This window comes from Pseudomonas sp. MWU12-3088, from assembly GCF_023242405.1.
Taxonomy (GTDB): domain Bacteria; phylum Pseudomonadota; class Gammaproteobacteria; order Pseudomonadales; family Pseudomonadaceae; genus Aquipseudomonas; species Aquipseudomonas kribbensis.
The window spans coordinates 1193830-1249035 of record NZ_JALJEA010000001.1 but is presented as its reverse complement, the minus strand read 5'-3'; the positions used below and the strand labels follow the sequence as shown (position 1 = coordinate 1249035).

Annotated in this window: 58 protein-coding genes (2 of these 58 cut by a window edge); 35 read left to right on the top strand and 23 right to left on the bottom strand. The window is 60.8% G+C overall.

The genetic code is table 11. From position 1 onward, the window contains the following. Positions 1-180 carry the 3' end of a cupin domain-containing protein gene (locus tag M5B98_RS05710; RefSeq protein WP_248742133.1) on the top strand. It extends 642 nt beyond the left edge of the window, so the window shows 180 of its 822 coding nt (coding positions 643-822); its start codon lies off the left edge, out of view; it ends in the stop codon at positions 178-180. Here M5B98_RS05710 and M5B98_RS05705 read toward each other — a convergent pair whose 3' ends face one another. Further along, positions 181-1074: a DMT family transporter gene (locus tag M5B98_RS05705; protein ID WP_248742132.1), complete on the bottom strand. Its 894-nt coding sequence runs from the start codon at positions 1072-1074 to the stop codon at positions 181-183. A gap of 90 nt (positions 1075-1164) precedes the next feature. On the opposite strand from M5B98_RS05705, the gene M5B98_RS05700 reads away from it, so the two are divergent. Together M5B98_RS05700 and M5B98_RS05695 are read left to right on the top strand one after the other, a co-directional pair. After that, positions 1165-2496 carry a PLP-dependent aminotransferase family protein gene (locus M5B98_RS05700; protein ID WP_248742131.1) on the top strand — a complete coding sequence of 444 codons (1332 nt, stop codon included), beginning with the start codon at positions 1165-1167 and terminating at the stop codon, positions 2494-2496. Positions 2497-2551: 55 nt separating this feature from the next. Then, positions 2552-2941: a c-type cytochrome gene (locus M5B98_RS05695; RefSeq protein WP_248742130.1), complete on the top strand. Its 390-nt coding sequence runs from the start codon at positions 2552-2554 to the stop codon at positions 2939-2941. 37 nt (positions 2942-2978) lie between these two features. Here M5B98_RS05695 and M5B98_RS05690 read toward each other — a convergent pair whose 3' ends face one another. Beyond that, positions 2979-3863: a LysR family transcriptional regulator gene (locus M5B98_RS05690; RefSeq protein WP_248742129.1), complete on the bottom strand. Its 885-nt coding sequence runs from the start codon at positions 3861-3863 to the stop codon at positions 2979-2981. 160 nt (positions 3864-4023) lie between these two features. Here M5B98_RS05690 and M5B98_RS05685 point away from each other — a divergent pair, with 160 nt between their 5' ends. The 3 genes from M5B98_RS05685 to M5B98_RS05675 all read left to right on the top strand — a co-directional run bounded on the left by M5B98_RS05685 (position 4024) and on the right by M5B98_RS05675 (position 6932). Further along, on the top strand, positions 4024-5325 hold the full coding sequence (locus tag M5B98_RS05685) for an NAD(P)/FAD-dependent oxidoreductase (RefSeq protein WP_248742128.1): 1302 nt from the start codon (positions 4024-4026) through the stop codon (positions 5323-5325). A gap of 51 nt (positions 5326-5376) precedes the next feature. Further along, positions 5377-6465, top strand: a complete 1089-nt coding sequence (locus M5B98_RS05680) for a polyamine ABC transporter substrate-binding protein (RefSeq protein ID WP_248742127.1) — start codon at positions 5377-5379, stop codon at positions 6463-6465. A gap of 131 nt (positions 6466-6596) precedes the next feature. Beyond that, complete coding sequence (locus tag M5B98_RS05675) at positions 6597-6932, top strand: hypothetical protein (RefSeq protein ID WP_085711582.1); 336 nt, start codon at positions 6597-6599, stop codon at positions 6930-6932. Between the two features lie 72 nt (positions 6933-7004). Here M5B98_RS05675 and M5B98_RS05670 read toward each other — a convergent pair whose 3' ends face one another. From M5B98_RS05670 to M5B98_RS05655, 4 genes are all read right to left on the bottom strand, one after another. Beyond that, positions 7005-7484, bottom strand: a complete 480-nt coding sequence (locus tag M5B98_RS05670) for a phage infection protein (RefSeq protein WP_248742126.1) — start codon at positions 7482-7484, stop codon at positions 7005-7007. 124 nt (positions 7485-7608) lie between these two features. Further along, a complete protein-coding gene (locus tag M5B98_RS05665; RefSeq protein WP_248742177.1) occupies positions 7609-8157 on the bottom strand; it encodes a chorismate mutase in 549 nt (182 codons plus the stop codon). 186 nt (positions 8158-8343) lie between these two features. Next, positions 8344-9009 carry a hypothetical protein gene (locus M5B98_RS05660; protein ID WP_248742125.1) on the bottom strand — a complete coding sequence of 222 codons (666 nt, stop codon included), beginning with the start codon at positions 9007-9009 and terminating at the stop codon, positions 8344-8346. 137 nt (positions 9010-9146) lie between these two features. Further along, positions 9147-10856: an AAA family ATPase gene (locus tag M5B98_RS05655; protein ID WP_248742124.1), complete on the bottom strand. Its 1710-nt coding sequence runs from the start codon at positions 10854-10856 to the stop codon at positions 9147-9149. A 268-nt stretch (positions 10857-11124) separates the two neighbouring features. Between M5B98_RS05655 and M5B98_RS05650 the strand changes: the two genes are divergently transcribed. After that, entirely contained in the window at positions 11125-12423 is a 1299-nt protein-coding gene (locus tag M5B98_RS05650; protein ID WP_248742176.1) for an MATE family efflux transporter, read from the top strand. A gap of 54 nt (positions 12424-12477) precedes the next feature. Here the strand turns inward: M5B98_RS05650 and M5B98_RS05645 are convergent, their stop codons facing one another. After that, positions 12478-13908 (bottom strand): amidase, encoded by a 1431-nt coding sequence (locus tag M5B98_RS05645; RefSeq protein ID WP_248742123.1) that lies wholly within the window; start codon positions 13906-13908, stop codon positions 12478-12480. 120 nt (positions 13909-14028) lie between these two features. Here M5B98_RS05645 and M5B98_RS05640 point away from each other — a divergent pair, with 120 nt between their 5' ends. Both M5B98_RS05640 and M5B98_RS05635 read left to right on the top strand, forming a co-directional pair. Then, the gene (locus tag M5B98_RS05640; protein WP_248742122.1) at positions 14029-14934 is read left to right on the top strand and encodes a LysR family transcriptional regulator; all 906 of its coding nucleotides are present in this window, start codon (positions 14029-14031) and stop codon (positions 14932-14934) included. Positions 14935-14988: 54 nt separating this feature from the next. Beyond that, positions 14989-15546: a YceI family protein gene (locus M5B98_RS05635; RefSeq protein WP_248740760.1), complete on the top strand. Its 558-nt coding sequence runs from the start codon at positions 14989-14991 to the stop codon at positions 15544-15546. A 6-nt stretch (positions 15547-15552) separates the two neighbouring features. On the opposite strand, the gene M5B98_RS05630 is transcribed toward M5B98_RS05635, so the two are convergent. From M5B98_RS05630 to M5B98_RS05620, 3 genes are all read right to left on the bottom strand, one after another. Next, entirely contained in the window at positions 15553-15765 is a 213-nt protein-coding gene (locus tag M5B98_RS05630) for a YXWGXW repeat-containing protein (protein WP_248742121.1), read from the bottom strand. 42 nt (positions 15766-15807) lie between these two features. Further along, positions 15808-16134 carry a YXWGXW repeat-containing protein gene (locus tag M5B98_RS05625; RefSeq protein WP_248742120.1) on the bottom strand — a complete coding sequence of 109 codons (327 nt, stop codon included), beginning with the start codon at positions 16132-16134 and terminating at the stop codon, positions 15808-15810. Positions 16135-16261: 127 nt separating this feature from the next. Beyond that, entirely contained in the window at positions 16262-16747 is a 486-nt protein-coding gene (locus M5B98_RS05620; RefSeq protein ID WP_248740762.1) for a DUF3592 domain-containing protein, read from the bottom strand. Positions 16748-16903: 156 nt separating this feature from the next. Here M5B98_RS05620 and M5B98_RS05615 point away from each other — a divergent pair, with 156 nt between their 5' ends. Then, positions 16904-17590, top strand: a complete 687-nt coding sequence (locus tag M5B98_RS05615; RefSeq protein ID WP_248742119.1) for a GNAT family N-acetyltransferase — start codon at positions 16904-16906, stop codon at positions 17588-17590. A 68-nt stretch (positions 17591-17658) separates the two neighbouring features. Here M5B98_RS05615 and M5B98_RS05610 read toward each other — a convergent pair whose 3' ends face one another. Next, positions 17659-18099: a hotdog fold domain-containing protein gene (locus M5B98_RS05610; protein WP_248742118.1), complete on the bottom strand. Its 441-nt coding sequence runs from the start codon at positions 18097-18099 to the stop codon at positions 17659-17661. Positions 18100-18263: 164 nt separating this feature from the next. Between M5B98_RS05610 and M5B98_RS05605 the strand changes: the two genes are divergently transcribed. Further along, positions 18264-18890 (top strand): TetR/AcrR family transcriptional regulator, encoded by a 627-nt coding sequence (locus M5B98_RS05605; RefSeq protein ID WP_248742117.1) that lies wholly within the window; start codon positions 18264-18266, stop codon positions 18888-18890. 183 nt (positions 18891-19073) lie between these two features. Here M5B98_RS05605 and M5B98_RS05600 read toward each other — a convergent pair whose 3' ends face one another. Next, the gene (locus M5B98_RS05600) at positions 19074-19715 is read right to left on the bottom strand and encodes a TetR/AcrR family transcriptional regulator (RefSeq protein WP_248742116.1); all 642 of its coding nucleotides are present in this window, start codon (positions 19713-19715) and stop codon (positions 19074-19076) included. A 100-nt stretch (positions 19716-19815) separates the two neighbouring features. Between M5B98_RS05600 and M5B98_RS05595 the strand changes: the two genes are divergently transcribed. Further along, positions 19816-20400 (top strand): NAD(P)H-dependent oxidoreductase, encoded by a 585-nt coding sequence (locus M5B98_RS05595; protein ID WP_248742115.1) that lies wholly within the window; start codon positions 19816-19818, stop codon positions 20398-20400. A gap of 18 nt (positions 20401-20418) precedes the next feature. On the opposite strand, the gene M5B98_RS05590 is transcribed toward M5B98_RS05595, so the two are convergent. Further along, positions 20419-21537, bottom strand: coding sequence for a P1 family peptidase (locus tag M5B98_RS05590; protein ID WP_248742114.1), 1119 nt, complete (start codon positions 21535-21537; stop codon positions 20419-20421). A gap of 27 nt (positions 21538-21564) precedes the next feature. Further along, positions 21565-22668, bottom strand: a complete 1104-nt coding sequence (locus tag M5B98_RS05585) for a polyamine ABC transporter substrate-binding protein (protein ID WP_248742113.1) — start codon at positions 22666-22668, stop codon at positions 21565-21567. A gap of 112 nt (positions 22669-22780) precedes the next feature. On the opposite strand from M5B98_RS05585, the gene M5B98_RS05580 reads away from it, so the two are divergent. Further along, positions 22781-23554, top strand: a complete 774-nt coding sequence (locus M5B98_RS05580; RefSeq protein ID WP_248742112.1) for a helix-turn-helix transcriptional regulator — start codon at positions 22781-22783, stop codon at positions 23552-23554. Positions 23555-23560: 6 nt separating this feature from the next. On the opposite strand, the gene M5B98_RS05575 is transcribed toward M5B98_RS05580, so the two are convergent. Next, positions 23561-24502, bottom strand: a complete 942-nt coding sequence (locus M5B98_RS05575) for a class I SAM-dependent methyltransferase (protein ID WP_248742111.1) — start codon at positions 24500-24502, stop codon at positions 23561-23563. A gap of 187 nt (positions 24503-24689) precedes the next feature. Between M5B98_RS05575 and M5B98_RS05570 the strand changes: the two genes are divergently transcribed. Both M5B98_RS05570 and M5B98_RS05565 read left to right on the top strand, forming a co-directional pair. Beyond that, complete coding sequence (locus M5B98_RS05570) at positions 24690-25103, top strand: response regulator (protein WP_248742110.1); 414 nt, start codon at positions 24690-24692, stop codon at positions 25101-25103. Between the two features lie 63 nt (positions 25104-25166). Further along, positions 25167-25835, top strand: a complete 669-nt coding sequence (locus M5B98_RS05565; RefSeq protein WP_248742109.1) for an HAD-IA family hydrolase — start codon at positions 25167-25169, stop codon at positions 25833-25835. On the opposite strand, the gene M5B98_RS05560 is transcribed toward M5B98_RS05565, so the two are convergent. Further along, positions 25829-26488, bottom strand: coding sequence for a methyltransferase family protein (locus tag M5B98_RS05560; RefSeq protein WP_248742108.1), 660 nt, complete (start codon positions 26486-26488; stop codon positions 25829-25831). The genes M5B98_RS05565 and M5B98_RS05560 overlap by 7 nt on opposite strands. 164 nt (positions 26489-26652) lie before the next feature. Between M5B98_RS05560 and M5B98_RS05555 the strand changes: the two genes are divergently transcribed. Then, positions 26653-27570: a pyridoxal-phosphate dependent enzyme gene (locus M5B98_RS05555; protein ID WP_248742107.1), complete on the top strand. Its 918-nt coding sequence runs from the start codon at positions 26653-26655 to the stop codon at positions 27568-27570. A gap of 284 nt (positions 27571-27854) precedes the next feature. On the opposite strand, the gene M5B98_RS05550 is transcribed toward M5B98_RS05555, so the two are convergent. Together M5B98_RS05550 and M5B98_RS05545 are read right to left on the bottom strand one after the other, a co-directional pair. Continuing rightward, positions 27855-28226, bottom strand: coding sequence for an endonuclease domain-containing protein (locus M5B98_RS05550; protein WP_248742106.1), 372 nt, complete (start codon positions 28224-28226; stop codon positions 27855-27857). Between the two features lie 190 nt (positions 28227-28416). Next, positions 28417-29316 carry a LysR substrate-binding domain-containing protein gene (locus M5B98_RS05545; protein WP_248742105.1) on the bottom strand — a complete coding sequence of 300 codons (900 nt, stop codon included), beginning with the start codon at positions 29314-29316 and terminating at the stop codon, positions 28417-28419. A gap of 113 nt (positions 29317-29429) precedes the next feature. Between M5B98_RS05545 and M5B98_RS05540 the strand changes: the two genes are divergently transcribed. The 3 genes from M5B98_RS05540 to M5B98_RS05530 are packed head-to-tail and all read left to right on the top strand — an operon-like array spanning position 29430 to position 31680. Beyond that, positions 29430-30452, top strand: coding sequence for an aldo/keto reductase (locus M5B98_RS05540; protein WP_248742104.1), 1023 nt, complete (start codon positions 29430-29432; stop codon positions 30450-30452). Continuing rightward, the gene (locus M5B98_RS05535; protein WP_248742103.1) at positions 30449-31246 is read left to right on the top strand and encodes an SDR family NAD(P)-dependent oxidoreductase; all 798 of its coding nucleotides are present in this window, start codon (positions 30449-30451) and stop codon (positions 31244-31246) included. Before M5B98_RS05540 ends, M5B98_RS05535 begins: the two co-directional genes overlap by 4 nt. 23 nt (positions 31247-31269) lie before the next feature. Then, positions 31270-31680, top strand: a complete 411-nt coding sequence (locus tag M5B98_RS05530; protein WP_248742102.1) for an SRPBCC family protein — start codon at positions 31270-31272, stop codon at positions 31678-31680. Between the two features lie 48 nt (positions 31681-31728). Here the strand turns inward: M5B98_RS05530 and M5B98_RS05525 are convergent, their stop codons facing one another. Together M5B98_RS05525 and M5B98_RS05520 are read right to left on the bottom strand one after the other, a co-directional pair. After that, entirely contained in the window at positions 31729-33123 is a 1395-nt protein-coding gene (locus tag M5B98_RS05525; RefSeq protein ID WP_114883917.1) for a sensor histidine kinase, read from the bottom strand. Beyond that, positions 33101-33784, bottom strand: coding sequence for a response regulator transcription factor (locus M5B98_RS05520; protein ID WP_085711556.1), 684 nt, complete (start codon positions 33782-33784; stop codon positions 33101-33103). Before M5B98_RS05520 ends, M5B98_RS05525 begins: the two co-directional genes overlap by 23 nt. Before the next feature lie 203 nt (positions 33785-33987). On the opposite strand from M5B98_RS05520, the gene M5B98_RS05515 reads away from it, so the two are divergent. The 5 genes from M5B98_RS05515 to hcnC all read left to right on the top strand — a co-directional run bounded on the left by M5B98_RS05515 (position 33988) and on the right by hcnC (position 38803). Next, a complete protein-coding gene (locus M5B98_RS05515) occupies positions 33988-34296 on the top strand; it encodes a hypothetical protein (RefSeq protein WP_412548534.1) in 309 nt (102 codons plus the stop codon). Between the two features lie 190 nt (positions 34297-34486). Further along, positions 34487-35425 (top strand): hypothetical protein, encoded by a 939-nt coding sequence (locus M5B98_RS05510; protein ID WP_085711555.1) that lies wholly within the window; start codon positions 34487-34489, stop codon positions 35423-35425. A 405-nt stretch (positions 35426-35830) separates the two neighbouring features. Continuing rightward, complete coding sequence (hcnA, locus tag M5B98_RS05505; protein WP_114886732.1) at positions 35831-36145, top strand: cyanide-forming glycine dehydrogenase subunit HcnA; 315 nt, start codon at positions 35831-35833, stop codon at positions 36143-36145. Continuing rightward, on the top strand, positions 36142-37551 hold the full coding sequence (gene hcnB / locus M5B98_RS05500) for a cyanide-forming glycine dehydrogenase subunit HcnB (RefSeq protein WP_134826278.1): 1410 nt from the start codon (positions 36142-36144) through the stop codon (positions 37549-37551). Before hcnA ends, hcnB begins: the two co-directional genes overlap by 4 nt. After that, positions 37544-38803 carry a cyanide-forming glycine dehydrogenase subunit HcnC gene (hcnC, locus tag M5B98_RS05495; RefSeq protein ID WP_248742100.1) on the top strand — a complete coding sequence of 420 codons (1260 nt, stop codon included), beginning with the start codon at positions 37544-37546 and terminating at the stop codon, positions 38801-38803. Before hcnB ends, hcnC begins: the two co-directional genes overlap by 8 nt. 45 nt (positions 38804-38848) lie before the next feature. Here the strand turns inward: hcnC and M5B98_RS05490 are convergent, their stop codons facing one another. Then, positions 38849-40657, bottom strand: a complete 1809-nt coding sequence (locus tag M5B98_RS05490) for a monovalent cation:proton antiporter-2 (CPA2) family protein (protein ID WP_114883912.1) — start codon at positions 40655-40657, stop codon at positions 38849-38851. A 1353-nt stretch (positions 40658-42010) separates the two neighbouring features. On the opposite strand from M5B98_RS05490, the gene M5B98_RS05485 reads away from it, so the two are divergent. From M5B98_RS05485 to M5B98_RS05435, 11 genes are all read left to right on the top strand, one after another. Further along, entirely contained in the window at positions 42011-45679 is a 3669-nt protein-coding gene (locus M5B98_RS05485; protein WP_248742099.1) for an indolepyruvate ferredoxin oxidoreductase family protein, read from the top strand. A 56-nt stretch (positions 45680-45735) separates the two neighbouring features. Further along, a complete protein-coding gene (locus M5B98_RS05480; RefSeq protein ID WP_248742098.1) occupies positions 45736-46815 on the top strand; it encodes an AfsA-related hotdog domain-containing protein in 1080 nt (359 codons plus the stop codon). Then, positions 46812-47993, top strand: a complete 1182-nt coding sequence (locus tag M5B98_RS05475) for an NADH:flavin oxidoreductase (RefSeq protein ID WP_248742097.1) — start codon at positions 46812-46814, stop codon at positions 47991-47993. The genes M5B98_RS05480 and M5B98_RS05475 overlap by 4 nt, the downstream gene beginning before the upstream one ends. Further along, a complete protein-coding gene (locus M5B98_RS05470) occupies positions 47990-48763 on the top strand; it encodes an SDR family NAD(P)-dependent oxidoreductase (protein ID WP_248742096.1) in 774 nt (257 codons plus the stop codon). Before M5B98_RS05475 ends, M5B98_RS05470 begins: the two co-directional genes overlap by 4 nt. Beyond that, positions 48763-49569: an SDR family oxidoreductase gene (locus M5B98_RS05465; RefSeq protein ID WP_248742095.1), complete on the top strand. Its 807-nt coding sequence runs from the start codon at positions 48763-48765 to the stop codon at positions 49567-49569. Before M5B98_RS05470 ends, M5B98_RS05465 begins: the two co-directional genes overlap by 1 nt. A gap of 38 nt (positions 49570-49607) precedes the next feature. Beyond that, entirely contained in the window at positions 49608-49934 is a 327-nt protein-coding gene (locus tag M5B98_RS05460) for a hypothetical protein (protein WP_248742094.1), read from the top strand. A gap of 46 nt (positions 49935-49980) precedes the next feature. Beyond that, a complete protein-coding gene (locus M5B98_RS05455; protein ID WP_248742093.1) occupies positions 49981-51339 on the top strand; it encodes a class I adenylate-forming enzyme family protein in 1359 nt (452 codons plus the stop codon). A 33-nt stretch (positions 51340-51372) separates the two neighbouring features. Next, positions 51373-51615: an acyl carrier protein gene (locus M5B98_RS05450; protein ID WP_096822577.1), complete on the top strand. Its 243-nt coding sequence runs from the start codon at positions 51373-51375 to the stop codon at positions 51613-51615. Further along, complete coding sequence (locus M5B98_RS05445) at positions 51612-52673, top strand: 3-oxoacyl-ACP synthase III family protein (RefSeq protein ID WP_248742092.1); 1062 nt, start codon at positions 51612-51614, stop codon at positions 52671-52673. The genes M5B98_RS05450 and M5B98_RS05445 overlap by 4 nt, the downstream gene beginning before the upstream one ends. Positions 52674-52765: 92 nt before the next feature. Further along, positions 52766-53383, top strand: a complete 618-nt coding sequence (locus tag M5B98_RS05440; RefSeq protein ID WP_248742091.1) for a hypothetical protein — start codon at positions 52766-52768, stop codon at positions 53381-53383. 102 nt (positions 53384-53485) lie between these two features. After that, positions 53486-54400 carry a LysR family transcriptional regulator gene (locus M5B98_RS05435; RefSeq protein WP_248742090.1) on the top strand — a complete coding sequence of 305 codons (915 nt, stop codon included), beginning with the start codon at positions 53486-53488 and terminating at the stop codon, positions 54398-54400. Here M5B98_RS05435 and M5B98_RS05430 read toward each other — a convergent pair. Continuing rightward, on the bottom strand, positions 54390-55160 hold the full coding sequence (locus M5B98_RS05430) for a substrate-binding domain-containing protein (RefSeq protein ID WP_248742089.1): 771 nt from the start codon (positions 55158-55160) through the stop codon (positions 54390-54392). The genes M5B98_RS05435 and M5B98_RS05430 overlap by 11 nt on opposite strands. 10 nt (positions 55161-55170) lie before the next feature. Then, on the bottom strand, positions 55171-55206 hold the end of the coding sequence (locus M5B98_RS05425; RefSeq protein WP_248742088.1) for an MFS transporter. 1257 nt of this gene lie beyond the right edge of the window; the window shows 36 of its 1293 coding nt (coding positions 1258-1293); the start codon falls outside the window, past its right edge; its stop codon occupies positions 55171-55173.

The window sequence follows — 55206 nt, the reverse complement described above, 5'->3', positions numbered from 1 at the left end:
ACGCCGGTGGATTATCTGGTGAGCTGGCGAATCAGCCTCGCGCAGAAACGTCTGCGCGAGGGACGGCCGATAGCCCTGATCGCCGAAGAAGTCGGCTATGAAAGTCCTTCGGCGCTGGCCCGGGCGTTTCGGCGCAAGACCGGGCTCAGTCCTCGGGAGTGGAAAGCGGGAACGAGCTGATCATCTGGCGAATTTCTTCGCCCCGGCCACGCACAAAATCACACCCAACGTGACCACCAGCATGCCGACGCTGACGTGTTCATGCAGCAACGTCGCCGCCAGCGCCAGACCGAAAAACGGCTGCAGCAATTGCAACTGCCCGACCGCCGCAATCCCGCCCTGCGCCAGGCCGCGATACCAGAACACAAAACCGATCAGCATGCTGAACAGCGAAACGTAAGCCAGGCAGACCCAAGCCGATAAGCTGATGCCGCTGAACGAGGCGGGCGCCCGCCATACGCTGAACACGGCCATCGCCGGCAGCGACAACACCAGCGCCCAGCAGATCACCTGCCAGCCACCGAGGGTGCGCGACAGTTTGGCGCCTTCGGCATAACCGAGACCGCAGGCGAGAATCGCCGCCAGCATCAACAGATCCCCGGTGGGCGAGGCGGTCAGGCCCTGGGATACCGCAAAGCCAACCACCAGCAAACTGCCCAGCACCGAAAAGATCCAGAACACCGGACGCGGCCGTTCACCGCCGCGCAGCACACCGAAAATCGCCGTCGCCAGCGGCAGCAATCCTACAAACACAATGGAGTGCGCCGACGTCACGTATTGCAGCGCGAGGGCGGTCAATAGCGGGAATCCCACGACGACACCCAGTGCCACGATCAACAACGAGAACCACTGATCCCGCGCCGGGCGTCGTTCGCGAAACAGCCACAACAGGCACAACGCCAAGACCCCGGCGATGGTCGCGCGGATGACGGTGAGGAACACCGGGTCGAATTCCAGCACCGCCAGCCGCGTGGCCGGCAGCGAACCGCTGAAAATCACGACGCCGATGAAACCGTTGATCCAGCCGCTGGTTTTTTCCAGGGCCGGAGCGGGCAGATTTGTGGTTCGTTCCATGTCGGTCCTGCTCAAAAGTGGGGTTGCTTGTGGCTCATCCTAGGGTTGAGAATCAGCACAATCAAAGAATTGTCATGGATACATCCCGGCATGCCTCGCTCCCGTTACAAGACCCTCGTTGATTCCTATGCCGCCGACATTCGCAGCGGTCGCCTGTTGCCCGGCACGCGTTTGCCGACCCATCGGCAACTGGCGGCCAGCGAAGGGCTGGCGCTGGTCACGGCTTCGCGGGTGTATGCGGAGTTGGAGGCCATGGGCCTGGTCAGCGGCGAAACCGGGCGGGGCACGTTTGTCCGGGAAACCTCGTTGTTGCCGGGGCAGGGGATCGATCAGAAAGACATCGCCGTCGGCATGATCGACCTCAACTTCAACTACCCGTCGCTGCCGGGGCAGGCTGATCTGCTGCGCACCGCTTTGCGGCAATTGGCGCTGTCCGGCGATCTCGAAGCACTGCTTCGTTATCAACCCCACGCCGGGCGCCAGCATGAACGGGCTTTGGTTGCCCGGCACTTGCAGGCCCGAGGCCTGAGTGTCGACGCCGAGCAGGTGTTGATCGTCAATGGCGCCCAGCAAGGGCTGGCGGTGACGTTAATGGCGCAGCTCAATCCCGGTGACGTAATTGCGGCCGATGCTCTGACCTATTCAGGCTTCAAGGTGCTCGCCGAAGCGTTGCACCTTGAAGTGGTGGCGATTCCTGTGACCGCAAACGGCCCGGATCTGGCGGCTCTCGACAGACTCTGCCGCAACCGCCCGGTGCGCGCCGTGTACAGCATGCCGACCCTGCACAATCCGCTGGGCTGGGTGATGCCGCTGGCGCAGCGTGAACAACTGGTGGCGATTGCCCGACAGCATGATCTGACGATCATCGAAGACGCTGCCTACGCCTTTCTGGTCGATAACCCGCCGCCACCGCTGGCGGATCTGGCGCCGGAGCGCACGGTGTACGTCTCGGGACTTTCGAAAAACATCGCCACGGGCCTGCGCTTCGGCTTCATCGCGGCGCCGCTGAAAATCGTCCCGGCACTGGAACGCATCATCCGCGCCACCACCTGGAACACGCCGGGGGTGATGACCGCGATGGCCTGCGGCTGGCTCGACGACGGCACAGTCACCTTGCTGGAGGCGCAAAAGCGCGATGACGCCCGGGCCCGTCAGGCGCTGGCCGCGGAAATCCTGCAAGGCTTGCCGATGGTTGGCCATCCTTCCTCGTATTTCCTCTGGCTGCCGCTGCCGGAAGACGCAAGGTCCGATCAGGTGGTGATCGAGCTGATGAAGGCGCAGATCTCGGTCACCAACGCCGAACCGTTCACCGTATCGGCCCATGTGCCTCACGCGATCCGGCTGGCGCTGGGCTCGGTGGACATGCTTGTCCTGCGTCAAGCCTTGCTCAAAGTCCGGCAAGTGATCGCGGCTTATCTGTAGCGCAACGCTCCCCGCAGGATTACCCTTGGCGCCGCCGAAGATCTGGATGCTCCCGATGAAAAACACCGCATTATTGACCCTCGCCCTGATCCTCAACGCAGGTCTGTTCAGCACGCCCGCCCTGGCGGCTGGCGACGCCGAGGCCGGCGGCAAAATCTTCCCGCGCCTGTGCGGCGGCTGCCACCAGGTCGGCGAGTCCGCCCGTCCCGGATTCGGCCCGCAACTCAACGGCATCATCGGCCGCCCGGCGGGGACGTCGGCAAACTACGTGTACTCCGATGCGATGAAGAACTCCGGCATCACCTGGAACCGTGAAACGCTGACGGCGTATCTGAAAGATCCGAAAGGCGTGGTGCCGGGGACGCGGATGATCTTCTGGGGGCTGAGTGACGAGGAGAAAATCGATAATTTGTTGGCGTATCTTCAGTCATTTTCCAATCAATGAGCTTAATGGCGGGGACCGCGCAATGCCGTTCCCGCGTTCAATTTTCCTGCTCGGCCTGACCGGCAAACCACCCCATCACCACCCCACACGCCGGATGCGCTGCCGCCGACGGCTGCAAGCACAACGAGTAAATCCCCCCGGTTTTCAGCGGTTCCCCGAACGGCACCACCAGCACTCCACGCTCTATGGATTCTGCCGCGAGCGTCATGTCCGTCACCGCCACACCCAGTCCCCGCGCCGCTGCGTCCAGTGCCAGTTCATCGAGGTTGAACGGGATGTGCCGGTAAGCTTCCAGCGGTTTGCCGTCGTTCGCGGCCAGCCATTCGATCCAGGCCTGGCGATCCGCAGAACGATGCAGCAAGGCAAAACGTTGCAGTTCTTCGACTGACCGGGGGGCGTCTACCAAATTGGGAGCGCACACCGGCACCAGTGTCTCCTTGAACAGCGTCAGGCAATCCGGGTCGCTTGATTCCGTCGGCAAATAAAGGATGTACGCGTCGCTGTCACTGGTGGGCTCGACGACTTCGGTGGCGACGGTTTCGATAGCCAGCGAGACCTCGGGATGGTGCAGATAAAAGTCGCTGAGTCTGGGCAGCAACCAACGCACTGCCAGCGACACATGCAGGCGAATGCGGAACGGTCGCTTCTGCGGCATGAGGCGCTCTTCGAGGTTTTTGAGTTGCTCGAAAATGCTCCGGGCACTGGCCAGCACCTGTTCGCCTTCCGGGGTCAGGTGCAGGTTGCGACTGGTGCGCACGAACAGCGCCACATTGAAGTGGCTTTCCAGTTGCTGGATCTGCCGGCTGACGGCGCTTTGGGTCAGGCACAACGTCTGCGCAGCCTGAGTGAAGCTGCCGCATCGGGCGACTTCGACCAGTGCCTGCATGGCTTGCAGTGAGGGAGCGTGGCGAATTTTATCCATGCGTTTTCAGAATGGCTCGATGATTTCTTAGCGTTGGTGAGGCGTTTGAAGACCCTATAGATTCTAGTTCTGGCGGCAATCTTCACAACACGGACATGCGATTCACGCATGGGTATCCGAAGAAGGCAAGCCGCGGAACGACAGTCTTACGAGGTGATGCATGGACAATATCTGTGGCTGGATCGCGCAAGCCGGAAACGCCCCGGCACGCGGTCGCCTGAGCGGAGCGCAAAAAGCCGACTGGCTGGTGATCGGGGCCGGCATCACCGGGCTCAGCGCCGCGCATAACCTCGCGCAACTGCATCCCGAGGCGCGGATTGTGGTGGTGGATCGGCAATCGGCAGCGCAGGGCGCTTCGGCGCGCAACTCGGGATTCGTGGTCGCCCATGAACACCCGGCCGACAGCGAACTGATCGGCGCCGCAGGCTTTGCCGGGTTTGAAGTCGACACGGCGATTTCCCGCGCCGCCAGCGTAGAAGTCCGCCAACGCATTGCCCGACACGCCATCGACTGCGACTTCCGCGACAGCGGTTATTTCTTCGCCGTGAACGACCCGGCCAAGCTCAATCAGGTCGACGCAAAACTTGCCACGCTGCGCGCCCTTGGTGCCTGCGCTGAATTTCTGCAAGGCGAGGCGTTGAGCCAGAAGCTCGGCACTCGCCACTATCAGGCGGCGATCTGGTGCGGCAACGGCAACGCGCTGCTGCAACCGGCCAAGTATGTGAAGGGCTTGCTCGATGCACTTCCGGACAACGTCACGGTATTCGAGAACACCGACATTGTGGGTCTTGGGCGTGTCGGCCAGGGACGTCTGCGTGCCCAAGGCGCCGAAGGCAGTATCGAAGCGAAACAGGTGCTGGTGTGCCTCAACGCCTTCATACCCCGCGTCGGCATCCGCGACAGCGCCACGTTCCCGATGGAGTTGAGTGCCAGTCTCACGCGCCCGCTCACGGATCAGGAATTCGCGGCCATCGGTTCGGTCGAGCCGTGGGGCGTGCTGTCGACCCGGCCACTGGGCGCCACGGTGCGACTGACCCCGGATCGCCGGGTAATGATCCGCAACACCGCCGAATACCGCACGCGAGACCTGTCCGACAGCGAACTGGTTTTGCGTCGGCAACATCATGTGTGCGGTCTGCAACGACGCTTTCCGTTCCTCGGCGAGCAAGACATTCGCTATACCTGGACCGGTCATCTGAGTGCAAGCCGCAGCGGCCAGGCGTATTTCGATCGGGTTGAGGAGGGCGTTTTCGCCGTGGCCGGTTGCAACGGTTCAGGCGTGGCGCGTGGAACCCTGTGGGGACGGCTGTTGGCGGAGTTGGCATCGGGCGTCGACTCGCCCTTGCTGCAATCGGTGATGCAACGGGCCGAACCCGGCTGGCTGCCGCCGCGACCTTTCTTCGATATCGGTGCCATGCTTCGCATGCGCGTGGAGGCGGTCAGGGCCAGAACAGAAATCTGAAATTCCGCAGATCCCACAAGAACAAAAGCCACTCAATTCAGGTGACAGAACATGCGCGTCCACACACTTTTCCTGGCGGTCCTGCTCGCAACGGCATCGACCGGCGCCCTGGCCGACGAAGCGGTCAACATTTCCAACTGGAACGGCTACATCGCCGACGACACCCTGGCCAACTTCACCCAAGCCACCGGCATCAAGGCCACTTACGACATTCATGACAGCAACGAAGTGCTGGAATCGAAGTTGATGACCGGCAATACCGGTTACGACGTGGTCAGTCCGTCGAACCACTTTCTGTCGCGGCTGATCAAGGCCGGCGCGATCCAGAAACTCGACAAGTCGCAACTGCCGAACTGGAAGAACCTCGACCCGCAGTTGATGAAGAAACTCGAAGTCAACGACCCGGGCAATCAATACGGCTATCCGTACATGTGGGGTACCGCCGGCATCGGTTACAACGTCGAGAAGATCAAGGCGATTTTCGGCAACACCGACGTTACCCGTTCGTGGAAGCTGTTTTTCGAAGAGGACAACATCAAGAAGTTGAGTCAGTGCGGCGTGGCGATCATCGACAACCCGACCCAGGTGTTGCCGATCACCCTCAACTACCTGGGCCTGCCGCCACACAGTCATGAACCGGCGGATTACCAAAAAGCCGAAGCGGCCTTGTTCAAGATTCGCCCTTACGTGCAGTACTTCCATGCGTCGAAGTACATCAGCGATCTGGCCAACGGCAACGTCTGTGCGGTGATCGGCTTCAACGGCGATGTGGTCCAGGCTGCCGCCAGCGCCAGGGAAGCGAAAAACGGTATCGACATCGCTTATTCGATTCCCAACGAAGGCACAACGCTGTGGTTCGACATGGTGGTCATGCCCAGGAACGCACCCCACCAGAAGAATGGCTACAGCTACATGAACTACCTGCTGGAACCGAAGGTGATCGCCAACATCAGCAACAGCATTCACTACGCCAACCCCAACGCGGCAGCGAATGAGTTCCTGACGCCGGCGGTGAAACAGGATCTGGCGATCTACCCGCCAAAAGAGGTGATGGACAAGCTGTTCACCGTGGAAGAGTTGCCGGCGGCGATTGCGCGGTTGACGACGCGGTTGTGGACCAAATTGAAGACCAATACCTGAAGAGACTCGTGAAGCGCTGCTGGCAGCGCTTCATGAAATATTCCCTGATTGATACTAATGTGCCACTGCCTCCAGTAAAGTGTGCGCCGCCCGAGAGATGGATCCCGGGCGTTTACCCATGGAGTCTTGCAGTGAAATACCTCAGCAAAGTAGTCGCCGCCGCACTGTTCGGTGTGGTTCTGGCAGGTTGCACCGGCACCCCGATGAATACCAAACACTACGACAGCAATCAGTACACCGTGATTGGCCACAGCGAAGCGACCGCCACCGGCCTGATGCTGTTCGGCGTGATCCCGATCCGGCAGAACAGCCGTTTCGTCCGCGCGCAAGAGGCCGCCATCCAGGCCAAGGGCGGCGATGCCATGATCAACACCCAGGTTCAGGAAAACTGGTTCTGGGCATGGGTTCTGAGCGGCTACACCACCAAGGTCTCCGGTGACGTGGTCAAGCTGAAAACCGTTCAGTAAGCGACGACTGGATGTGAAAAAGCCCGGCTGATCAGGCCGGGCTTTTCTTTGTCTTGGGAAAGCGTTTTCAGGTCATGCGACGCGGCGTTCGATCAGGCGATCCGAACCACCTTCAGCAACACGGCGTTCTTGCAGACGATCCGAACCACCTTCGGCAACACGGCGTTCTTGCAGACGATCCGAGCCACCTTCGGCAACACGGCGTTCCAGCAGACGATCCGAGCCGCCTTCAGCTACTCGGCGTTCTTGCAGACGATCCGAGCCACCTTCAGCTACGCGACGTTCTTGCAGACGATCCGAACCACCTTCAGCTACGCGGCGTTCCAGCAGACGATCCGAGCCACCTTCAGCTACGCGGCGTTCTTGCAGACGATCCGAGCCGCCTTCAGCTACGCGGCGTTCCAGCAGACGATCTGAACCACCTTCAGCTACACGCTGTTCGATCAATCGATCCGAACCGCCTTCGGCGATCATGGTGTGAGCGGGTTTTGCTGCAAAAGCGTTGACTGCAAGTACCGAGAAAGCGATGCCGAGAAGGATTTGGCGTTTCATGATCGTGTGCTCCGGGGTGTTGTTTGGTTGGTATGGAGCAGATGTTACGCCCGGGATTTTTTATGAGAACTTCATTGGCGTGATGGTGACTATCGACGCCAGCGATGGATGCCTGAGCCCCGATTCACGGGGCTGTTGCCCGAATACATAGTTCGCCGGTGGCACGGATCAGGGCCAGTTCATGCAACGTATCGTGAGTCAGACCGCTGCGCGCCTTGGCCAGCCACGTCGTGCAGTCCGGGTCATGGCGATAGGGCGTGAAGTCGGCGTATTGCTGCAACAGTCGGGTTTGCAGCTCATCCAGGCGCGGCCGGATCTGTTTGCCCAGATCCGGACGTGGCGTGTCCGGCGCTGCACCGGCCGCCTGCCACTTCGCGAGCAAACCGTATTGCACCAGTTTGTTGGCTTCCATTTGCGCGGCGATCAATTGCGCCACGTCTTCCGGGTCGAGCTTGCGTTCGGTGGCCAGCGTCCGGGCATTGGCGATGACCTGGGCTTCGCGGGGACTGTCCTGGATCGGCTTGCCGCTGTCCCATTTGGTCAGGGCGACGAGGTCGCCGATGTTCAGGCGTTCGTTCAGGGTTAACACCAGTGACCGTAACGAGTCTGGAGGCGGCAACTGAGCCGCCGCTTGAGTTGCGGTGGATAATGGCGCGCAAAGAGCGTAAGCCAGAAGGCTCCAGTAACAGAGTGCATTCTGTTTTGGTGGAATGAGCGGTAGACGTAGTCTTATGTCTGAAATGGCCCATTTACTAATTACGTCAATGATGTTCAATGCCTACATCCTCTTATCCTGCAATGTATGGATAAAATTTTTTGGTACTTGTGTGGCTTGGGAGAGCCATTCTTTGGTTGGCGATTAAATAAAGTGCTCTCCGAAAATTAAATCAATATTGTTATCACTGAGCTTCATGAGTCCTTTGCATAAAGCGTGCGTCCAGGAATTTGGTTCATTTGTTTCCACGCTGACATCTATATATCCCTGTATAACATCTCTGAAGGATTGTGCGTTTGAGTGTTTTCTAGCATGCACTTTCAATGCTTGCAAGGTTGATATCATTTTGTTGTAAAAGGCAGTTTCGTCGATTGATGTGGCAATGTGATGGTCAATTCGTTCTTGAATGTTATCTTCGAAATCCGAATCGTTGTAGGTTATTTCGAAATCTGGGATGTTGCTGGTAAGGTTGATTTTTATAAAAACGTCAATGTTGTTTAGAAGGGCGCGATCGAAGTAAGGGTGTAGAAGTTTAACATCGGCGCCGTAAGCATTTGAGTCGTTACGCTTTCTATTGCAGTCACCACATGACGGCATCAGGTTCAAACTATAAATCGAAAATTCAGGATAGGAGGCTTGAGGGAGATAGTGTTCTATTGTCCTAGCACCATCGCCACCACAAAACGGGCAGCTTGCAAGGCCGTTTAGCGGAATGCTACTGATCCAAGATAATTTGGCCGCGGCAGCTTTTGATTGGTAGGCACGATCAAAAGCATCCTTTTCTACCGCCGTCGTTGCTATGGGTTGCATAGAAGGGCAGGCTCTTTTAATTACATAGTTTCGATATGCAAGCCTGATTGAGCTTTCTATACTTTTTAAGTCGGTATAGTGTGCGAGTACGGAGTTTAGAATTGTTCTATCTGGAACAAGTTTGTAGGATAAGGATCTCATTCGTGATTCTCACGCTTCATGAGTTCGCGAATTTTCATAAGCATGTCCATGCTTAGTATGGATTTATAATTTTCGATTATTTTCTCAAATGACGCTCCGGACGTAGCAAGCTCTTCTGCGATTTTGTCGGAAAAAGACTGCGCTAAGCTGTCGCCGAATACGATGTCTGATAATGAACTGATGTTCGCCCCGAGGGTGTTGAGGTAGACACTTTGAGTGGATACAATTTTTTCATTGTCGCTTTTTATGACGTGTACGCAGTGCGTCGGAACTTCTCTTACTACATAGGCGGAATGAGTTGCGATGACCGCAATGGACGAAGTTGCAGATAGCACGGTGTGCAAAAGATTCATGAATTCGGTAATGAGATTTGGGTGTAGATGTGTTTCTGGTTCGTCTAGTAGAACTATCATTCCTTTAGTTGCGGATGTCAAAAAGTGAGTAGCAAACCGGAAGTACATTTTCTGGCCACTGCTGAGCGGCGTCGTCAGAGAAGCCCCTATTTGAAAGGTGATATCTCTATTTGTGTCAATATTCCCGATGATTTCAAGTTTTCTTAGCTCTCCACCTCTAATCGCGCCAATAGGTATCCAATGATTTCCATCAATGTCTTTAAATTTAGCGGTATTCTCCAGCTTTTCCAAAACTGGAATCATCAAAATTCCGGCTGGTATAATTTTTTGCATTATTTTTTTTAAGAGGATGAATCTATCTTCGTTGCCAATGGGGACATCGCTTCTAAGCATGTCTGCTAACATTGTTGTCAGGCTGCTGCTGCCTTCTAAGCCCATGTCGAAATAGTTATAATTAAAGACCCCGGTAATGCTTGATGTGCGCGGTAAGTTATTGTGTGGGTCGGTAGAGTACATATTCAGAGTGCTGAACGGGGGAAGTGTTTCCCATTGCGCCAGTGATAAATCATTTGACAGTTGGTCTGTGGGTTTTCCATAACTATCAAATAGATCTGATCTGTATCGAACGTCGGATAGGGAATTTACTTTTTTCAGAATTCCATGGATTAGACTATTAAGGTATCTGGTCTTTCCTACTCCATTGACTCCAATTAGGCAATGGATTCTGTCAGGCATAAGATTGTTTTCAGAAAAGCTGAAATTAATGTGGTGGGGTGATGCATATCCGTCTAGCTTGGTGGAGTAGGAAAATGGGATTCTGGCCTCGTCTGGTGGCGCTAATCTACGTGCTGAAAAGTAGCCAAATCTTAGGGCTCTATAGGCTCCCGCGTTTCGGGTAATACCGGCAACAAACTCAGGGGCCTCAATGATTGATTTGTAAGTTTGTTGATCGATTTTGTTGTTAACTCGAAAGGAGTTGATTTCTCCGATTGAGAGAAGTAGTGCCTCGTAGTGTTCGCGAGTAAGCTTTTTGGCTAGAATTTGGTAGCTTTCCACGGAGGTAAATACAGTGATGTAGTTTGGGAATTTTTTATTTTCAGGTGTTGGTGGCTCCTTTTTTTGGGAGATTTTTATTTTGTTACTGATCCAAGTGCTTACATGGTTCTGTGCTTTGTCCTCCACAAAAGGAAGAAGCATGATGGGGAATTCTAAATAGATTCCATTTGAGTTTATTTTTAGGTGTGCTCTGAAGTTGTAGCCGAAGTCGTTCCAGCCTTTATTAGTGGGGAATATGGCTGCGATGTCGGGCTCGATTTCGTCAGGTGATTCGTTGTGAATGTTAACAGTCCACATTTAAAGTCCTTGTAAAATAGCTGTTGGTGTATGCAACTTGGTAAGGTTGTTTTTTCGAGGATGACAAAAAATGGTTTACGTACCATTGCCTGTTTTTTTGGAGAGCGTCGCGACTTTTCCTGCATGTAGCCATCATTGAGGTAAAAAGGTCAATAGGCAGGTGGCGCATTAGTGTGTGCTATGTTTGCGGTTGTGAAGTGTGAAATTTTATGGAGTGAAGGCATTGTCCCCCCCCCTCTGGAAAACCTACCTGCTGTTCCTCGCCCCCATGGTGCTGTCGAACTTCCTGCAATCCATGTCGGGCACGGTCAACAGCATCTACATCGGCCAGATGCTCGGCACTCAAGCGCTGGCGGCGGTGTCGGGGATGTTTCCGATCATCTTTTTCTTCATCGCGCTGGTCATCGGCCTGGGGGCCGGGGCAGGGGTGTTGATCGGTCAGGCTTGGGGCGCGCGTGAGTCGCATATGGTGAAGGCGATTGCCGGGGCGACGCTGTTGCTGGGGGTGTTGATCGGGCTGGTCGCGGCGGTGTTTGGCAGTGTGTTTGCGCGTCAGGCATTGCAGGGGTTGGGCACGCCGGCGGACGTACTGGATGATGCGGTTTCCTACGCCCGGGTGATGATGTGGACCTTGCCGTTTGTGCTGGTGTACGTGCTGTTCACTCAGCTGTTGCGCGGGGTGAGCGACACGCTGTCGCCGATGCTCGCTCTGCTGCTGTCGACCGTTGTCGGTCTGGCGCTGACCCCGGCGTTCATTCGCGGCTGGTTCGGCTTGCCGCAACTGGGCATTCAGAGCGCGGCGTTCGCCGGTCTGGCCGGTACGCTGGCGGCGATGGCGTGGCTGGCGTGGAGCCTGATCCGCAAAGGCCATCCGCTGGCACCGGACCGGGAGTTCTTTGCGTCGTTGCGCCTGGATGGCGAGATTCTCGGCAAGGTGTTGCGCATCGGCCTGCCGACCGGGGTGCAGATGATTGTGTTGTCGCTGTCGGAGATGGTGATTCTGGCGCTGGTCAACCAGCACGGCTCCCAGGCGACGGCGGCCTACGGTGCGGTGACGCAGATCGTCAACTACGTGCAGTTTCCGGCGCTGTCGATTGCGATCACCGCGTCGATCCTCGGCGCGCAGGCGATCGGTGCCGGACGGCTGGAACGGATGGGGCCGATCCTGCGCACCGGGTTGTGGATCAATGTGTGCCTGACCGGTGGCCTGATCGTGCTCGGTTACCTGTTGTCGCACTGGCTGCTGGGGCTGTTCCTGACCGAAGACTCGACCCGGGCCATGGCCGAACATCTGCTGCACATCATGCTGTGGAGCCTGCTGATCTTCGGCTTCCAGGCGATCATCGGCGGCATCATGCGTGCCAGCGGCACGGTGCTGGTGCCGGTGGCCATCGCGATCATTTGCGTGGTCGGCGTGCAGTTGCCGGCGGCGTACTGGCTGGACGGGCAGTTTGGTTTGCAGGGCGTGTGGATGGCGTTTCCGGTGGCGTATCTGGGGATGCTGGTACTGCAGACGCTGTATTACAAACTGGTCTGGCAGCATCAGAAAATCGAGCGGCTGGTGTAAGACTGACCGTCAGAAAACGCAGGGCCGTTCCCGGAGGAACGGCCCTTTTTGCTTTCAGCGGCCAGCGTGAATCAGCGGCCGCTGGTGATGCCACGGCAACGCCCGCTCCAGTTGTGCGGCCAGACGCAACAGAACATCGTCAGCCCCGAAGCGTGCCGCCAGTTGCACACCGATCGGCAGGCCGCTGTGCGACATCCCCAATGGGAGGGAGATGGCCGGTGTTCCCGCAACGTTGAACACCGGGGTGAAGGGCGAATGCTCGAACACTCGCGCCGTCCATTGCAGGCCATCCAGCGTGTCGGCGCCGCGATTGTAGAGACCGATGGCTTGCGGCAGTTGCGGCAGGGTCGGGGTCAGCAGGATGTCGATGGACCCGAACCACGCGGCCACCTGACGGGCGACGCTGTTGCGCACTTCCAGCGCGGCGGCAAAGTCCATACCGCGCGATTGCTGACCAAATGCGTAACAGGCGAGGGTGGCCGGTTCCAGGGTGCTGCGATCGACAGGACGCCGGGTCGCAGCGGCGAGATGGTCAATCCAGCGCACCAGGCTCGCACACCAGATGTGCGCGTTGGCCTCGACGAGCGCCTCCCACGACAGGCCGAGCGGCGCCCGGACGCTTTCAACCTGATGGCCGAGGGATTCAAGCTCTCGGGCAACACGGGCGGTGGCATCACTGATCTCGAGATCGACGCTGGCCCCGTTCCACGGAGCATCGAGCAAACCGATACGCAAGCGTCCGGGATCGCGGCCGACCTGAGCCAGAAAGCCTTCGGCCGGTGCCGCCGTGTAATAAGGATCTCCCGGCGCACAGCCCTGCACCACATCCATCAGCGCCGCGCTGTCGCGCACCGTCCGCGACACGCCCAATTGCACGCCGAACCCGGCAAACACCTCGTCCATCAATGGCCCGTGAGAGCTGCGGCCGCGCGTCGGCTTGAGGCCCACCAGCCCGTTGAAGGCGGCCGGAACGCGGATCGATCCTGCCGCGTCGGTGGCATGGGCGATCGGCACGATGCCCGCTGCGACCGCCGCACCGGCACCACCGCTTGAGCCCCCGGCGGAAAGTTGCGGGTTCCACGGGTTGCGGGTCGAGCCTTGCAGGACGGAGTCGGTTTCGGTGCTGAACGCCATTTCCGGCGTGGTAGTTCGGCCCAGGGTGATGAGCCCGGCGGCGTTGAAGCGCTGCATCAGACTGGAGTCGCTTTGCGCGACCAGGCCTTGGGCGAGGCGGCTGCCCAGTTCATTGCGTCGCCCGGCTGCGGTGATCGCCAGGTCCTTGATCAGAAACGGCACCCCGGCCAGGGGGCCGCTGCCCGTGGTCGCGGTCGGTGTCCAGTGCTCGATGACGGCGTTGATCGCCGGGTTGACCTGCTGTATCGCTTCGATGGCCAGAGCGGTCAGCTCTTTGGCGTGGACTTCGCCCGACGCAACCAGTTGCGCGAGGCCGATGCCGTCATGTTCGGCGTATTCGTTGAGGTTCATGGATAGTTCTCCGAGAGGGAGCACCGATATTAGGTCGCAGGGTCTCAGCTGATTAGCCCATAATCGCGGCATGAAATGTGCCATGGGTGGCACAGTTGATTGTTCTCAGGCAGGCCCGAAATGATCCGTGACTTGAACGACACGCTGGTGTTTGTCTGCGTGGTGCGCCTCGGCAGTTTCACCGCCGCCGCCCATGCCTTGCAGATACCGAAGACCACGGTCAGCCGCCGGGTGCGCGAGCTGGAGCAGGCTATCGGGGTGCAACTGCTGCGTCGCACCACCCGGCAGTTGAGCCTGACCGAGGCCGGCGCGGTGTATTACGAGCAGTGCAAATCCATCGCCGAGACGCTCGAGCACGCCGAACGGGCGGTGCATCAATTGCGTGACGGACCCCGTGGCTGGTTGCGGGTGACGGTGCCGTTTTCATTCGGGGTGAGCTGGTTTGCACCGTTGCTGGCCGGGTTTCGTCAGGCGTATCCGGAGATTCGTCTGGAGATTCTGGCGTCTCATGTGCCGATGGATCTGGTGGGCGAGGAGATCGACGTCGCACTGCGGCTGGGAGCAATGCCGGATTCGAGCCTGATCGCCCGGCGGCTGGCCAGTTTTGCCACGGGCATTTACGCGGCCCCGGAATACCTCGCCCGCCACGGTACGCCGCAAACTCCGGAAGAATTGCTTCACCATCAGACGTTGACGCTGCATCAGGCCCGGCGCGATGTCGGTTATGTCTGGCCTTTGCGTCGGGAAGGGGGGCGACTGAGAGATTATCGTGTCGAACCCTCCATCCTGGCCAACGACCCGGCGCTGTTGCACGACGCGTTACTGGCAGGCGAGGGACTGAGCCTGGCGATGGACCAGAGCATGCAAGCGGATGTGCAGGCCGGACGCCTGATCCGGGTGTTGCCGGAGTGGATCGGCCCGCCGCAGGATCTCAATGCGGTCACGGCTCGCGAGCATCTGCCATCGCCCAAGGTGACGGCGTTGATCGGTTACCTGAAAGCGCACATGCCGGACGGAGTGGCGTAAGCGGCGGTTGTTTGCTTAAGTCAATCGAGGCCCACCGAGGCGCCGGAGCATCCCATGTCGATTCGATTGTTGTTGGCTGCCGTGTGTTGCCTGATCGTCATGCCGACGGCGCAGGCGGTGGAGTACACCCGGGTCAATACCGCCGCCAGCCAGATCAGCTTCACCTACAACCAGATGGGCTCGCGGATGTACGGCACATTCGGCAAGTTCGACGCGACGCTGGATTTCGACACTGCCAATCTGAGCAACGCCCGCACCACATTGCACATTGACCTCACGAGCATCGACGCCGGCAGCGAAGACGCCAATACCGAACTGGTGAAACCGGCGTGGTTCGACACACAAAAGTTTCCGACGGCAGTGTTCGAATCGACCGGTTTCAGCCGGGTCGATGAAAACCATTACCTGGTGGCCGGCCGTCTAACCCTCAAAGGCATCACCCATGAAGTACAGGTGCCGGTGCATCTGAAACCGGATAACAGCATCGGCATCTTCGACGGTGAACTGGTACTCAAGCGCGATGCCTTCGGCCTCGGTGCCGGCGAGTGGGCCGACACCGTGGTTTCGAACGACATCGCGATCAAGTTCAAGGTCGTTGCACCGGCCCAGTGACCGGACTCAATACGCCCGCCAGTGCCCCGGCACCCAGCGCCATTGGTTGCCGGCCCAGCGGTAATGCCCGGCGACCCAGTGATAACCCGGTGCAGGCATCGCCGGAACGACCTCTACGATAGGCGGTGGTCGGTGCGGGCGGGCCGGTTCGACGACACAGCCCGACAGGGTGATTGCCACCAGCGTGGCGGTCAGCAAGGTTTTTATGATTTTCGACATGGTGATGTTCCTGGTGGGTAACGTTGGCGGACGGTTGCGCGATCAACGCACCCAATGGCCTTCAATCCAGTACCAGTTCGGTCCGCGCGCCTGCCAGTGGCCCGGTTCCCAGCGTGCGCCGCGGTGACGCACCGGTTGCCAGTGACCGGGCATCCAGACATAACCCCGGCCTTCCCAGCGCCAGTGGCCGCGATCCCAGGCGTAACCTGCCCGTGGACCGGGCATCGGTTCCATGCGCATCGGTGGCGGTGCTTCGCGGATGATCATTTCGGGTTGGGCAAACACGGGGGAACTGGCCAGCGCGGCCAGCGTCAGCGGCACCAGCAGCAGGGCTTTTCGCCATTTCAACAGGGAACGCAGAACGTTCATGACAACTCCTCAGGACCTGCGTCGGGAAAATGAACGCAGTTGAAGAATTGGACGCCAAATCGGCGAAAGATCCGACGCCGGCCGGATGAAATTTTTGTCAGGAACGGCGCCGGAAAAAGAGGATGAATCAGTAGAAACGATCTTCTTCTTTCATGGCCTGGATCTGCCAGAACGTCCTGCCCGAGATCAGCAGGAACAATACCCCGAGCAACAGGCCGCCGGTCATGATGTAGAAGCCCGGACGGTAGCTGTGCAGTTCGGCGGCAATGGCGTTCTTCTCCGGCAGCCATCGTGAAACCAGCAGAGGGATCGGCCCGCCCACTTCATATTGCGTGTGCTCGGCGTAGCGCTCGTCGACGAACTGATCTTCGTGGCTCTGCCCCTGATCGTCGGTGTAGCGGTAGTGAAGGATCTTGCCGTTCCGGTTCATCCGGATCTCTTCCAGTTGCGTGACGGTGCCGCTGACTTCCATGGCGTTGAACTGCAACAGACCATAACGAATGCCCTGATGGCGGGCCATGCCGGCCAGCAGCAACACTACACAGCATGCGACAGTCAACATCACGATACGGTTGTAGAGATGATCCCTTTGGGCTTCGCGCGGGTAGTACATCGGACGATCCTTCGTGATTTCGGAATAGAGAAAGCCTGCATCGGCGGCGGTGCGGGCAACTTTAGCCGGTGTCCGCGCCCGGGCGCGGTATGATGTCGGCGTTTGCCACGGTCAGCCCGGTGGCAACCTGTGTTTTACCGCCGGAGTTCACCCGCCATGCCCCGCATCACCCACTACAAATCCCCGTGCCCCGAAGGCGTCAACAGCCAGATCCTGCAAATGGTGGTCGACTACCTGACCGACATCAGCGCGATCGGTCTCGGCCCGAGCAACCTGCTGTACAACGTCTATCAGTACGCGGTCGGCTACGAGGTGCATTTGTATCTGGAGGCGCTGAACGGCGAGAAGGGCACCGAAGTGGAGTTGCTGGTGGCCACCGACGACGATGATCCGGAGCAGGTGATCGGCTTCCTGTTGTACTTGCCGGTGCAGGGCGACTGGGAAGCGTGCAATGTGGCGTACCTGGCGGTACAGCAGCCGTACCGCCGTCAGGGCGTGGCCCGGGCGTTGATCGCCGACATGGTGACGCGTTACCCCCATGCCGAGCTGACGTGCAGCGTGGGTAAAGTCCCGTATTTCGAAGCGCTGGGCTTTGAGGTGCTGGGCCAGCTGGAGACTCAGGTGCTGATGAGCACCCGGCATTACCGCAGCAACGGTTTGCGCGGTTTTATCGACACCACGCCGATCTACCGCTCGCTGGAAGTGCAGCAGATCCACACCTATCTGCTGCAGAAGCACGGCAAACGGGCAATGGTCGATGCCGAAAAACAGCGCGACCGGCATCTGGATCAAATCACCCGTCACACCGAAGAATTTGTCCGCCAGCGCCTGACCGTGCACTGATCCGGCCAACGGCAAAAAAGCCCTTGTTGCGAATGACCGCAACAAGGGCTTTTTTTGTGCCCGTGATTTCAGGACAGCTTCACGTTCATGGTGATTCGCGCCGTGAACACCTTCTTGCCCTCGGTGTCGTGGATGTCCACCGGCACGATCTTGTCGCCTTCGGTCTGCCAGTCCAGCCCTTCGCCATTGGCCACGGCTGTGACATCGGATTTGGCCTTGGCCAGGTATTCGACGGTCATGCCTTTGGGAATCCAGCGGGCGCCGGCGGGAATCGACACGTCCGTCATCATCCCGGCCGCGAGCTCAGCGGCATTGCACATGGCGATGGCGTGTACGGTGCCGAGGTGGTTGGTGATCTCGCGGCGGAACGGCACCTGCACCGTCGCCGAGCCTGCGCGCAGCTCGCTGACCAACGGATTGATGCTGCTGAAATACGGCGCGACCTGACAGGCCATCTGGCTGAACGCTTCGGGGCCGGCGCTGGTGAACATGCTGAGAAACTGACTCATGGTGAAGCCTCGCGATTAGGAGAATTTACAGAATGATGTTCCGTTACAGAATATTGTTCTGTAACGGAACGGTATTCTGTCCGTGGGAAATCTGTCAACCTAGGCGCGTTTCGATTACCGGCACGGGCGTGCCTTACAACCGGATTTACCAGGCCTTCAACCCCATGGACACCGCAGATCTACTCGAGCGCAGCTACCCCGGACGCCGGGCCGAACTCAAGCGCGACATCTTTCGCAAGGCCCTGCGCCTGTTCAACGAACAGGGGATCGAGGCCACCACCATCGAAATGATCCGCGCCGAGTGCGACACCAGCGTCGGCGCGATCTACCACCACTTCGGCAACAAGGAAGGGCTGGTGGCCGCGTTGTTTTTCACTGCGCTGGAAGATCAGGCGCGCTTGCGTGACGCCTATCTGGCCGAGGCGACAACGACCGAGGAGGGCGTGCAGGCGCTGGTCTACAGCTATGTGGACTGGGTGGAAAACCAGCCGGAATGGGCGCGGTTCCAGTATCACGCGCGTTATGCCGTGACCCGGGGGCCGCACAAGGACGAACTCGCCGACCGTAACAGAACGCGCAACCAGGGTCTGCGCACCTGGCTGAGCGAATCCGGACGCGCCGCCGAGCTCAATGATTGCCCGGCCGAATTGCTGCCGTCGCTGATCGTCGGTCAGGCCGACAGCTATTGCCGCGCGTGGTTGTCGGGAAGAGTGCAGGGCAGTCCGAAGGCTTATCGCGAATTGCTGGCGCAGGCCACGTGGCGCTCGATCCGCCGCGAACCGGAACGCTGATTTTCAGGGACAAAAAAAGAGCCTCAAGACTCTTTGATGGGGAGGAAGTAGAGCCCGTGAGGCTCAAGATGCGCGTGAAACAAGGTGCGGGCTTGATTGGGGTTCAGGGCACCCGCACCTACGCAGCGGTTTGGTGAACCAAGCGGCTGCGTATCTCCATCCTAGGAAGGTGCCCGGGCGGTCTCAAGTACCGTCAGTCACTTGCTTTGCGGCGCTGGCGGCGGCCCTTTCGACCATCGCGGTGATGGTTGCAAACAACTCGTCGCGGGCTTGCGCCGCGCTGATTTCGTCGGTGGCCGCAGCTTGAGACAACGCCTCGGCGGCACCGAGCATGGCGCGCAGTCCCGCCTGGGTAATGTCGCCTCCGTCAGCGAACGGCGACAGTACACGACGGCACTTTTCCAGGAAAATCGCCTCGTACTCGCGCTTGATCTTCTCCAGTTCCGGCGTGCTGGCCAGGGCGGCAATCACCCCGGGAATCTCGTTGCCCTGAGTCAGCACACAATCGATATACGACGTAGCAATCACCGAGGCAGTGCCGCTCAACGTCGCCTCGCAATTGTCCAGCGCGGCATCCATCAGTGCGGTCTGGCGCCTGTCGAAATCCTGATACAGCGCCGCAAGCAAACCGGCGCGGGTGGTGAAGTGGTCATACACCACCGGTTTGGTCACGCCGGCCTTTTCCGCCAGATAACCCAGGGTCAGGGCATCGGTGCCTTCTTCGCGAATCAATTGCCAGGCCATGTCGAGCAACTGGCGCTGACGGTCTTCCCGGGACAGGCGTCGGCGGGGTTGAACGGATTCGGGGATTTCAGTGGTTGACATTGCTTATATACCAAACGTAACTTACTGAAGGTAACTTACCAAGAGTAGCTTGCGAACAGCATATAGCCCCTGATGAACATTCACCACCCGGAGACTTCCCATGCACGCATTGATTGTTGTGGCTCATGACGATCCCCGTTCGCTGACTCATGCACTGGCGCAGAAAATCGCCAAAGGCCTGTCGGAGAACGATCCGTCCAACACCTTCGAAATTGCTGACTTGCACGCCGAGAAATTCGACCCGCGTTTCGGCGTGGCCGACTGGGCGGTGCATCACCGTGAGTCAGCACCGCCGGCAGACGTCCTGGCCGAACAGGCACGCATCGACCGCGCCGATGTGCTGGTGCTGGTGTATCCGGTGTTCTGGTGGTCGATGCCGGCGCTGCTCAAAGGCTGGATCGATCGGGTGTTCAGCAATGGCTGGGCGTTTGATTTCGACGGCGATTCGACGCGCAAGAAACTCGGACGACTGCGTGTGCAACTGATTGCACTCGGCGGGGCGGATGCACGCACCTACGAACGCCACGGCTACGGCACGGCGATGAAGGCGCAGATCGATCACGGGATTTTCGATTACTGCGGGGCGACGGTGGCGGGCTCGGCGTTGTTGCTGGAGTCCGAGTCGAGCGATCCTGCGATCCAGCTGCAGGCAGCACGCGAACTCGGACAAGGGCTGTTTCGCTGAAGCTCTTTGGAAACAGTTTCAGCGAGCACCCGGCCAACCGGCTTTTTCGAGGGCGGCGAGCAGGGTCGCGGCATCCAGCCCCGGCACCGAATGTCCGTTGCCTTGGGTGCTGTCGCTGGCAAGCAGGGCGTTGATGATCGCTTCTTCAACCGCCTCGGTCGCCGCCAGAAACAGCTCGCTGATGTGGTCGTTGTTGACCATCCGCAAGCCGTCACAGGTCGACGCGCCTTTGCCTTCATAGGCGGCGGGCGGGATGTGGCCGTTGCCGGTGGCGAAGGCAATGAAAATGTCACCGCTGTGGTCTTCGTTGCCACCACCGGTACGCGCCAGACCAAGGCTCGCCCGTTGCGCCAGCCGCGTGCATTGATGCGGCAACAACGGCGCATCGGTGGCCAGGCACACCACAATCGAACCCATACCCGGATGCGGCAGCGAAGCGCGCAGGAACGGCGAATCCACTTGTTCCATGTAACGCCCGACCGGGTAGCCGTCGACCCGCAGTTCGCTGCGAATTCCATGGTTGGCCTGGACGATGGCCCCCACCGTCCAGCCGCCCTCGGCCTTGCTCAATCGGCGTGATGCGGTGCCGATTCCGCCTTTGAATTCATGGCAGATCATGCCGCTGCCACCGCCCACTGCGCCTTCCTGCACCGGGCCGTCCTGCGCAGTGTTCATGGCTTCGGCCACGTGTTCGGGCTTCACGTGAAAGCCGTTGATGTCGTTGAGCAAACCATCGAAGGTTTCCAGCACCACCGGCATGTTCCAGTAGAGACGACCGTCGTCCGGTTGCTGCGCGCGATCCAGTTCGATCAAGGCATCGCGCACCACGCCAAGGCTGTGGGTGTTGGTGAAGGCGATCGGACTGGTCAGCAGGCCGGCCTCGCGAATCCATTCCAGCCCCGTCGCATCACCGTTGCCGTTGAGTACGTGAACGCCGGCAAAACACGGTTGTGCATTGGTCGATCCGACGCGAGGTTCGATCAGGGTGACGCCGGTGCAGATGTCGCGTCCGACGGCGCTTTGCCCCCGCACATTGCTGTGGCCGACCCGCACGCCGGGTACGTCGGTGATGGCGTTGAGCGGGCCGGGTTGCAGCTGTCCGATGCGGATGTCGAGGTCGCGGGCACGTGGTTTCATGGCGTTCTCTTCTCTGTTCATTTTTGATTATTGACCGTTCTTGACCTTGCTCCAGACCCGCGTGCGCACCCGTTCGGTGGCTTTGGGCAGAGGCTCGAGGGTGAACAGCGTGGCCATCGCCGTGGCAGACGGATACACCGCCGGGTTGTCGCGGGTGGCTTCGGCGACCAGCGCAGTGGCGGCGCGGTTGCCGTTGGGGTAGGAGAGGTGATCGCTGACCGGCGCAATCACCTCGGGTCGCAGCAGGTAGTCGATGAACGCCAGGCCCTGGGTCGGATGCGGCGCGTCCTTGAGCAGCACCAGCGTGTCGAACCACACCGGCGCGCCTTCTTTCGGCAGGCTGTACTGGATCTTCACACCGTTGCCGGCCTGCTCGGCGTTGGTCTTGGCTTCGAGCATCGCGCCGGACCAGCCGACCGCCACGCAGATGTTGCCGTTGGACAGGTCGCTGATGAATTTGGATGAATTGAAGTAGGCGATGTGCGGGCGCAGTTTCAGCAGCAGCGCTTCGGCTTTCTGATAGTCCTCGGCGTTGGTGCTGTTGGGCGGCAGGCCGAGATAGTGCAGCGCGACCGGGAGCATTTCCGACGGTGAATCGAGCATCGCCACGCCGCACTCGCCGAGCTTGGCCAGGTTCTCTTCCTTGAACACCAGATCCCAGGAATCCACCGGCGCCTTGTCGCCCAGTACGGCGCGCACCTTGTCGACGTTGTAGCCAATGCCGTTGGTGCCCCACAGATACGGTACGGCGTACTGATTGCCGGGATCGTTATTGGCCAGTTTGCTCAGCAGATCGTTGTCGAGATTCTTCCAGCCCGGCAGTTGATTGCGGGGTAGTGGGGCGAGGGCGCCGGCCTTGATCAGGGTCGGCAGACTGAAGTTGCTCGCCACCACCACGTCGTAGCCGCTGTGGCTGGTCATCAGTTTGCCTTCCAGCACTTCGGCGCTGTCGAAGGTGTCGTAGACCGGTTCGATGCCGCTGTCGCGCTTGAAATCATGCAGGGTGTTCGGGCCGATGTAGTCGTACCAGTTGTAAACATGCACGCTCGGCGCTTCGGCCGCTTGCGCGGTCAGTGCGACGGACACGACGCCCGCCAGGCCCAGGTTGATATACCCACGATGACAACGCATGATGCGGCACTCCTGGCCTGTTGGCAGGCCGGTGATGAACAGGAGTGGTCAGCCTATCGGGCAGGCCATGTCAGACCCATTCCCATCATGGGTTACTCCAAAGGGGTAGAGCGTGGACGCGTTGCTGCAGGAATTGCCGGTGCATCAGAGCCTGTCGCGAGTGTTCGCCACGGTGGGTCAGGACGGCTTCTGGCGGGCGCTGGTCGATACGGTGCGGCTGCTGGTGCCTCTGGACAATGCGCTGGTGGCGGTGATGCAGGCGGGGCGCCCGCCGCAATTGCTGATCGACTTCGACAGCAAGGGGCGCGCCGACGAGCAGGAAGAACTGGCCGGTTACTGTACCGGCATGTACCTGCTCGATCCGTTCTACCAGGCCGTCGTCGCCGGGATCGCCGACGGTTTGCACAGCCTCGCGGCCGTGGCGCCGGACCAGTTTCTGCACAGCGAGTACTACCTGAGCTACTTCCGTTCGGTGGTCGGCGCGGATGAGCTGCAGTTCATGGTCAACATCGACGCAGGCGTGCTGGGTTTATCGATGGGCCGCTCGACGGCGTTCAGTTTGCAAGAGCAGGGACGTCTGCTTTGCGTGCGGGACTGGGTGTTGTCAGCGATGCGCCGGCACGTGCAGTTGATGCCACCGCAAGGGGCGACGGTCGAGGCGCCGGTCGGCGATATTGCGGCATTGCTGGACCGTTTCGACGCGCGGCTGACCGCACGCGAAATCGACACGGCGCGCCTGATTCTCCAGGGTTTTTCCAGCAAGGCCATGGCTCAGCACATGAACATTTCGCCGGAGACGGTGAAGGTCCATCGGCGCAACCTTTATCACAAGCTCAACGTCACCGGGCATGGCGAGTTGTTTGCGCTGGTCCTGCGCCCGCGCTGAGCAGGATCAGCCGATCTGCTTGAACAGTAGCGCCTTAAGACCGCTCTCAGGTTCGATATCCGGAAACTCCGGCGGGTTCTCCAGTCGCTGATCGAAACGCAGGCTCGGCGCTTCCTGGGTGACGCCGTCGATCAGGAAATCCGGACCGAACGACGGATCGTTCATGCACGCCAGCACCGTGCCCTGTGCCGTCAGCAGTTCCGGCAGGCGGCGCAGGACACGCTGGTAATCCTTGGTCAGCAGGAAGCTGCCTTTCTGGAATGACGGCGGGTCGATGATCACCAGATCATAGGGGCCGCTGTTGATCACTTTGCCCCAGGACTTGAACAGGTCGTGGCCGAGGAAACTCACCTTGCTCAGGTCATGCCCGTTGAGACGGTGATTGTCGCGGCCCCGGCTCAGTGCGGCACGGGACATGTCGAGGTTGACCACATGGCTGGCACCGCCCTCGATGGCCGCCACCGAAAAACCGCAGGTGTAGGCGAACAGGTTCAACACCCGTTTGCCGGCTGCTTGCTCGCGCACCCAGTTGCGGCCGTAGCGCATGTCGAGGAACAGCCCGGCGTTCTGTTTGCGGCCCAGATCCACGCGGTATTTCAGGCCGCCCTCGACGATGGTCATCTCCTCGATTTCTTCCCCCAGCAGCCATTCGGCGGTGCTTTGCGGCAGGTAACGGTGCTGGATCAGCAGGGTATGTGCGCCGGACTGCTGCCATTGCTCCGAACCGGTGATTTCCAGCAACAGACGCTTGAGGTCTTCCAGTTGCGAAGCCTCGGGTTCCTTGAACAGCGACACCAGCACCACGCCTTGCAGCCAGTCCACGGTGACTTGCTCCAGCCCCGGCCAGCAGCGTCCACGACCATGGAACAGGCGCCGGGTTTCGGCCGGGGCCGAGGTCAGCGCGGTGAGCAGGTGGGCGTGGAGAACGGCGAGGGCTTGAGGGTTCATCAATCGGGATCGGCCAGCAAAAGGGCGGGCATTTTAACCACAAAAGCGCCGTGGCGATGGCCCGCCGAGCGACGTTATCGAAAAGACCTGTATCAAAAATGAATTTATGTACAAGGCGCTGCTCATACCAGATAAGCAGCGGGATCATGCCGCTAAATCGTTCATGCAATTCAGGGAGTGCCAGTTCATGTGTCCAATTCCGACGTCGAGCGCGCACCTTCCTGGCGGGTTGATTCTGGTAGTGGAAGACGATCCGTTGATTCTGGAGTTTCTGTGCGAAATTCTTCAGGAGGAAGGTTTCAAGGTCGAGCCGCAGACCAGTGCCGATGCGGCGTCGCAATACCTGGAAGAGCACGCGCCGGAAGTCGCGCTGCTGCTCACCGACATCACCATGCCCGGCACCCTCAATGGCGCGGACCTGGCCAATCTGGTGGGCGAGCGCTGGCCGGAAAAACCGGTGATGGTCATGTCCGGCTATGAAACGCCGGAAACCTCTGGCGTCCGCCATCCGGTGGCGTTCATCAAGAAGCCCTGGGCCATCGGCCAGTTGCTCGATTGTGTGGACGACGCGTTCAAATCCAAGGCGCCGCGTCTGCACTGAAGCCTGCGGCAGATGCTACATTGCCGGGCACATTTGCCCGGCTTTGCCTAAGGATGCGATCCCTTGTCTGCTCACGATGCTGTTTTCAATCGCGCGTTCGGCGCGTTCCTGTTCGACATGGACGGTACCGTCCTCAACTCCATCGCCGCCGCCGAGCGGATCTGGGCGGCCTGGGCCGAGCGTCATGGCGTGGATGTCGGGTCGTTCCTGCCGACCATCCACGGCGTGCGTGCCATCGATACCATCACGCGTCTGAACCTGCCGGAGGTGGACGCCGAGGCGCAAGCGGCGTTCATCACCGAGGCGGAAATCGAAGACGTTGAAGGCATTGTCGAGATTCCGGGTGCGGCGGCGTTTCTCAAGTCGTTGCCGGCAAATCAGTGGGCCATGGTGACTTCGGCGCCACGGGACCTGGCGTTGCGGCGGATGGCGGCGGCGGGAATTCCGGAGCCGGCGGTGATGATTACGGCCGAAGACGTGACGGCAGGTAAACCTGACCCGGCCGGCTATAGACTGGCTGCGAAACGTCTGGGCCTGGAACCGGCCGATTGCCTGATTTTCGAAGACGCGGCTGTCGGTATTCAGGCTGCTGAGGCAGCCGGTGCGCCGCTGATGATCATCACGTCGACCCACCAGCATCCGATCGAGACACCGCACGCGACCATCGCCAGCTACCGCGAGGTTGCGCTGAGTATCGACAGCGACGGCCAGTTGCGTTTGCAACCTCAGTAAACGCCCGGCAACAACCGCCAGCTGCGCGCGCAATAGGCGTCGTATTCGGCGCCGAACTGGGCGCGCAGCAGCGCTTCTTCCGAGTGGATACGGGCAATCAGCGGGATCAGCGTCAGCACCGCCAGCAGGATCCCGACCACCGAACGAAATGCCAGGGCCCAGCCCAGTGCGTTGACGACCAGCCCCAGATAGCTGGGATTGCGCAGGCGTGTGTAGATGCCATCGGTTACCAGACGGTGCCCCGGCTGAATCGCCACCAGTCCGCTGAACCGATGCCCCAGCACAAACACCGGCCACAACCGCAACGCCCCACCGGCGATGAACAGCAATGCCCCCAGCCAGCGGGTGCCTTCGCCGCCCACGGTCCAGAAACCGATACGGTCGCACCAGGCCGGGAGAAAACCACTGACCAGTCCGATCACGCCGAACGCCGGAAGCACCCAGCGATTGGCCCGGTCCTCGCGCTCGCCGGAGCTGAGGTTCACTTCGCTGAACAACGACACCACCACCATCACCAGCGTTGCCAGGGCCACGACCACCAGTGATCCGTGGGAGAAGAACACCGCCACGCCACCGATGCCCCACATCGCCAGGCCCAGATAGGCGAGGGTGGCGAGGACCGCGACGACGGTCATTTGCGCTGACATTTTCATAGGCACCTCACGGCTGTTCCGTTCAGTGTAGATCCGGGCACGATCCCCGGCGTTCAGCGTTGGGTGGACGAGGTGAACTAAGCTTCAGACAGGGACGTTTCACTTTCATCCGTCCACGCTCCGACGCAGCGGTCGCCCGGACGTGGCCTCAACAGGAGCCCGCCATGCTGCACATCCGCACGCCGTTGATCCTCCATCCGACCCTGTCGACCACCTCCCGGCGTATCTGGTTGAAACTGGAAAACCTGCAACCCAGCGGTTCCTTCAAGCTGCGGGGCATGGGGTTGTTGTGCAGTCAGGCGGCGGCGCAGGGCAAGCGCAAAGTCGTCTGCCCGTCCGGCGGCAATGCCGGCCTCGCCACGGCTGTGGCGGCGGCCAGTCTGGGTTTGCAAGCCTGCATCGTGGTACCGCACACCACCCCCGAAGCCACTCGCGCGCGCATTCGTCGCACCGGCGCCGAAGTCATCGTCCACGGCAAAGTCTGGGACGAAGCCAACCAGCGGGCGCGGGAGCTGGCCAGCGCGGCAGACACCGAATACGTCCCGGCCTTCGACCACCCGGTGTTGTGGGAGGGGCACAGCACCATGATCGATGAAATCCTCGAAGACTGCCCGCAGGTCGACATCGTGGTCACCTCGGTCGGCGGCGGGGGATTGCTCGCAGGAATTCTCACCGGACTGCTCCGCCATGACCGGCGTGACTGCCGGATCATCGCCTGCGAAACCCTGGGCGCCGCCTCGTTTGCCGCCGCCGTCGAGGCCGGTCACCCGGTGCGCCTGAGCAAGATCGACACCGTCGCCACCTCCCTGGGCGCCGCGCAGGTAGCGAAGTGGCCGGTGCAGCACATCGGCGAGTTCGATCACGAATGCCTGGTGCTGTCCGATGACGACGCGATCATGGGTGTGGTGCGCTATGCCAGTGATTTGCGGCAATTGGTAGAGCCGGCGTGCGGGGTGTCGCTGGCAGTGGCTTATCTGGATCATCCGGCGCTGACGGAGGCTCGGGATGTGGTGATTGTGGTGTGTGGCGGGGTGAGTATCAGTGCGCAGTTGGTGGCGGGGTGGGCGCGGATGGGGGCTTGATTCAGTGCTGGCGGTGAACTTCAAAAAACCCTCACCCCAGCCCTCTCCCGGAGGGAGAGGGAGCCGACCGCAGTGTCTCAGGTCATGCATCGACCTGAAAAACCGAGTCGATTATGGATTCCAAGCATGCGACACCGAGTCGATTATGGATTCAAAGCATTGGCCGGAAATACAGAGTCGATTTTGGATTCACAGCAGACTTTTCAGGTCGATGTATTACGACAATATCCCCCAATCGGCTCCCTCTCCCTCCGGGAGAGGGCTGGGGTGAGGGCTCTTTCGGATCAACGTCGCAATCGAAGTTCCCCCGCGATCCTGACAATCTGCTCCAACACATCCTCCATCTGCTGAATCACCTCAAGATTACTGAACCGCACCACCTCAATCCCAAGCCGCTGAAGATAGAGCGTCCGCCGCCGATCATGAACCTCTCCCGCCTTCTCATAATGCTGTCCCCCATCCAGCTCCACCGCCAACCTCAACTCCACACAATAAAAATCCAGCACAAACGGCGGGATCGGCACCTGCCGCCGAAACTTCATCCCCGCCACCTGCCGCGCACGCAGCCTTTGCCAGAGCATCTGCTCGCAATCGGTCTGGCTGGCGCGCAAGCGGCGGGCGAATCGGCGTTGGTCGAGGGTAGGGCGATTTTGCATGCTTCACGTCCTTGTGAAGTGGGATGGAAAATTCACTGTAGACCGGACAAACCGTCAGTGCCGGATCAACCTGATCATGGATTGACACTAGATTTTTCAGGTCGCTGTATCACGTCAATATCCCCCGATCAGTCCCCTCTCCCTCGGGGAGAGGGTTAGGCGGGCGGCGTTCCGATGAGGGGCCAGCAGATTATCTGGCGCCCGAGATGTCCGGCCCCGTCAGCATCGTCCTGAATGTCTCCACCAACGGCCGCAAATTGACCCGATGCCACGCCGCCCACAACGGCGTGGTAAACGCCAGCCACGGCACCTCCCGCAACACTACGCCCGGCGGGGCGCTGTGGCTCAGGCCTTTCTGGATCATCGCAATCCCCAGCCCCGAAGCGACCAATCCGAGCGCGGTAAACGGCTCGGTCGCCTGCATCCGCACATCCGGGGTGAAGCCGGCGCGCAGGCAGGCGCTGAGGAAGTCGTCGCAGGCATCCTGACGCGGTTGCACGCCGATCCATTCCTGAGTGGCCAGATCCTCCGGGCTCAGCGAAGCCTGTCCAGCCAGCGGATGCTGCTCAGGCAGCGCCAGCAGCATCGGGTCGTCCAATACCTGAAAACCCAGCAGATCCGGATCGTCCGCCGCCGGCGGTTCACTGACCAGCGCAATGTCGAGGCTGCGCTGACGCAGGCCTTCCAACTGTTCGGCGGAGTTGAGGTTGTACAGCGCGACATGCACGTTCGGTCGATCCACCCGCAGCACGCGCAAGGCGTTGGGCAGGACGCCCGCGTGCATGGCGTTCTCGATATAGCCGATGCACAAGCCACCTTCCTCGCCACGGCCCAGGCGTTTGCCGAGGGATTCCAGGCGATTGGCGTGGGTCAGCAAGGCACGGGTTTCGGCGAGGAACGTCTGGCCGTCCCGGGTCAGGCGGATGCGTTGCTGGCTGCGTTCGAACAGGGTCAGGCCCAGGCGCTCTTCGAGCTGGGCAATCTGCCGGCTCAGGGGCGACTGGGAAATATGCAGGCGCTCGGCCGCGCGGCCGACGTGCTCTTCCTCGGCGACGACCACGAAGTAGCGCAATTGGCGGAAATCGATCATGTCAGACCTTTAGGGACTCAAGTGCTGCGCATTATGTCTTGGACGGTCTGAGTGTCGCAATCTACGATCTGCTCAACGGTCAACCACGACCCAGACACTACGAGGAAATCCCCATGAGTTTGAAAGACAAACTGCCCGGCCAACTGGGCTTCGGCACCGCGCCACTGGGCAACATGTTCCGCGCCATTCCTGAAGAAGAAGCCCAGGCCACCGTGCATGCGGCGTGGGATGCCGGCGTGCGTTATTTCGACACCGCGCCGTTCTACGGCTCGGGCCTGTCGGAAATCCGCCTCGGCGAAGCACTGTCCCGCTACAAGCGCGACGACTATGTGCTCAGCACCAAGGTCGGCCGGGTGATTCTCGATGAAGTCGAAGACGCCGCCGCCCGGGATCTGGGCGAGAAGAGCGGGGTGTTCGAACACGGCCGCCCGAACAAGATCGTCAACGACTACAGTGCCGACGCCACCTTGCGTTCAATTGAAGACAGCCTCAATCGTCTGAAAACCGATCGCCTGGATATCGTCTGGGTCCACGACATCGCTCAGGATTTCTACGGCGACCAATGGCTGGAGTACTTCAACCAGGCCCGCACCGGCGCCTTCAAAGTCCTGACCCGCCTGCGCGAAGAAGGCGTGATCAAGGGCTGGGGTCTGGGTGTGAACAAGGTCGAACCCTGCGAATTGACCCTTGATCTGGCCGAGGCGCAGCCCGACGGCTTTCTGCTGGCCGGCCGCTACACTCTTCTCGACCACGAGCGGGCCCTGCAGCGTCTGATGGATTCAGCGCGGGCGCAGAACGTTGAAATCGTCGTCGGTGGCCCTTATAGCTCGGGGATCCTGGCCGGTGGCGCGCACTTCGAATACCAGAAGGCCAGCCCTGAGATCGTTGCCAAGGTCGAGCAGATCAAACGCATCGCGGCGGCCCATGGTGTGGATGTAAAAGCAGCGGCGCTGCAATTCTCCCTGGCCAACCCGGCCGTGGCGGCAGTGATTCCCGGCGCAAGCAAACCCGGGCGGATCGCCGAGGACGTGGCGGCGCTGTCGGCGGTGATTCCTGCAGGTTTCTGGCAGGCCATGCGTGAAGCGAAACTGGTGTCCGAACGTGCACCATTACCTATCGACGAGGTGAAAGCATGAAGATCGATCTGAGCGGAAAACTGGCGATTGTCAGCGGCAGCACGGCGGGTATCGGTTTGGGCATCAGCCAGTCACTGGCCGAGGCAGGCGCCACGGTGGTAGTGATCGGTCGCGACTCGGCCAAGGTCGAGCAGGCACTGGCGAGCATCCGTGACAAAGTGCCGGGCGCGAAACTGCGCGGTCTGACGGCGGATCTGGGCACGGCCGAAGGCGCGCAGAAACTGTTCGCCGCCGAACCGAAAGCCGACATCCTGGTGAACAACCTCGGGATCTACAACGCCGTGGACTTCTTTGATGCGCCCGACGATGAGTGGACGCGCTTCTATGAAATCAACGTGATCTCCGGCGTGCGCCTGTCGCGGCATTACGTGCCGGCGATGGTCGAGCAGGGCTGGGGCCGGGTGATCTTCCTGTCTTCGGAATCCGGCGTGGCGACTCCGGCCGACATGATCAACTACGGCGTGACCAAAAGCGCCAATCTGGCGGTGTCCCATGGTCTGGCCAAACGGCTGGCGGGCACTGGCGTCACGGTCAATGCGATCCTGCCGGGTCCGACCTTCACCGATGGCGTCGAAGAGATGCTCAAGGATGCAGCCGCCGAATCCGGCCGCAGCCTACGGGACGAAGCCGACGCGTTTGTGCGCCGGGCCCGTCCGACCTCGATCATCCAGCGCGTGGCCGATGTCGAAGAAGTCGCGCACCTGGTGACCTACATCGCTTCACCGCTGTCTTCGGCCACCACCGGCGCCGCACTGCGCGTCGACGGCGGCGTGGTCGACAGCCTGGCAATCTGAATTTTTGAGAGAGACATTTATTTATGGCAACAGCAACAGCATCCATCGACATCCCGGCTTCGGCCGATCAGGTCTGGCAATTGATCGGCGGTTTCAACACGCTGCCGGACTGGCTGCCGTTCATTCCCAAGAGTGAACTGAGCGAAGGCGGGCGCGTGCGCAGCCTGCAAACCGCCGACGGCGGGGTGGTGGTCGAGCGCCTGGAAAGCTTCGATAACGCCGGCAAGACCTACAGCTATTCGATCCTGCAGGCGCCGTTTCCGGCCACGGATTATCTGGCGACGATTCGCGTCGAAGCCCAGGGCCAGGGCGCGAAGGTGACGTGGTCGGGGCGCTTCACGGCCAAGGGCGTGAGCGATGAGGAAGTGGTGGCGCTGTTCAGCGGCATCTATCAGGGTGGACTGGAGGCGCTGCGCGCCAATTACCCGGCCTGAGTTTCATGATCGTTCCCACGCAACGTGGGAACGATCACTGCCCAAAAGTCAGGACTGTGAAATCAGGCTCTGCCGACAATCCAGCACCAGTTTCGCACCGCCCAGATCACTGCGACCCACCTCAAGACTGAACCCGTGCAGGCTGACAATCGCTGCAACGATCGACAGTCCCAACCCGAAACCGCTTTGCGGTTGTCCGCCCTCGGCGCGATAGAAGCGTTGGAACACTGCTTCGCGTTCCGACTCGGGAATGCCGGGGCCGGAATCGTGCACTTCGATCCGCGTATGCCCCGCATCATTCACCCCACGCAAAATCACGGTGCCTCCCGGCGGAGTGAACTTGATCGAGTTGCTCAACAGGTTGGCCAAGGCTTCAAACAACAGTGCCCGGTCACCATTGAGCATCGGCAGGGTTTCCGGCATGTTCAGCTCGAAGCGCAGTTCGTCTTCCTCGGCCAGCGGCAAGTAGAACTCATGCAGTTCCTGCAGCAATCGCACCGGATCGAGCTCCACGAATCCGGAACGGCGCTGGCGATCTTCCAGTTCGGAAATCCTCAGCAAACCCCGAAAACGCGCCATCAGCGTATCCGCCTCGGCCAGCACCAGATCCAGTTGCGCCGCCTCCGGCGAGCCTTCGCCGGCCTGCTGCTGCATGCGGTACAACTGCGCCCGCAGGCGGGTCAGCGGGGTGCGCAGGTCGTGGGCGATGTTGTCGCACACGCCTTTGACTTCGTTCATCAGGCGCTCGATACGATCGAGCATGGCGTTGACGATGGCGGCGAGCATGTCCAGTTCGTCGCGGCGATTGGACACGGGCAAGCGGTGAGTCAGGTCACCGGCAACGATTGACTGGGCACTGGCCTGAATCGCTCGTATGCGTCGCAACGGCCGGCGCCGCAGCAAATGCCAGCCGATGATCCCCGGCACGATCGTCAGCGAAACACCCCAGAGCAGGGCACGCAGGATGATTCGGGTCACGGCGAACAGCGAACCGTTGTCGCGCACCAGCACCAGCCAGCGACCGTCGCGGGTCGGCGTGGCGACCGCATCGCAACTGTCAGCGGGCAGGGTCGGGTCGTCGGATTCGGAACAGTCGCGCAGTTCGTGGATCTTGCCGTCCAGCGGCAGGCCCGCAGGCATCTGCTGCAAGGCCCCGCCGAGGTAGGTGTGGTCGGCGGCGAACAGGCCGTAGGCGTCGATGCCGCGAATGTCGAAGGTCATGCTGGCGGCGAGCGCGTCCTCCAGTTGCTCACCGCGAAAATGCGAGAACAGATGCTGACGCTGCATCAGCGAATGCTTGGCCAGGTTGTCGAGGTAACCGGACACCTCGAAATACATGACCCCCATGAGGATCCCGCTCCAGGCCACGAACAACGAACTGTAAAGCGCCAGCAGCCGGCTGCTGGAAGAACGCCAACCGTCAGACGGGTTCGGCAATGACATAACCCGAGCCTCGCACCGTGCGGATCAGCGGGACGTTGCCCGGCGGGTCGATCTTCTTGCGCAGGCGACCGATGTGCACGTCGATCAGGTTGGTGCCCGGGTCGAAGTGATAACCCCAGACTTCCTCGAAAATCATCATGCGCGACAGGATCTGGCCGCTGTTGCGCATCAGGAATTCCAGCAACTTGTATTCGGTCGGCAGCAGCGTCAGCACCTGCTCGGCGCGACTGGCTTCGTGGCTGATCAGGTCCAGTTCCAGGTCCGCCACACGCAGGGTGGTGGGCTGGGTGCCGCCGTTGTTCTGGCGGCGCAGCAACACTTCGACCCGGGCGGCCATCTCGTCGGTGGCGAAGGGTTTGGTCAGGTAATCGTCACCGCCGGCGCGCAGGCCGCGTACGCGTTCGTCGACATCGGACAGGGCGCTGATCATCAGGATCGGCGTGGACACACCCATGGTGCGCAGGGTGGTGACGATGGCCAGGCCATCGAGTTCGGGCAGCATGCGGTCGAGGGTAATCAGGTCGTAATTGCCGCTGACGGCGCGGTCGAGGCCTTCGCGGCCGTTGTCGACCCAGTCCACGTCGAGGCCGTGGCTGCTCAGTTCGGCGACGATTTCCCGGGCGGTCACGGCGTCGTCTTCGATGGTCAGGATGCGAGTCATGGTGGGCCTGCTGATCGGTTCAAACGGAATGGCAGCATTTTGCCAAGATTTTGCAATAACGCTTTAAATTAACTTTCATGTTGTAGTTGATACAAACGCAAAAGACCCGTCGTGGTTACCGATTTATTTCCTGAAACATTGATATCATCTGGCCACATTTTCGAGGGAGAGATTCCGTGGGCAAGTTGATTCGCGGTGGCTGGATGCCGATGGCCGGGTTACTTCTGGCGCTCTTCAGTGCTTCGGCATTGGCCGCCAATACCCCGTGTTCCGGGAAGAAGGGGGGCATCGATCGCTGCGATGGCGATCTGTTTCTGTGCAATGACGGCTCCATCAGCGGCTCGAAAAAGAGCTGCGCCGCCATGTTCGGCATCCGTGAACAGGCACGGCCCCAGCAGTTTCTGCAAAGCAATGACGGGTGCGATTGTGGCACCGGTTCCTTCTGCACCGGGCCACGCGGCGGCGTGTATTGCCTGACGCCCAGCGGAAAGAAGAGCTACAAACGCAAGTAAACGGTTTGTGCCAATGCATAAAACCCGCTGCTATCGAGCCGTTGTTGCAAATTGCATGGTCCTAGGAAGTTCAGACTTTTTAACTGATTGAATCCAAACGATTTATTTAAAGTTGGCGACTGGCACGGTCACTGCAATTCATCTGCTGACGAGTTGTAACACCATTTTTCATGCCGGGAGCAGAACAACAATGAATAGATCCTCTGATGGGTTTTATCCTGCCTTTGATGGCGAGTCGAGCAACGTCTCGGGAGTCTCCTGGGGCGCGATCTTCGCCGGGGCCGCAGCCGCTGCGGCACTGTCGATGATTCTGGTGCTGCTCGGTTTCGGTCTGGGCTTCTCCGCTGTTTCACCGTGGGCCGGGGAGGGCGTCAGCGCCAAGGGCCTGGGCATTTCGACAATCGTGTGGCTGGCAGCGACGCAAATCATCGCTTCCGGCCTGGGTGGCTACATTGCCGGTCGCCTGCGGGTGAAGTGGGCAAACATGCACGGTGACGAGGTGTACTTCCGCGACACCGCCCATGGCTTCCTCGCCTGGTGCGTGGCCACGCTGGTAACCGCGACGCTGGTGGTCGGCTCGGTCAGCAGCATCGTCAGCGGTGGCGTGCAGGCCGGTGCGAGTGTTGCCGGTGGCGCCGCCAGTGCCATGACGCAGGCCGCCGGCACGGCTGCGGCCAACACCAGCAGCGATCAGTACGGTTACTTCGTCGACAGCCTGTTCCGCGATGACCGTCCCGCTGCTGTCAGCGACGACGCAGCTCGCGGCACTGTGACCCGGATCTTCGCCCAGAGCCTGGCCAACGGTCAGCTCAGCCCTGAGGATCGTACCTACCTCGCGCAACTTGTGGCGCAACGCACCAACCTGAGCCAGGCCGATGCCGAACGTCGCGTCGATGAAATCTACGCTCGCACGCAAAAAGCCATCGCTGACGCCAAAGTGAAAGCGCAACAGGCGGCTGACACCGCCGCCAAAGTTGCTGCCTGGACTTCGCTGTGGATGTTCATCGCGCTGCTGGCCGGCGCGTTCTTCGCCAGCCTGTCGGCCACCTTCGGCGGTCGCCGCCGGGATGCCGTCGAGTACGTCGAAGTCGACACCTACACCACGACCACTGTGCCCCCAGTCCGTTAATCAAGGAGCATCACCATGCGCTCATTACTGCTGTTTTTCCTCGGCGTGCCAATCCCGATCATTATCCTGATCGCCCTGTTCGTGCACTGATCCCTCTGGGGCTTATGCCTCGGCCGCTTCCACCTTTGGGTGGAAGCGGCTTTTTGCTGTCCGGTCGATGGAGCGGTACAGAACCGTACAGTCATTTCCATGGCCTGGATCAATATTCGTCGGCGCAATATCCCCTACCGTGAAATTTCCCGGCCCTTGCCGCTGGATCGACTACATTGCTTGCGCGCACTTTGCTGCGCGATCAGAGCAGACCTGCCGGCCCGATAGAGAGATAACTTCCACGTGCCGGCGAGGTGTAGTGCAGCAAGGAGCTGTTTCAACCTCACCTGAACCTTTTCACGGATGATCATCGCAATGCACTGCCTAGAAAGAACCTTCGATATCCAGCCTTTGACGCAGGCGGATATGACTGTCCACATCAACGGCCAGCCGGTCACTGCCGCCATCGGCGAAACCGTGCTCAGCGTCATTCAGTCCCTCGGCGTGCGCCAGGTCGCACGCAACGATCACAACCAGGTCAGCGGTGCCTATTGCGGCATGGGCGTGTGCCAGTGCTGTCTGGTGAAAATCAACGGCCGGCACAAACGCCGCGCCTGCCAGACCGTGGTGCGTGACGGCATGCAGGTCGAAACCCAGGTCAACCGCATTCACGGACAGGAGGCGCCATGAGCCAGCATCCGGTCATTGTCGGCGGTGGGCCGGCGGGGATGGCGGCGGCCATCGAACTGGCGCGCCATGGCGTGCGCAGCACATTGCTGGAAGAGGCGTCGCGCCTTGGCGGTGTGGTCTATCGCGGGCCGCTGCGTGACGGCGTGCAGCTGGATTATCTGGGGCCGCGTTACTCGGAAGCATTGAGCAAACTGCACGGCGACTTTCAGGAGCAGGCCGGGCTGATCGATGTGCGTCTGCATCACCGGGTGGTCGGCGCCGAAGGCACCCGCTCGCTGGTGGTGCTCGATGGTGATGAGCGCCTGCACGAAATCAGCTATCCGCAACTGGTGATGGCCGCCGGTTGTCATGAACGCAGCGTGCCGTTTCCTGGCTGGACGCTGCCCGGCGTCATCATGCTCGGCGGCCTGCAATTGCAGATCAAAAGTGGCGTGGTCAAGCCGCAGGGGCCGGTGGTCATCGCCGGCACCGGGCCGCTGTTGCCGCTGGTCGCGACCCAGCTGCACGCCTCCGGCGTGAGCGTGGTCGGTGTCTACGAGGCCTGCGCGTTCGGCAAGATTGCCAAGGAGAGCCTGGCGCTGCTGAACAAGCCGCAACTGTTCCTCGACGGCTTGAGCATGCTGGCCTACCTGAAACTGCACGGCATCCCGATGAACTACGGCTGGGGCGTGGTCGAGGCGCACGGCGAAGGCGAACTGAAAAGCGTCAGCGTGGCGCCGTACTCGGCGACGTGGGAGCCGGACATGAGCCGCGTCGAGCGCTTCGAAGCGAAGACGCTGGCGGTCGGCTACGGCTTCATTCCGCGCACTCAGTTGAGCCAGCAGATGGGCCTGGATCACGGTTTCAGCGACGACGGCTACCTGCGCGCCAATTCCAACATCTGGCAGCAGAGCAGCGAACCTCACGTGCATCTGGCCGGCGACATGGGCGGGATTCGCGGCGGTGAAGCGGCGATGCTGGCCGGCAAGATCGCCGCCACTTCGATCCTGCTGCAACGCGGTGTGCTGGAAGAAGAACTGGCGCGAGTCCGTCGCGACCGTTACCTGGGCAAACTCAAAGCCATCGTGCGTTTTCGTGCGGCGGTGGATCGCTACACCGAACGCGGCGTCGGGCAGATCGCATTGCCGGCCGCCGACACGGTGATCTGCCGTTGCGAACACGCGACCCGCGCCGACATCGACCGCGCGCTGGAGCAGGGCGTGCAAGACATCGCCAGCCTGAAAATGCGCACCCGCGTGAGCATGGGCGACTGTCAGGGGCGGATGTGCGTCGGCTATTGCAGCGACCGCCTGCGTCAGGCCACCGGGCGCAAGGATGTCGGCTGGCTGCGGCCGCGATTCCCGGTCGATCCGATTCCTTTTTCCGCGTTCCAGTCCCTCGGCACGGAGGCCGTTTCCCATGAGTAAGTTCTATGACGTGGTCATCGCCGGCGGCGGTGTGATCGGCGCGTCCATCGCCTATCAGTTGTCCAAGCGCAAAAACCTCAAGGTCGCGATGATCGACGCCAAGCGACCGGGCAACGCGACTCGTGCCTCGGCCGGTGGCTTGTGGGCCATCGGCGAATCCGTTGGCTTGGGCTGCGGGGTGATTTTCTTCCGCATGATGTCGGCCAACCGCAAGCGCGAAACCCAGGGTGCGGCGGTAGCGGTGGACTCCAGCACCCCGCACATTCTGCCGCCGTCGTTCTTCGACTTTGCCTTGCAGTCCAACGCGCTGTACCCGGCGCTGCACCGTGAGCTGAAAGACAACCACGGGATGGATTTCAAGTTCGAAAAGACCGGGCTCAAATTCGTCATTTATGACGATGAAGACCGGTTGTACGCCGAGCATATCGTCGGCTGTATTCCTCATCTGGCCGATCAGGTGCGCTGGCTCGATCAGGCGGCGTTGCGCGAGTCCGAACCGAGCGTCAGCCATGAGGCGCGCGGTGCGCTGGAGTTTCTCTGCGACCATCAGGTCAGCCCGTTCCGCTTGGCCGACGCCTACGCCGAAGGCGCCCGGCAAAATGGCGTGGACATGTACGTCAACACCAACATCACCGGCGTGCTGCATCACGGCTCGCGGGTGACCGGCGTGCAAACGGCCGAAGCCGGGGTGTTTCACTGCAAGACCCTGATCAACGCCGCCGGTGCGTGGGCGGCAGATTTGAGTGAATGGGCCACGGGAATCCGGATTCCGGTGAAACCGGTGAAAGGCCAGATCCTGCTCACCGAACGCCTGCCGAAAATCCTCAACGGTTGCCTGACCACCAGCGATTGCTACATGGCGCAGAAGGACAACGGCGAAATCCTGATCGGCAGCACCACCGAGGACAAAGGCTTCGACGTCACCACCACCTGGCCGGAAATCGCCGGGCTGGTACAGGGCGCGGTGCGTTGCCTGCCGGAACTGGCGGACATCAACCTCAAGCGCACCTGGGCCGGACTGCGGCCGGGCTCGCCGGATGAGTTGCCGATTCTCGGGCCGATGGCCGGGGTGGAGGGCTACTTGAACGCCTGCGGGCACTTCCGCACCGGGGTGCTGACGTCGGCGATCACTGGGGTATTGCTGGACAAACTGGTCAACGATGAACCGCTGCCGCTGGATATCACGCCGTTTCTGGCGGACCGGTTTGCAGTGGCGCCCGTGAAGGAGGAGCGGGCGCTGGAGATGGCCTGATCAAAGCCTTCCCGCGCACTGCGCGGGAAGGCTTGATGGCGGGGCTCAGGACTTGCCGGATTGTTCTTCCAGTTGATCCGATTCGAACAGTCTGGCCAGTTCCGCCCGCGCTTCCTGAGCGGTCTGCAGGACTTTGGCCGCGTCGTCGTAGACCGCGTGTTGAGCCTCGAGCACCTGTTCGTCATGGTGCTTGAAGCGCTTGATCCGCGCATCGGCCTGGGCCTGGGTCAAGCCGAGACCGACCAGCGTGCGACGGCTCATTTCCAAGCTGGAGTAATAGGTCTCCCGGATCGGATCGGCCCCCACATCCACCAAGCGATGCACATGCTGCCGGTTACGCGCCCGGGCGATGATTTTCATGTGCGGGTAAAGCTTGCGCACGATTTCGGCAGTCTTGATGTTGGTCTCCGGATCGTCCGTGGCAATCACGAAATACTCCGCTTCCCCGACCTTGGCCGCACTGAGGATTTCCGGGCGCATCGGGTCACCGTAGAACACCGGCACGCCGCCGAAACTGCGCGACAGTTCGATGGTTTCCACCGAGGTATCCAGCGCCACAAACTTGATGTTCTGCGCCCGCAGGATCCGCGCCACGATCTGGCCCATCCGGCCCATGCCGGCAATCACCACCCGTGGAGTTTCGGTGTCGATCTGGCGGAATTTCTCCGGCACTTCCACAGGCTGCACCTTCGGGCTGACCAGCCGTGCGCAGATCAACAGCAGCAACGGCGTGACGGCCATCGACAGGGTGATGGTCAGCACCAGCAAGTCGTACAGACGCGGTTCGAACAGACCCTGATCGCGACCGATCTTGAACACCACAAAGGCAAATTCACCGCCCGCCGCCAGCACGATACCGAGGCGAATCGCGCTGACTTTGCTCAACCCGCCGGCCAGACGTCCGACCACAAACAGCAATGGCAACTTCAGGGCGATCAGCAACAGCGTCAGCCCCAGCACGGTAATCGGCGCGCTGAACAGCAGGCTGAGGTTGGCGCCCATGCCGACGCTGATGAAGAACAGCCCCAGCAGCAGGCCTTTGAACGGTTCGATCTGCGCTTCCAGTTCATGGCGATATTCAGAATCCGCCAGCAGCAGACCGGCGAGGAATGCGCCCAGCGCCATCGACACACCGACCATATCCATCATCCACGCCGTGCCGATCACCACCAGCAACGCGGTGGCGGTGGAGACTTCCGGCAGACCAGTTTTCGCCACGATGCGGAACACCGGGCGCAACAGATAACGCCCGCCGATCACGACTACGGCGATGCTGCCCAATACCTGCAAACTGTGGCGCACGTCGTCGGCGGTGCTGGTGTGGTGATCGACGCCCGCGAGCATCGGCACCAGAGCGATCAGCGGGATTGCGGCGATGTCCTGGAACAGCAGAATCGCAAACGCCAGCCGCCCGTGAGGGCTGGTCAGTTCTTTGCGTTCCGCGAGGCTTTGCAAGCCGAATGCAGTGGACGACAGCGCCAGACCCAGGCCGAGAACAATCGCGCTGTTCAGCGGCTGGCCGAATACCGACAACGCCAGAACGCCGATCACCGAACCGGTCAAAAGCACCTGCGCCAGACCCACGCCGAACACCGATTTGCGCATCACCCACAAACGTCGCGGCGACAGCTCAAGACCGATGATGAACAGCAGCAACACCACGCCCAGTTCCGAGATATGGCTGACGCTTTGCGGATTGCCGATCAGGCCCAGCACCGACGGGCCGATGATCACCCCGGCAAACAGGTAACCGAGCACCGCGCCCAGTTGCAGGCGCTTGGCCAGGGGAACGGTGAGCACGGCCGCGAACAGAAACACGACAGCGGCTTGCAACAGGTTGCCTTCATGGGGCATGACACAACTCCATAACACGGTACGACGGGAGGGCAAGGATAAAGGCTCGTCCCATGCCACACCACCTGCGGGGGAAACTGATGTGGTGGGTGGCGATTTCTGATGAGGCTGTTCATCTTTGAACCGTCAGGCGATATCCGGTCATGTAAAGTTCTACTTTGGTCTTAGAGAGTTGGAGAGTATTTCTCTGGAACAACGCCTCCAAAGTTCGGTTTTGTGGGGAGAGTTTTATCCGGTCATGCAACTTGTATGACGGGTGTAATGTCGCGAAGAGGGGGGCTTGAATCGCCGATGTTGCTCAATAAAAGCAGCGGCTGGTTCGATAAATCAAAGTCTTTTTGATGGTTCTTAAAAGCGGTGCAGGATGGTTGTGTGGACTAGATAGTTCATGGGTTTATTTTGTTTGTGAAACTTTCGTAACAATGATTGACAATGCAATTCCTCCGAACTTACTATTTTCCCCGCAAAGCAGGTCGTTAAATGATCGTTGCAGGGAATTTGCAAATAACGATTGTTTATCCCGTTTCACCGCAAACAAGAAGTCTGCGGCGAGGCGGTTGCGACCACACACCTGTGTTGTGCTGGCCGCCTGGCAAGGCGCCGCTGCAAGTATCAGGTCTCATTCGACAGGGTGGGCAGGAAAGCCCGCTTGAAGTTAAGTTTTCATAAGGATTTGAAACCTTGTACTCGAATTCCAAGAGGGCGGCACGCCCGTTATCTATGCCTGTCCGGCTCGCTTGCAACACGCCCCGCGTGGCAGTTGGCAAGCGTTTGCCCGCTGACTCGGCACCCATCTTCAAAACATCCAACAACGTAATGTGCACTCGACATCTCTCGACGTCGAACGTACGCCCTTTGCCCTTTGTCCGGCGGGCTACCGAGCATTCGTTCACTTTCAGCTCGCGTTTCAGGCTGCGGGCCGGGCACTTCTGATTTCCAGAATTTCAGTCAAACGTCTCTAAACCACACTCTTCGTGGCGGCCGGATGCTGTACTTGATTTGAAGTGCATACGCGAACTTTCGACTTGCGTCCGGGCTTTTTTATTTATTTAAACCTACGGTATTGGTCGGGAATTATTTGTCTTCAAGTTTGCCGATGGTTTGCGCGAACGCACCAGGGAAAGTTGTGCCCTGGGGTTCTTGGCTTGACGGAATAGTGGCGTCAATGATTTTGCGATGAATGAATATTCGAGCGGTTGCGAACCGCTTGTTTCAGGTCTTGCAAGAGGGGCCTGATGGCGAAGGTGTAACTCTCGGGATCTGAAGGAAGATCGCTGTAAGTACTGAATTCGCATTCGCTGTAATGGGTAAGCAAGCACATTTAACGTGAAGTTTTCATAAGGATTTGAAACTGTGTACTCAGACGCCATTGATCCGGAACACCTGCGGCTTCAGTCCGACAAGCACGCACAGGGGATACCCACAGCAGCCGCCGGAAAAGGGGCCGATTCAGCATCGCCGTCGGGCCGCCAGCCTGAGGCTCACTCTATCTATTCCCGTGAATCCGCAACGCCGAACGGGCGCATTTTCCTGAGTGGTCAGCAGGCGCTCGTGAGGTTGCTTCTGTCCCAGTCGGCGCTGGATCGGGCCAACGGCCTGCGAACCGCCGGGTTCGTCAGCGGCTATCGCGGTTCGCCTCTGGGTGGCGTCGATCGGGAGTTGATGAAAAGCAAAGACGTGCTGGAAAGCGCAGATATCCGCTTTCTGCCTGCCATCAACGAAGATCTGGCGGCTACGGCACTGATCGGCACTCAACGCGTCGAGACCGATCCGAAGAAGCGTTACGACGGTGTCTTCGGGCTTTGGTACGGCAAGGGCCCTGGCGTCGACCGCTCCGGGGACGCGATCAAGCACGGCAACTTCTACGGATCATCGCCCAACGGGGGCGTCCTGGTGGTCACCGGCGATGACCATGGCTGCGTATCGTCGTCGATGTCCCATCAGTCCGACCGCACCCTGATGGCCTGGGGGCTGCCGGTAATTCACCCGGCTGGGCTGGCCGACTATGAACGCTGCGGCCTGTGGGGCTGGGCGTTGTCGCGGGTGTCCGGGCTATGGGTCGGCTTCAAGGCCATCACCGAGACGGTTGAGGCCACCACCTCCGTCGCATCGTCCCCGTTGCCAAGATTCGTCACGCCCGAAATCGACCCGGGGCCGGACGGCCTGCACTGGCGCTGGCCCGACCTGCCGGGCATGCAGATCGAGCGACGGCTTCCCTATAAGTTCGACGCTGCCCGTGCATTTGCGCTGGCCAACCCGATCGACGTCGCCGTGACGGCACCGCAGCAGCCGAAGCTGGTGATCGGCGCAATCGGCAAGGCCTATGGCGATGTGCGCCAGGCCTTGCAACAGGGCGGGGTTTCGCTGGAGCAGCTGGAGAGTGCCGGTGTGGCACTGTTGAAGATCAATCTGGTCTACCCGCTGTCACCGGTGCTGGAGGCCTGGGCGAAGCGGGCCGACCAGGTGCTGATCGTCGAAGAGAAGCAGGCCATCGTCGAAGAGCAGCTCAAGCAAGCGCTCTACAACGCTGAGTCCGGACAGCGTGCTGTCATTCTGGGCAAGCGTGACGAAAGCGGTGCTCCGTTGATTTCGGATCACGAAGAACTGAGGCCGTCGCGCCTCGCGGCGATGCTTCAACAACGACTGCAAGGCCTGGGCATCACGCTGCGAGTGCCCGAGTACTGGTATCTGCCTGCGGTTAGCCGGACTCATGACTGGATCCGCCGTACGCCGTATCTGTGTTCGGGGTGCCCGCACAACACCTCCACCCGTGTGCCGGAAGGCAGCGAGGCGCGGCTCGGCATCGGCTGCCACGCGATGGCGGCGCGCATGCCCGAACGTGCAACCAGCGGCAGCGTGCAGATGGGGGGCGAAGGGGTCGACTGGCTGGGGCAGGCGCCTTTTGTCGAAACCCCTCACATATTCCAGAACATCGGCGACGGTACGTTTTTCCACTCTGGCTATCTGGCAATCCGTCAGGCCATCGCGGCCGGCGCGACCATCACCTACAAGCTGCTGCACAACGATGCGGTGGCCATGACTGGCGGCCAGCCGATCGACGGCAAGCTGACGGTCAAGAAAGCCGTCGAACTGATGCAGGCCGAAGGCGCCCATCGGGTCGTGGTGGTGGCGGACGATCCGCAACGTTTCGAAGCACCCGGCAGCCTTCCGCAGGGTGTCGAGCTGTTCCACCGTGAGCGGCTGGAAGAGGTTCAGCGACAGTTGCGCGAGACACGGGGTGTCAGCGTGCTGGTGTTCGATCAGGTCTGCGCCATCGAGGGACGTCGGCGCAAGAAACAGTTGCCGGCGCCTGTCATGAAAACCGAAGTAGTGATCAACGAAGCAGTGTGCGAAGGCTGTGGCGACTGTCAGGTCAAGTCCAATTGCCTGTCCGTGACGCCGGTCGCGACCCCGTTCGGCACCAAGCGCCGGATTGATCCCCACGGATGCAACACCGATCTGTCTTGCATCAAGGGCTTCTGCCCGAGCTTCGTCACGGTGACCGGCAAACCACGGGCGCAATACCGTCGGCAGGCCGACAGCCGCGAGGTTCTGGCCCGCGCCGAGGCATTGGTGCTGCCGTCTTCGTGCTCACTCGAAACCCCGTACGAAATGCTGCTGGCAGGCATCGGGGGCACCGGAATCGTGACGGTGGCGCGCACGGTTGCCCTGGCTGCCCATCTGGACGGCCGGGCGGTCAGCGTGCTCGATTTCACCGGGTTCGCCCAGAAGGGCGGGTCGGTGCTCAGCCATGTGCGACTGGCCAACGCGGCCGACGTGTTGCACCAGCACCGCATCGACCTGGGGGGCGCCGACCTGTTGCTTGCGGCCGATCTGGTGGTCGCCAGCGAAGACGATGCATTGACGACACTGCGGGCAGGTAAAACGGTGGTCATCGCCAACACCGCCCAGACCCAGACGGGAGCGATGCTGCGCAATACCGAATTGCTCATCGAAACCGCCGCGATTCAAGCCTTCCTCAAACAACGGGTGGGCGCCGAGCACTACCACGCGCTGGATGCGGCACAACTGGCCAACAGCCTCGTCGATCCGATGCAGGCCAACATGCTGTTGCTGGGTTATGCCTGGCAGCGAGGGACGGTGCCGGTGTCGCTGCAAGCGCTGAAAGACGCCATCGATCAGGCCGGCAGCGCCGCCGCCAACCACCTGGCGTTCGCCTGGGGGCGGCTGTGGGCTCAGGAACCGGCGTTCGTCATGCCATATCTCGACCCGGCGAGTAACGACGTGTCGCCGGTGTCGATCATCGACCTCGCAGCTCGGCGCGAAGGCATCGAACGACTGGTCGAGACCCGCAGTGTGTTCCTGACCCACTATCAGGACGCGGCCTATGCAGCACGCTACCGTCAGGTGATCGACCGGCTTCGGTCAATGCCTGCGATCGGCGATGACAGCCCGCTCACCGAGGCCGTGGCACGCAACCTGTTCAAGTTGATGGCCTACAAGGACGAGTACGAAGTCGCGCGGCTGCTCACCGACAGTCGCTTCATCGCACCACTCAAAACCCGTTTCGAGAGTGGTGTCAGGCTCAAGTTCCACTTCGCATTGCCCCTGATGCGCAACCGCAAGGACAGCAACGGCGAGCCGAAGAAGATCGCCGTCTCCGGTTGGGTGTTGCCGCTGCTGAAAGTGTTGGCCAAGGGCCGCGTGTTGCGTCACACCCGCTTCGATCCGCTGGGATGGTCCGCCGAGCGCCGTGAGGAGCGGCGCCTGTTGCTCGACTACGAGCAGACACTGCAACGCTTGCTGCCAAACCTGAGCGTGGAGAACCTGCTGTTGTTTGTGGAGTGGGCGAATCTGCCGGACTCGATTCGTGGCTATGGCCACGTCAAGGAGCGGTCGATCGTCGCCGCACGACAGCGGGAAAAAGAGCTGATCGTGCAGATCGTGACGGGCACCCACAGCCTGTCGGCGGCCCCGGTCGTCGAGACCTGGCTGCCGCAATCGACCCTCGCCCCGCAGGCCCGCAAAGGCGAAGCGCGGGACGTCAAGCAGGCCTCGTAGCCGGCGGGGTTTCACCTGCCTTCAAGACAACAACGACCAGAATGAGTGGACCCGACATGAACAACGAATGCATTTCACCGGAGCTTTTGCACAAAGGCTCGGCTGATGACGTACTGATCTGCGCCCCGAGGGTCGCGCTGCCGCTACACATCGACGAAGCGTTTGTGCAGGCTGGTGACAATGACCTGCTGGCGCGCCGGTTTTCGGCCGGCAGCGGCTCGCAGCGAACCTTTGAGCTGACACCCGATGTACAGAAAAGGAGCCGCATGGGCGGTACCGAGGCGGACGACGAATGGGGCCGGGTGAGGGCGCTGCCGTACCAGATTGTCACTCCGGCCCTGCTGGAGGGCGCGGCTGCCAACGTCAACCCGGAGCAGGCAGTGGCGAGCCTGTGCGAGTCGGTTCCAGCCATCCGCCGTGCCAGTTCGTTCCGCTTCATCAACAACGCCGACAACTACTTTTTCTACAGAAAGTCCCACGAACATGTGCCCGGCACCATGTTCATCGAAGCGGCGCGCCAGGCGGTGTATCACCATCTGTATCACCACACCGGTTATGCGCGGGGCGACGTGACCGTCAGCGTCAATGAACTGAACGCGAGCTTCTTCGCCTATGCGGAGTTGATGTACCCCATCGAACTGGTGGTCGACAACATGACCCCGACCGACAGCACATCGCCGAAGAAAATCTTCTTCCGGGTGGCGTTCTATCAGCGGCAGACCCTGTTCGCCACCATCGACACCAAGGCTACGGTGATCGACATCCGCCTGTTCGAGAAAACGCGGAACATCTTCATTCAGTCCAGCGACTGGTTCGCGCCCATCCACCCCGCGAAACTGGTGTGCAGCGTCAGCGATGGCCAGGGCCGCGAGGCGGAGGTCGAGTTGCTCGGCCTGGGCAAGAGCGGCTGCGTGACGACGATGCCGGAGATCGACTTCATCGACTCGGCCAGGCTGCACATCCGTTATGAAGGCAAGCTGGAATTTTCATCCGCCATCCTCAGTGTCGGCCAAGGTCGGCACGCGTCGTGGGAATTCCCGGCACTGGGGTTCGACGACCTGCAGACCCTGAGCGACATGATCAAGCGTGGATTCGTCCATCTGGACGAGGCGGCCCTCGGGGCGCTGCGCGCATGAGCAAGGACATCGACGAGCCGATGCCGGTCACCGGTGCGCTGCATCTGGGCGCGCAGGTGGTTGCGAAAAACCGGATGTACTTTTCGTCCCTGGGCATGGATCTGTGTGACGAACACGGCTTTCCCCGGCCGGCGTTCTTTGCGGTCTACCGGTCGCTGATGGAGGGCGGGGCCGGTTTCGGCTTTCTCGGCAACGCCAGCGTGGACGCCGACGCACGCTACAACAGTCGTGGCCTGAAGCTGACGTCGCCGGCGCACGCCGACGCCTTGCGCCCGTTGTTCGAGGCCGCTCGACAGCGAAACTTTCCGCTGGGCGTGCAACTGCAGCACTACGGCCCGCAGTCGATGCCGTCGGAGCAGGGCATCATTCTCAGCCCGAGCGGTATCGCGTCCGCTGCGATTCTCAAGGCCTATCCCCAGTCGCGGGCCGTGGCGATGTCGCACATACAGATTCTGCGCTGCGTCGATCAATTCTCGGCTGCCGCCCGGCTTGCACAAGCGACCGGTGCCTCCCTGATCCAGGTCCAGGCATCGAACGGCTATCTGGTCAGCAGTTTCCTGTCACCACGAACCAACCGCCGCGACGATGAATGGGGCGGCAGCCCGCTCAAACGGGCCCGGTTGCTGCTTGCCATTGTCGAAGGTATCCGTGCGGCCACCGGCGATCAGGTACCGGTCACCGTGCGTCTGGGCATCGACGACGGGCTGGGTGAGGAAGGCCAGCGCGCGAGTCTGCTGGGCGATGTGATGGTCGCGCTCGAGGCCGCCGGAGTGGCGGCCATCACCTGTTCCACAGGGGTCAGCGAAACCTTTCCGTTCTTTTTCAAAAACAAGGCGCAGGCGCTGGCCCTGTCGCGTGCGGGCTGTCGCTACCTCAAAGGTTTCGTGCGGATTCCGGTGGGTTTCACCGGTTCGGTCAGCGATGTGTCGCAAGCCAACGAAATCATCGAGAGCGGCGATGCCGATTTCGTCGGATTCGGCCGCGCCATGCTGGCCGACAACCATTTCATCGCCAAGGAACTCGCCGGTCAGGCCGGACGGGTCAACCGTTGCCGGGGCGATGCGTTCTGTTTCCGTGACAAGAAGGATCCCATGGCCGAGCGGGTTTATTGCTGCGTCAATCCTGACTACCGCCGGCCGGAAAAACTGCAATTGCACTATGAGGAAAGTCTGAAATGAATTTCACCGGAAAAATTGCCCTGGTTGTCGGGGGTACGCGCGGCATCGGTTTCAACGTCAGCCAGAAGCTCGTCGAAGCCGGGTGCATCTGCTACATCACCGGTCGCAACGAGGATGACGGCCTGACTGCGCAAAGCCGGCTCGGCGAACGCTGCACGTTCATCAAGAGCGATGTTACGGACGAGGCATCGGTGACCGAGCTGTTCAGGATCATCAACGACCGCCACGGGCGACTCGACCTGGCGGTGAACAACGCCGGCGTCACCTCGAAACACGCACCGATCCGTGACATGGATTTCGCCGACTGGAAACGCGTGCTGGAGATCAACCTGCTGGGCCCGCTGTTGCTGCTCAAGCACCAGACGAACCTGATCTCGAAGCATGCGGGTGGCTCGATCGTCAACGTGTCGTCCTGTGCCGGCCTGCTGGGCGTTGCCAGACAGAGTGCCTATTCCACCAGCAAAGCCGCCCTGAACATGCTGACCCAGGTCTGCGCCATCGAGTCTGCGGAAGCGGCATTGCCGGAGCGCCATCCGGTTCGCGTCAACGCGGTGTGCCCCGGCCCGACGATGGGCGGCATGAACTCGGAAGAACGCCTGAAGGCCAACCCTGAGTCCACGAAACACAAACTTCAGGTCACGGTAATGAAACGTTTCGCCGATCCGGGCGAAATTTCTGCGGCGATCCTGTGGCTGCTCAGCGATGCTTCGTCGTTCGTCACCGGCACCGTGATGCCGGTGGACGGCGGTTTCTCGGCCGGTAAATTCTGATGAGCACGGCAGAGCGCGAGCTGTCTCATCCAACAGGCAAACGGGTGTTTATCACCGGCGTGAGCAGCGGCATCGGCGAGGCGCTGACCGAGTTGCACCTGAAACACGGCTATACCGTGTTCGGCACTTCCAGGCGCGAACCTTACCGCTTCATGTCGCACCCGAACTTCCGGTTCCGGTCATTCGATCTTTCGAAAACCGGCGACATGGGCGATTTGTTCAAAGGGCCGTTCGCCGAGATCCTGAGCCGGGGTGTCGATGTGCTCTTTCTCAACGCCGGGATCAGCGGCAACGTACCGGCCCGGGGCGAGGAATTTTCGGTGGCGGAGGTACAGCATGTGCTCAACGTCAATGTGCTGGCGAACAAGGCCATTCTCGATCTGATCCTCGCCTCGGCTCATCGCCCGGCCACCTGCGTGTTGTCGGCTTCGATGGCCGGTGTGCGCTTTCGCGCGGGCACGCTGACCTACAGCCTGTCGAAAGCGGCGCTGGCGGCACTGGGCGGTGTCTACGCCGAAGAGAACCCGGACATCTTCTTTGCCGTGCTGGGCCTGTGCAACGTCGACACCGGGCTGTCGCGTCAAGTGAGCTTCAGCCAGAGGACCGCCGATTTCCCTGATCTGCGTTCCCTGCAACAGCGAGCCCTTGCCCCCGGTTACATGATTTCCGCCGCCCAGCGTGCCGAGGACATCCGCGATGTGATCGGCGCACCCGCCGACTATGGCTTGAAAAGCGGCGTGTTCGTCGACATGAGAACCGTGCTGACCCGTCAACCGAAGGCGAGCGAGCCGCTACCCCAAACCTAGCGAACCCGTGGACGCACCCCCAATAAAGGAATGTTGGAATGCTGAACGAAGTCAAAACCCTGGTCGAAACCGCTGTGCGGCAACAGGATCTGTTACTGAGCGAACCCATCGACCTGTCCCGTGGTGAAGACAGCCCCTTGTACGGCGTCGAAGGCACCATCGACTCCATGACTCTGGTCTCGATCATCGTCGACACCGAAGAAAAGATCCGCCACCGATTCGGTGCCGAAGTGCACCTGGCCGATACCTCTCACCTGCCTGCGACCGCCACGCCATTCGCGACACTCGGCACGCTGTGCGCGTACGTGATGAACCGATTGGAGTCAGCCCTGACGGCGGCCGGTGCAGAGGCGCTGGCCAATTGACTCAACGGTCGCCGTCGCAGGACGGCGCCTTTATCGAGAGGTGGACATGCAAGTCGAAACGTTTCTGGAACATCTGAAGGCCGGCGCGGACAGGCCGGCGATCATCAGCGACGAAGGTCGCTTCACTTACGCCGAGCTATGCCGACAGATCGACGCCTATGCCGAGTCGCTGGCGGCGCAATCGGTCAGCGATTGCTGTGTGCTGCTGGTCGACAACTACAGCTTCAACAGCGTCTGCCTGTTGTTCGCTCTGTGGCGGCGCAACAATGTCGTGGCGTTGTCGGTGCCCAAAAGCGGCGAGCAGTTGGTGAATCTGGCGAACGCTGCCGGCGCACGGTTTACCGTGACGGGGAACGGGCCGCAGGGTTACTCGCTGCTGGCGAACGATGGCGCTGCGGTGCCGCCGACTGTCGGCGGTCTCCTGTCGCGTCGACAGGCCGGTTTCATTGTGTTCTCGTCCGGCTCGACCGGGCCGGCCAAGGGCGTCGTGCACGACATCGCACCGTTTTTCGAGCGGTATCTGAAGGCCGAGCAGTGTGGCGCGATTCTGGCGTTCCTGCTGTTCGACCACATCGGCGGACTGGTCACCGTCCTGCAGGCACTGGCCACCCACGGGACGCTGGTCCTGCCCAACGAGCGTTCGCCTCAGGAAGTCGGCCGCTGTATCGAAACGTTCAAGGTGCAAACGCTGCACGTGTCGCCGACGCTGTTGAACCTGGCGACGATCACCGGCGTGTTCCAGACCTGGGACATCCGCAGCCTGCAACGTATCTATTTCGGCTCCGAGCCGAGTTCGCCCGAAGCCATTCAACGCATCGCCCGCACATTGCCGCAGGTGCGGCTGAACCAGTTGTACGGCATGTCGGAAATCGGTGTGTTGCCCTGTCGGGGTCTGGACGGCGACAGCGCCTGGATGACCGTCGAGGATCCGGCCTACAGCCTGCGGGTAGTCGACGGCATTCTGCAGGTGCGCGGAGCGACCAATATGCTCGGTTACCTGAGCGGCCCGGGCGAGCTGTCCGATGATGGTTATCTGATTACCCAGGACCTGGCAGAAGAGCGCGACGGCTACTTCAGGGTCAGCGGGCGGGCGGTCGATGTGATCAACGTCGGCGGCAAGAAGGTGTTCCCGTCTCACGTGGAGAGCGTGTTGATGGGCATCGACAACGTTTCTGACGTCGTGGTCTACGGTCAGCCCAACCCGTTGCTCGGTCAGATCGTGGCCGCGCGGTTCACCTTGCTCGAACCGGAAACGCTGGAAGCGTTCAAGCCCCGGCTGTATGCAGCGATCCGCGACGTGCTGGCACCGGAGCAGTTGCCCCGGCTGATCTCCGTCAGCGACACGCCACTGTTTACCAGCCGCTTCAAGAAAATGCGCCACCCTGGCGTCCTCAGCGGGTCGTAAGACCTGATTACCACGTTATAAGGAAATGACAACATGGCCGTACTCGAAGCAATGCGCGCAAGCATCGCGGAAATCCTGACCCTGCCGCTGGATGAACTGAAGGGCGATGTCCGGTTGGAGAACAGCGACAACTGGGACTCGATGGCCAGGATCGGCATTGTCGCCCTGGTGTTCGAATCGACCGGCGTGACGGTGTCTGGCGAAGAGATGGACCGTATCGTGACGGTGCAGGACATCTTCGACCTGGTAACCCTGAAAATGAAGGAAACCGCATGACCCTGCGCACCCTTTGCGGAGTGACCGTGCGTGCGGTCACGTCCGCGTTGCCCGAGCGGCGTGTGGGGCTGGACGACTTCGCCGAACTGTTCGGCGCCAAGGAAGTGGCCCGCATCGCCAAAAGCACCGGCATCGAATCGATCAGGGAAGCCGGATCGCTGGACACGTCCGACCTGGTGATCGCCGCGTGCCGTCACCTGCTGGATCAGGGGGTGTGCGCAGCGCAGGAGATCGACGGACTGATCGTCGTGACCCAGACCCCGGACTCGTGGGTGCCGGGTGTCGGTTTTCTGGTTCAGCAGGCGCTCGGACTGCCTCAGCACTGTCTGGTGCTGAACGTGTCCGCCGGTTGCTCGGGGTACGTCACTGCGCTGGTTCAGGCCGGCGCGCTGATCGCCGCCGGCGCCTGCAAAAAGGTATTGCTGTGCACCGGGGATGTGACCACCAAGCTGCTGGACGGTCGCGACCGGCATGTGAAGATGCTGTTTGGCGATGCGGCGTCAGCCACTCTGCTGGAGGCGGGCGAGGGGACGTTCGAGTTCCTGTGTGGAGCCGATGGCAGTGGTCGTGAGGCTCTGGAATCCGACATCGCTTACACGCCTGAGGGTGACAGCCAGACTCGCGCGTCGATCCAGCGTCTGCAGATGGACGGCACGGCGGTGATGAACTTTGCACTGAACCGGGTACCGCAGACCGTCAAGTCGCTGCTTGAAGCGACGGGGTTGACGCCGGCGTCGCTCGATTTGCTGGTGCTGCACCAGGCAAACGGGTTCATGCTCAACTACCTGCGGCGAATGATCGGCGTCGCGCCGGAGAAGATGCCGATCGACATCGACGATGTCGGCAACACCAGCTCCACATCGATTCCGATTGTCCTGTCTCGCCACGGTGCGGTCGGCACAGCGCAGGCACAGAACGTCGTGTTGTGCGGATTCGGTGCCGGTCTGTCCTGGGGCGCATTGAAACTCGACCTTCGGCGCACGCTCGCCGTGCCGCCGTGTTACGTGCCTGAAAAAGCCACGCAGGGCGCCGGCACCGGCGAACGTCTGGAAGCCTGACGGGCCAATGCTCTCGGAGCTTTCGGGGATGTCTGCGGGCATTCCCGAAAGGACTCCGGATCTCTCCACCGGATGAAAAGGGACGCCACTGCATGTTCGGGACATTTTGGAAAACGCTAGGGATCTTTGGCGACGGAACCGATGCCCACGGGATTTCACCTTCGCCGTTTCTTCCACGATTCAACTTTTACGAAGTCCACCAATCGGGCGCGATTGATGCTCAGCCCGACGCCATCATCGCCGCCGTGTGTGCCCTGGACATGCGCGCGGACCGGGTGGCCGATGCCTTGCTGACCCTGCGCGAGCTGCCGGCAAAGCTGATCAGAACCATCGGCAACCGACCGCAACCCGCGCCCGCGCCGTTCGGTTTTGACACCTTCACCTTGCTGCGGCGCACTGACCACGAAGTGTCCCTGGGATTGGCGGGGCGTTTCTGGCGCCCGGATCTGGACGCTTGCCTTGTGGCGGATGCTCCGGCGTTCATGGCGCTGGACGATCCCCGCGTCGCCAGGCTGGTGTTGCGTTTTCAAGTCATCGAGCAGGCAGAAGGCGTACGTACGTTACGCACCGAAACGTTCGTGTTTTGCCCCAACACTCGAACCAGATGGTTGTTCACACCGTATTGGCTGGCGATCCGCCTGGCCAGCGGCTGGATTCGGCGTCGAACCCTGGCATCGATCCAGCGGCAATTTCCGGCACCCATCCAATAGGTCGGGGCTGGCCGCCCTATGAGGGGAGTCGAGGTTCTGTAATAATTTGCATCAATTGGTTACATTTATAGCCTCTGCGAATCAATTCCTCCCGAGTCTCCCATGGCCATCAACTTCGACCTCAACGACCTGCAAGCCTTTCGCGCGGTGGTCGAGCAGGGCAGTTTCCGCAAGGCCGCGGACACCGTGCGCATTTCGCAACCGGCCCTGAGCCGACGTATCGAAAAGCTCGAAGACGCCCTCGGCGTGAAGCTGTTCGAACGCACCACCCGCAAGGTCAGCCTGACCCAGGCCGGGCGTGGCTTCATGCCAAGTGTCGAGCGTTTGCTGGATGATCTTGATGTGGCTTTGCTCGGCATCAGCGAAGTCGCCTCAAATCGCCAGGGCCACGTCACCGTCGCCTGCGTGCCGTCGGCGGCGTATTACTTCATGCCGCGCGTGGTCGCTCGCTATCACCAGCAGTTCCCGCGCATCAAAGTCAAAGTCCTCGATTCCAGCGCCCACGACGTGCTGACGGCGGTGGTCAATGGCGAGGCGGATTTCGGCCTGAGTTTCATGGGCACTCAGGAGGCGGGGGTGGATTTCGAGCCGCTGGTGCAGGAGAGCTACGTGGTGGCCTGTCGTCGCGATCACCCCTTGGCCGGGCGCAGCAGCGTCAGTTGGGACGAGTTTTACCAGCAGGATTACATCTCGCTGGACAAGACTTCCGGTAATCGCTTTTTGCTCGATCAGGCGCTGGCGAAAGTGGTGCCGCAACGGCCGAGCATCTGCGAGACCCTGCACGTGACAACGATGATCGGTCTGGTGGAGGCGGGGCTGGGTGTGGCGGCGGTGCCGTTGATGGCGATGCCGGCGGCGGATCACCCGATCCTGACACGCGTGCCGCTGACCGAGCCGCAAGTGATGCGCAGTGTCGGCATCATCAAGCGCCGGGGTCGTACCCTGACCCCGGCGGCACTGGAACTGGAGCGGCTGGTGGTGGAAATGAAAGTCCAGCCGCCGAAGGTCAGCGCTTGACCGAATCCAGACCCGTGGCCTGTACGTCGGCCTGGGCGGCAGGCGCGGCCAGATAGGCGAGCAACGCCTTGGCCTCCTGCGGATGCTGCGCACCTACCGGAATCCCGGCGGCGAAGCGTGTCACCGATTGCACCGATTCCGGGATTTTCCCGACATACGTTACACCCGGCACCGGCAGCAATTCGCTGACCTGCTGAAAGCCCAGTTGATAGTCGCCAGTGGCGACCACCGAACCCACCGGGATTTTCGGGATCATCTTCGCCTTGGGTTTCAGCTGATCTTCGACGCCGAGTTTCTTGAACAACTGCTGCTCGATGTACACGCCGCTGGCGCTGTCGGAGTAGGCCACCGATTGCGAATCGAGCAGGGTTTTCTTCAAGGCGTCGACGTTGCTGATGTCCGGTTTCGGCGCGCCTTCGCGCACCACCAGGCCGATCCGCGAATCCGCCAGTTCCACCCGCGAGGCCGGGTCGACCTTGCCTTGTTTGATCAAGTCGTCGAGGGCGTAGCCGACCATGATCACCACGTCGGCCTGTTCGCCCCGGGCGAGGCGATTGGGGATCGCCTCCGGGGCCTTGCCCATCGACGGGCCGAGGATGGTGTCAAGAGTGTTGCCGGTGTTTGCGGCGAATTTCGGCCCGAGAATTTTGTAGGCGGCGGTGAAGCCGCCGGAGGTCATTACCCGCAGTTCTTCAGCCTGGGCCGCAACGTTGAACGCAAGGCCGGCGAGCAGGGCAGTAACGGTCATGAGTTTTTTCATGGTGCTCTCCTCAGGCAGCGACAGGTTGCAGACGACCGCCCGCACG

Bases quoted from the DNA above. Each gene is read 5' to 3' on its own strand.
- M5B98_RS05490 (WP_114883912.1), bottom strand. From the start codon at position 40,657: ATGCCCCATGAAGGCAACCTGTTGCAAGCCGCTGTCGTGTTTCTGTTC.
- M5B98_RS05680 (WP_248742127.1), top strand. From the start codon at position 5,377: ATGCGCGTCCACACACTTTTCCTGGCGGTCCTGCTCGCAACGGCATCG.
- M5B98_RS05475 (WP_248742097.1), top strand. From the start codon at position 46,812: ATGAGCAAGGACATCGACGAGCCGATGCCGGTCACCGGTGCGCTGCAT.
- M5B98_RS05435 (WP_248742090.1), top strand. From the start codon at position 53,486: ATGGCCATCAACTTCGACCTCAACGACCTGCAAGCCTTTCGCGCGGTG.
- M5B98_RS05705 (WP_248742132.1), bottom strand. From the start codon at position 1,074: ATGGAACGAACCACAAATCTGCCCGCTCCGGCCCTGGAAAAAACCAGC.
- hcnB (WP_134826278.1), top strand. From the start codon at position 36,142: ATGAGCCAGCATCCGGTCATTGTCGGCGGTGGGCCGGCGGGGATGGCG.
- M5B98_RS05640 (WP_248742122.1), top strand. From the start codon at position 14,029: ATGATCCGTGACTTGAACGACACGCTGGTGTTTGTCTGCGTGGTGCGC.
- M5B98_RS05535 (WP_248742103.1), top strand. From the start codon at position 30,449: ATGAAGATCGATCTGAGCGGAAAACTGGCGATTGTCAGCGGCAGCACG.
- M5B98_RS05545 (WP_248742105.1), bottom strand. From the start codon at position 29,316: ATGATCGATTTCCGCCAATTGCGCTACTTCGTGGTCGTCGCCGAGGAA.
- M5B98_RS05600 (WP_248742116.1), bottom strand. From the start codon at position 19,715: ATGTCAACCACTGAAATCCCCGAATCCGTTCAACCCCGCCGACGCCTG.
- M5B98_RS05510 (WP_085711555.1), top strand. From the start codon at position 34,487: ATGAATAGATCCTCTGATGGGTTTTATCCTGCCTTTGATGGCGAGTCG.
- M5B98_RS05615 (WP_248742119.1), top strand. From the start codon at position 16,904: ATGCCCCGCATCACCCACTACAAATCCCCGTGCCCCGAAGGCGTCAAC.
- M5B98_RS05570 (WP_248742110.1), top strand. From the start codon at position 24,690: ATGTGTCCAATTCCGACGTCGAGCGCGCACCTTCCTGGCGGGTTGATT.
- M5B98_RS05650 (WP_248742176.1), top strand. From the start codon at position 11,125: ATGGTGCTGTCGAACTTCCTGCAATCCATGTCGGGCACGGTCAACAGC.
- M5B98_RS05525 (WP_114883917.1), bottom strand. From the start codon at position 33,123: ATGTCATTGCCGAACCCGTCTGACGGTTGGCGTTCTTCCAGCAGCCGG.
- M5B98_RS05550 (WP_248742106.1), bottom strand. From the start codon at position 28,226: ATGCAAAATCGCCCTACCCTCGACCAACGCCGATTCGCCCGCCGCTTG.
- M5B98_RS05590 (WP_248742114.1), bottom strand. From the start codon at position 21,537: ATGAAACCACGTGCCCGCGACCTCGACATCCGCATCGGACAGCTGCAA.
- M5B98_RS05585 (WP_248742113.1), bottom strand. From the start codon at position 22,668: ATGCGTTGTCATCGTGGGTATATCAACCTGGGCCTGGCGGGCGTCGTG.
- hcnC (WP_248742100.1), top strand. From the start codon at position 37,544: ATGAGTAAGTTCTATGACGTGGTCATCGCCGGCGGCGGTGTGATCGGC.
- M5B98_RS05605 (WP_248742117.1), top strand. From the start codon at position 18,264: ATGGACACCGCAGATCTACTCGAGCGCAGCTACCCCGGACGCCGGGCC.
- M5B98_RS05515 (WP_412548534.1), top strand. From the start codon at position 33,988: ATGCCGATGGCCGGGTTACTTCTGGCGCTCTTCAGTGCTTCGGCATTG.
- M5B98_RS05635 (WP_248740760.1), top strand. From the start codon at position 14,989: ATGTCGATTCGATTGTTGTTGGCTGCCGTGTGTTGCCTGATCGTCATG.
- M5B98_RS05660 (WP_248742125.1), bottom strand. From the start codon at position 9,009: ATGCAACCCATAGCAACGACGGCGGTAGAAAAGGATGCTTTTGATCGT.
- M5B98_RS05470 (WP_248742096.1), top strand. From the start codon at position 47,990: ATGAATTTCACCGGAAAAATTGCCCTGGTTGTCGGGGGTACGCGCGGC.
- M5B98_RS05460 (WP_248742094.1), top strand. From the start codon at position 49,608: ATGCTGAACGAAGTCAAAACCCTGGTCGAAACCGCTGTGCGGCAACAG.
- M5B98_RS05625 (WP_248742120.1), bottom strand. From the start codon at position 16,134: ATGAACGTTCTGCGTTCCCTGTTGAAATGGCGAAAAGCCCTGCTGCTG.
- M5B98_RS05685 (WP_248742128.1), top strand. From the start codon at position 4,024: ATGGACAATATCTGTGGCTGGATCGCGCAAGCCGGAAACGCCCCGGCA.
- M5B98_RS05690 (WP_248742129.1), bottom strand. From the start codon at position 3,863: ATGGATAAAATTCGCCACGCTCCCTCACTGCAAGCCATGCAGGCACTG.
- M5B98_RS05595 (WP_248742115.1), top strand. From the start codon at position 19,816: ATGCACGCATTGATTGTTGTGGCTCATGACGATCCCCGTTCGCTGACT.
- M5B98_RS05520 (WP_085711556.1), bottom strand. From the start codon at position 33,784: ATGACTCGCATCCTGACCATCGAAGACGACGCCGTGACCGCCCGGGAA.
- M5B98_RS05655 (WP_248742124.1), bottom strand. From the start codon at position 10,856: ATGTGGACTGTTAACATTCACAACGAATCACCTGACGAAATCGAGCCC.
- M5B98_RS05670 (WP_248742126.1), bottom strand. From the start codon at position 7,484: ATGAAACGCCAAATCCTTCTCGGCATCGCTTTCTCGGTACTTGCAGTC.
- M5B98_RS05555 (WP_248742107.1), top strand. From the start codon at position 26,653: ATGCTGCACATCCGCACGCCGTTGATCCTCCATCCGACCCTGTCGACC.
- M5B98_RS05560 (WP_248742108.1), bottom strand. From the start codon at position 26,488: ATGAAAATGTCAGCGCAAATGACCGTCGTCGCGGTCCTCGCCACCCTC.
- M5B98_RS05620 (WP_248740762.1), bottom strand. From the start codon at position 16,747: ATGTACTACCCGCGCGAAGCCCAAAGGGATCATCTCTACAACCGTATC.
- M5B98_RS05440 (WP_248742091.1), top strand. From the start codon at position 52,766: ATGTTCGGGACATTTTGGAAAACGCTAGGGATCTTTGGCGACGGAACC.
- M5B98_RS05480 (WP_248742098.1), top strand. From the start codon at position 45,736: ATGAACAACGAATGCATTTCACCGGAGCTTTTGCACAAAGGCTCGGCT.
- M5B98_RS05540 (WP_248742104.1), top strand. From the start codon at position 29,430: ATGAGTTTGAAAGACAAACTGCCCGGCCAACTGGGCTTCGGCACCGCG.
- M5B98_RS05465 (WP_248742095.1), top strand. From the start codon at position 48,763: ATGAGCACGGCAGAGCGCGAGCTGTCTCATCCAACAGGCAAACGGGTG.
- M5B98_RS05575 (WP_248742111.1), bottom strand. From the start codon at position 24,502: ATGAACCCTCAAGCCCTCGCCGTTCTCCACGCCCACCTGCTCACCGCG.
- M5B98_RS05645 (WP_248742123.1), bottom strand. From the start codon at position 13,908: ATGAACCTCAACGAATACGCCGAACATGACGGCATCGGCCTCGCGCAA.
- M5B98_RS05630 (WP_248742121.1), bottom strand. From the start codon at position 15,765: ATGTCGAAAATCATAAAAACCTTGCTGACCGCCACGCTGGTGGCAATC.
- M5B98_RS05430 (WP_248742089.1), bottom strand. From the start codon at position 55,160: ATGAAAAAACTCATGACCGTTACTGCCCTGCTCGCCGGCCTTGCGTTC.
- hcnA (WP_114886732.1), top strand. From the start codon at position 35,831: ATGCACTGCCTAGAAAGAACCTTCGATATCCAGCCTTTGACGCAGGCG.
- M5B98_RS05530 (WP_248742102.1), top strand. From the start codon at position 31,270: ATGGCAACAGCAACAGCATCCATCGACATCCCGGCTTCGGCCGATCAG.
- M5B98_RS05445 (WP_248742092.1), top strand. From the start codon at position 51,612: ATGACCCTGCGCACCCTTTGCGGAGTGACCGTGCGTGCGGTCACGTCC.
- M5B98_RS05700 (WP_248742131.1), top strand. From the start codon at position 1,165: ATGCCTCGCTCCCGTTACAAGACCCTCGTTGATTCCTATGCCGCCGAC.
- M5B98_RS05610 (WP_248742118.1), bottom strand. From the start codon at position 18,099: ATGAGTCAGTTTCTCAGCATGTTCACCAGCGCCGGCCCCGAAGCGTTC.
- M5B98_RS05695 (WP_248742130.1), top strand. From the start codon at position 2,552: ATGAAAAACACCGCATTATTGACCCTCGCCCTGATCCTCAACGCAGGT.
- M5B98_RS05455 (WP_248742093.1), top strand. From the start codon at position 49,981: ATGCAAGTCGAAACGTTTCTGGAACATCTGAAGGCCGGCGCGGACAGG.
- M5B98_RS05450 (WP_096822577.1), top strand. From the start codon at position 51,373: ATGGCCGTACTCGAAGCAATGCGCGCAAGCATCGCGGAAATCCTGACC.